The organism is Pseudomonas mandelii, from assembly GCF_006438925.1.
Lineage (GTDB): Bacteria > Pseudomonadota > Gammaproteobacteria > Pseudomonadales > Pseudomonadaceae > Aquipseudomonas > Aquipseudomonas mandelii_C.
In genome coordinates, this window is the sequence record NZ_RCZA01000012.1 from 170,458 (window position 1) to 224,199 (window position 53,742).

A 53,742-nucleotide genomic window follows, 5' to 3' on the forward strand; every position below is an offset into this window, starting at 1 on the left:
CCATGCTCACGTCATCACGGGCCTCGCCGCGAAAGTCGCGCAACGCCTGCTCGATCTCTTCGAACAGCTCATCAGGCTGACGATTGGCCGCAAACACCTGCTGCAATCGCTCCACACCAAACAACTGTTCGTTGGCATCGCAGGTATCGATTACCCCGTCGGACAACAGGAAGACACGATCCCCGACCGCCATCGGAAACACCTCGGTGCGGTCATCAAAGGATTGCGGGCTCAGCACGCCGAGCGGCAAATGCCGAGCCGTCAGCGGCGTGCGCTCACCGCTGGCGATGCTGTGCAGGTAACCGTCCGGCATTCCGCCGTTCCAGACCTCCACCGAGCGTCGCTGAAAACTCAGGCACAGCAGCGTTGCACAACAGAACATGTCCACCGGCAGGATGCGCTTGAGCTTGGCATTCATCTCGCGCAGGGTTTCGGACAGGCCGTAACCCTTGGCGGTCATGCCATAGAAAACTTCGGCCAAGGGCATGGCACCGACCGCGGCCGGCAAACCGTGACCGGTAAAATCGCCGAGCAGCACGTGCATGTCGCCGGCCGGGGTGAACGCGGCCAGCAGCAGATCGCCGTTGAACAACGCATAGGGCGATTGCAGGTAGCGAATATTCGGTGCACTCAGGCAGCCGGAGTGGGCCACCTTGTCGAACACGGCCTTGGCCACGCGCTGCTCGTTGAGCAGGTACTCGTGGTGCCTGGCGATCAGATCGCGCTGCTGCAACACCGTGGCCTGCAACCGCCGCAAGCGGTCCATCGCCTTGATCTTGGCGGCGAGGATCACCTGGTTGTAGGGCTTTGCCAGGAAGTCGTCGCCCCCGGCCTCCAGACAGCGGGCCAGCGCTTCGCTTTCGGTCAGCGAGGTGAGGAAGATGATCGGCACCAGGGTTTCCCCTGCCAATACCTTGATCTGCCGCGCAGCCTCAAAACCGTCCATCACCGGCATCATCGCGTCCATGAGCACCAGTTGCGGTCGCTGCTGGCGAAACGCTTCAACGGCTTCGGCACCGTTGGCGGCCGTCAGCACCTCATGCCCCTGACGACGAACGATGGTCGACAGCAGCATGCGATCGGCCGCACTGTCTTCGGCGATCAGGATCGTCAGCGGTTCGAACAAGGACTGCATGGCGGTCACGCCACGTCGAAGATTTGTTCGAAGTTGGAGATGGCGAGAATCTTGCGCACATCTGCGTTAGCGTTGGTCAACGTGATCTCGGCATTCTCGCCGCCAGCGTGATCACGCAATAGCAACAGCATGCCGAGCGCTGAGCTGTCGAGGTAGGTGGCGTCTTTCAGATCTACTTCGAAGGATTCGGGTTTTGGCTGAAGATTTTCGTAGGACTCGCGAAATTCCTGATGCTTGGCGAAATCGAATCGTCCCTTGACCGATATCGTCAGCTTTTGCCCATCTTGGGAGACTTCTGTAACAACTGGCATTTAACGGCTTCCTTGTCATGGGTGAACGTACGTGTACAAGGTTTAGCACTTGGCGAGGGCAGGAGCAAGGTGGGAAAACGGTTGAACCCTGCCTGATCAATACGGATCCTGACGCGGCAACCGCTGGGACAACTCATCCAGCAGCTTTTGCTCACGCCGGTCTTCCAGCCGCCGCGCCTCATCCATGTAGCGCAACACCAGTTTGCGCAAGCCTTCGACTCGTGCAAACGCCTGCTGCCAGGATTCCCGCGCCTTGTTCAGGTTGTTTTGATGCCATACCAGGCTTTGTCGCTGCTGGTCGATGGCGGTCCCCAGTTGCGCAAGGAAGCCTTGATAACCCAGCAGCCATTGGCCCGACACGCCACTGCTGCCGCGCACGATCCATTGCTCTTGATAGTCGAGACGAAAGGCTTCGAGGTCGGCGAGTTTGCTTTCTGCCAGACGGACTTGCCCCTGGAAGTGCCCCAGACGCAGGACCGCGGTTTTCTCGGCCTTTTCGGCCATTTCGACCACGGGGGCCAGGCGCGAGGCTCGGCTCTGGGCCATGGCCGGTTAGCCGCCGGCCGCGGGAGCGAAAATCGTGCCGAGATAGGCTTCGCTTTCGCCCAGGCCGATGCTGTCGTTCAGACCCTGGCGCAGGTATTTCACCAGCTGCGGTTGCAGGGAGATCGCCAGGTCGGTTTCCCGATCACCACCCGCGACATAGGCGCCGACGCTGATCAAGTCGCGACTCTGCTGATACCGCGACCACAGTTGCTTGAAATACTGGGCGCGCATCATGTGTTCGGGCGTAACCACCGACGGCATGACCCGGCTGATGGACGCTTCGATATCGATGGCCGGGTAATGACCTTCCTCGGCCAGGCGCCGGGACAGAACGATGTGCCCGTCGAGCACGCCTCGTGCGGCGTCGGCAATCGGGTCCTGCTGGTCATCGCCTTCGGACAGTACGGTGTAGAACGCGGTGATCGAACCGCCGCCCTTCTCCGCGTTACCGGCCCGCTCCACCAGTTTCGGTAGTTTGGCGAACACCGAAGGCGGATAACCCTTGGTCGCCGGCGGCTCGCCGATGGCCAGGGCAATTTCCCGCTGGGCCTGGGCGAAACGGGTCAGGGAGTCCATGAGCAACAGGACGTTCTTGCCCTTGTCGCGGAAATACTCGGCGATTCGCGTGCAGTACATCGCAGCGCGCAGTCGCATCAGCGGCGCATCGTCCGCCGGGGACGCCACCACGACCGAACGCTTGAGCCCTTCTTCACCGAGGATGTGCTCGATGAACTCTTTAACTTCCCGACCCCGCTCACCGATCAGCCCGACGACGATGATGTCGGCCTCGGTGAAGCGGGTCATCATGCCCAGCAGGACACTCTTGCCCACGCCAGTACCGGCGAACAGGCCCAGACGCTGACCGCGACCGACCGTCAACAAACCGTTGATGCTGCGAATACCCACGTCCAGCGGCTCGCTGATCGGTTCGCGCTTGAGCGGGTTGATGGTCGGGCCGTCCATCGGCACCCAGTCTTCGGCCTTCATCCCGCCCTTGCCGTCCAGCGCGCGGCCGGCGCCATCAAGTACCCGCCCGAGCATGCTCATACCCATTGGCAGACGGCCGGTATCAGCCAGAGGAACCACACGGGCACCGGGAGCGATGCCGGCAACGCTGCCGACCGGCATCAGAAACACCTTGCTGCCGGAGAAGCCCATGACTTCAGCTTCGACCTGCACCGGGTGATAACTGTCGTCGTTGATGACCATGCAGCGGCTGCCCATGGCGGCGCGCAAGCCCTCGGCTTCGAGGGTCAGGCCGACCATGCGCAGCAAGCGGCCTTCAAGGATCGGCGCGCCTTCCAGCGCCGTGGCCTCGGCGTAGCTGCCGAGGCGCTTGGCGAAGCTGGTGCGATCAAGGCGCATCGGGAACGTCCGGTTCAGGTTCGACCGGCACGACCGCTGGCTTGTCGCTGATCGGCAGCTCCAGGCTCAGATCCGGTTCGGCCGGGTGCAAGGCCTGTTCGTGCAACTGATCGAAGAGCTTGTCCATGACCCGCGCAACGCGGGTTTCGACCGTGGCGTCGATACGGCTGTGTTCAGTCTCGACCCGGCAACCGCCGGGCAACAATGCCTCGTCCTCGACGATGCGCCAGGTTTCTTCATGGCGTTCGCGCAGGGCTTTGACCTGTTCGAAATCTTGCGGATTGATGTACAGCCGCACATTGCCCACGCCCAGCGGCAAGAGCTTGAGGGCTTCACGCATGACGTGTTCGATCTGCGTCGAGTCGATGGCGAGCTCGCGCTGAATCACCTGTTTGGTGATGTGCTGCACCAGGTCGACCAGGGACTTTTCGATCAAGGTGTCCTGCTCGGCGATCGGCTCGAACAAATGCCCCATCAGCTGCTCCAGAGCGCCAATCTTGGCGGCCAGGGCCAACTCGGCTTCCTGACGGACTTTGAGCGTGGTGCTGTGGAAGCCTTCTTTCTCGCCGGTTGCGAAGCCTTCGTTGTAGGCCTCCTGGCGAATGCTTTCGAGTTCTTCGAGGGTCAGTGGCTGGACTTCATCCAGTGGCACTTCTTCCATTTCCGGCGGCTCGGGCTCAGGTTCCGGCTCGGGTTCCGGCACGAACGGATCGAAACTGGGCAGCGACCAGAGGTCGAAACCACCGACGTCCTTGCCACGGATCAGGTCTGTGTTGGACTCATCATGTTTGGACGACATAGTGACCTTAGATCATCTCTTCGCCGCCCTTCCCGCCGAGAACGATTTCTCCGGCTTCGGCCATACGGCGGGCAATGGTGAGGATTTCTTTCTGCGCCGTTTCCACGTCGCTGACGCGCACCGGGCCTTTGGCCTCGAGGTCGTCGCGCAACAGTTCGGCCGCCCGTTTGGACATGTTCTTGAAGATCTTCTCTTTGACGCCTTCGTCCGAACCCTTGAGGGCCAGCACCAGCACGTCGGAAGACACTTCGCGCAGCAGCGCCTGAATACCGCGATCGTCGACATCGGACAGGTTGTTGAACACGAACATGAGGTCTTCGATCTGACCGGACAGGTCTTCGTCGACTTCACGGATCGAGTCCATCAGCTGACCTTCGATCGAGCTGTCGAGGAAGTTCATGATATCTGCCGCACGCTTGATGCCACCCAGGGTGGTGCGCGAGGCATTCGAGTTGCCGGAGAACTGCTTCTCGAGAATCTGGTTGAGTTCTTTCAGGGCCGCAGGCTGCACAGTGTTCAGCGAGGAAACCCGCAGAATGATGTCCAGACGCACCTTGTGATCGAAGTTGCCCAGCACTTCGCCGGCCTGGTCCGGATCGAGATACGCCACCACGATCGCCTGGATCTGCGGGTGCTCGTAACGGATCACGTCGGCGACGGCGCGCGGTTCCATCCACTTCAGGCTGTCGAGGCCACTGGTGTTGCCGCCCAGCAGGATCCGGTCGATCAGGCCGTTGGCCTTGTCTTCGCCCAGGGCCTGCGTGAGCATTTTGCGCACGTAGTCGTCAGAGCCGACGCCGAGGCTGGTCTGGTCGCCGACGATGTCGACGAACTCGCTCATCACCTGCTCGACCTGCTCGCGGTGCACGTTACCCATTTGGGCCATGGCCACACCCACACGCTGGACCTCTTTGGGCCCCATGTGGCGCAGCACTTGGGCAGCGTCGGTAGAACCCAGGGACAGCAGCAGAATCGCGGCTTTGTCGACCTTGGACAATTTGGCGGCAACGGCTCGGTTATCACTCATCTGCGTTAATCCACTCTTTCACGACCTGGGCCACGCGACCCGGATCTTCTGCCACCAGACTCTTGATTGCGTTCAGCTGTGCGTCATAGCCTTCGCTTGGGCTCGGCAACAGGATGCTGGTCGGGCCGCCGAGACTGACGCGGTCGTTGGCCAGTTCGCCGTCCAGGCCGCCCATGCCACCCAACTCGACGTCGCTGCCGATGCCTGCAAACTGCTTGTCTTTGCCGCCGCCGGTGATGTTGTTGAGCACCGGACGCAGCACACCGAACACCAGCACCAGGATGAACAAGACACCCAGCACTTGCTTGACGATGTCCCAGAACCAAGGCTGGGAGTAGAACGGAATTTCGGCAATCACTTCACCGCGCTCGGCGGAGAACGGCATGTTGATCACGCTGACGCTGTCGCCACGGCTGGCGTCGAAGCCTACGGCATCCTGTACCAGGCGAGTGAAGCGCGCCAATTCATCGGCGGTCCACGGCGCACGGGTGGTTTCACCGTTGGCCGCGTTGATCTTGACCTGGTCATCCACCACCACCGACACCGAGAGGCGATTCAAGCGGCCCTGCTGCTGTTTGGTGTGGCTGATGGAACGGTCGAGTTCGAAGTTCTTGGTGGACTGTTGACGCTTGTCCGCCGGGTACGGTGCAAGCATAGGCTGGCCGGTGGCCGGGTCCATGATTTGCTGACCGTTGGCATCCAGGAGTGGCTGGCCTGGCTGCACCATGCCGGCCGACGCGGTAGCGCCACCGGTGGTTTGCGGTGCGGAGGCAGGCGACGGCGGCTGGTTGCTCAGGGCACCCGGCACACCTTGCGGGCCATTGCTGGCGGTACGTTGTTCGTTGACCGACTGCTCGCTGCGCAACGCCGGTTGGTCCGGGTTGAATTGCTCGGAGGTCGACTCGACGGCACTGAAATCCACATCGGCCGAGACTTCGGCTTTATAGCGATCGTTGCCCAGCACCGGTTGCAGAATGTTGTGCACGCGCTGAGTCAGCATGCTTTCCATGCGACGGCTGTAATCGAATTGCTTGCCGGCCATGGTCAGTTCGGAGTTTTCCGCCTGATCCGACAGCAGGTTGCCCTTCTGGTCGACGACAGTGATCTGGGATTTGCTGAGTTCGGGAACGCTGGTGGCCACCAGGTTGATGATCGCCAGCACTTGGCCAGGCTCCAGCGAGCGACCGGAGTACAGCTCCACCAGAATCGAAGCGCTCGGCTTGCGCTCGTCGCGCACGAACACCGAACTTTTCGGAATCGCCAGGTGCACGCGGGCACCCTTGACGTTGTTCAGGCTGGAAATGGTGCGGGCCAGTTCGCCTTCGAGACCGCGACGATAACGGGTCGCTTCCATGAACTGGCTGGTGCCCAGGCCCTGGTCCTTGTCGAGAATTTCAAAACCGATGTTGCCATCGCTGGGAGTGACACCAGCGCCTGCGAGTTTGATTCGCGCACGGGACAGGTCATCGGCCTTGACCAGCAAGGCACCGGAGTTCGGTTCAACGGTATAGGGAATGTCGGCTGCGGCGAGGGTATCCATGACCTGTTTGGCGTCCATACCGGCAAGGCTGCCGTATAGAGGCCGGTAGTCCGGCTGCTGGGACCACAACACCACGGCAAAGCCAATCGCCACGCTCGCAGCCAGGCCGACCAACAGGCCTACCTGACGCAACATGGTCATCTCGGAGAGGTTTTCCAGGAAGGACAACCCGAACAGCGGCGGCTTGCCGTCTATTGGAGTGGCCTTGGCCGGAACATTATCGGCGACTGCTTCTGCCATGACTCAATTCGTCCTTAAACCGGCATCTGCATGATGTCTTGGTATGCCTGAACCAGCTTGTTGCGTACTTGGGTCAACGCTTGAAAAGACACGCTGGCCTTCTGCGAGGAAATCATCACGTCCGTCAGGTCGACGCCACTCTTGCCGATCTCGAAGGCACTGGCCAACTGACTGGACGCCTGCTGCGTCTCGTTCACTTTATTGACGGCCTGACCGAGCATGTCGGAAAAGCTGCTGCCACCCAGTTCAGGAACGGCGGCAGTCGATTTCGACGCAGACATGGCATCCATTTGCATGGAACGCATGTCCAGCATCAATCGATTGAATTCAATACCTTGGCTCATGGCTTCTCTCTTTGACGAGCTACGTCTTTGGCGACCCGCAATTTTTTGACACTCACTCGGCGGGTAGTGAGGTGTTAGCAACAAGGGTGCCAGCTCCATGGCCGCTTTAAACAAAAGCCGTCCCGGGCTTTTGCATTGCTAATGAATCAGGTGGCGAACAAATAAGCTTCCACGTCCATTCCGGCATCACGCATCTGCGCCAACTTGTAACGCAGGGTGCGCGGGCTGATGCCCAAACGCTCGGCGGCCTCTTTGCGACGACCGCGCTCGGAGCGCAAGGTGTCGATGATCATCTGGAACTCACGGCGACGCAGATCATCACCCAGCGCCCCGGCCGACTCGGATTCGACCTCCACGGTTCGCACGGACGTTGGCGCCAAGGCTGGCAACGGCGCACAGGCGACCGGCCCGGCCAGACAGAAATCCTCAGGCTGTATCAATCCGCCCTGTTGCAGGATCAGCGCCCGCTGAATCGCGTTATCCAGCTCACGCACATTACCCGGCCATGGGTAACCAATCAGGCACGCCTGAGCCTCGGGCGACAGCCTTGCCGCGGCATGCTTCATTTTATTGACGTACTTGGCCAGAAGACGTTCGGCCAATGGCAGGATGTCGGCGGTACGTTCGCGCAACGGACGCCAGGCCAGCGGAAACACCGACAGGCGATAGTAAAGGTCTTCACGAAAACGCCCCGCGGCCACTTCACCGGCCAGGTCACGGTTGGTGGTGGCGACCACTCGAATGTCCAGCGTGATCGGCTTGCGAGCGCCGACTCGCTCGACTTCGCGCTCCTGCAATACCCGCAGTAACTTGGCCTGAAGGCCCAAGGGCATTTCGGAGATTTCATCGAGCAGGATCGTGCCGCCATCAGCTTGCTCGAACTTGCCAGCCTGCGCTGCGATCGCGCCAGTGAACGAACCCTTTTCGTGACCGAACAAGGTGGCTTCGAGCATGTTGTCCGGGATCGCTGCACAGTTGATTGCAATGAACGGCTGACTGGCGCGGTGTGAGTGCTGATGGATGTAACGCGCCAGCACTTCCTTGCCGGTCCCGGACTCACCGGAGATCAACACCGTGGAATCACTGCGCGCCACCCGTGCGGCCAGTTCCAGCAATTGCGCACTGGCCGGCTCGAACGCTACAGGCCCCTCGCCCTCGGTCGCGCCGAGACTGCCCAGCGCATGACGCGCCACCAGATCGAGCAAGGCTTTGGGCTCGAATGGCTTGACCAGATAATCCGCTGCCCCCTGACGCATCGCATCGACCGCCCGTTCGACGGCACCGTGAGCGGTCATCAGCAACACCGGCAGTTGCGGCTGACGAGTGCGCAGCAATCCGAGCAGTTGATGGCCGTCCATGCCCGGCATGTTGACGTCACTCAGCACCAGGTTGAACGCCTCGGTACCGACCGCTGCCAGCGCTTCTTCCGCCGAACCGACGGCTTTGAAATCGTGCCCGGCGAGCAGCAGCGTATCCGCCAGTGCTTCGCGTAGCGCGCGGTCATCCTCGACCAGTAAAACCTTGATTGCCATGTCCTTCACTCCGCTCCCTGAGCGTGGGGCTTTTCACCGGAAAAAAGCGGCAGGATGACCTGCGCGCAAGTGCCGCGTCCCAGCCGCGAGCGCAGCTGCAATTCTCCCTGATGGGCACGTGCCACTGCCTTGACCACGGTCAGGCCAAGGCCGGTCCCGGTGGTTTTAGTGGTAAAAAACGGCTCGCCGAGTCGTGCCAGCACTTTCGTGTCGATGCCACTGCCGCTGTCACTGACAGATACACGCAAATTGTCGTCACGGGTATAGAGGTGGACCTTCAAGCGAACATCACCGGCACTGGCCTGGATGGCGTTCTCGATCAGATTCAGGATCGCCCCGACCAGCGTGTCACGATTGCACAGCAACTCGCCCAAATGACTGTCGCATTGCCAGCGAATCGGCAGGTCCTGCACATGGGTCAGCGCTGCCGCCTGCAGCGACTGCATCAGCACTTTGGGCGTGACGCGATCGGTCAGCGGCAACTCGCCGCGCGCAAACACCAGCATGTCGCGAACCTGATGCTCCAACTCATGCAGACGCTCTTTCAGGCGCCCGGCAAAACGCTGCTGGGTCTCGACCGGCAACGCTTGCTCAGTCAAATGACTGGCGTAGAGCAAGGCGGCGGACAAGGGAGTACGAATCTGATGAGCCAGCGAAGCGACCATTCGGCCGAGGGACGACAGACGTTCGTGGCGGGCCAGTTGATCTTGTAGATGACGGGTTTCAGTCAGGTCGTTGAGCAACACCAACTGACCGGGCTCGGCATCCAGCGAGCGAGTGGAGATCGACAAACGCCGACCATCCTTGAGCGAGATTTCGTGACCGTCGTCTTCACGGGGTGCAAAGCAGCGGGCAATGACATGACGCCACAGCTCGCCTTCGAGGGGCAGACCGAGCAGTTCGCAGGCAGCGGGGTTGGCTTCGCGCACGATGCCTTGGGCGTCGATGACGATGACGCCGCCGGGCAACAGATCGAGGAGGTTTTGCAGCCGGTTGGCCAGGCGTTCTTTTTCCGCCAGCTCCTGCATGCGCTGAGCGCTGACCACCGCCAGTTCACCCTTGAGCTCGGTGACCCGGGCTTCGAGCATGCTGTAGGAATCGGTCAATTGGCTCGACATCTGGTTGAACAGTGCAAACGCCTGCTCAAGGCCAAGCCGGCTCGCCTGCTCTACGGACGACGGTTGTCCCGAAGCGTCAGGGACAGGAGACATCTGGGCGGCTTGGGGCATCGTGCTCTCTCGCTTGGCTGACCGTCAGTTAAACGGAACGTTGCGAGGGATGTAGCAATACCCGTGCCTAAAAAAAACCGCCTACAAATGAAGGACTTGAAAAACAGGCGTCAATCATCTGCCTGTTCATCACCGTCACGACGGCTCATACCGTACTTGCGCATCTTTTCCACCAGTGTGGTGCGACGAATACGCAGCCGCTCTGCCGCGCGCGCCACGATGCCATTGGCATCATCCAGCGCCTGCTGAATCAGCCCTTGTTCCAGACCACCGAGGTAGTCCTTCAGGTCCAAGCCTTCCGGCGGCAGCATGGCGCCGGCAGAGAAGTCCGGAGTATGACCGTTGATGGCCACACGCTCTTCAAGATCGTTGCGAAAGCTGTCGACCAGTTGCTCGTCTTCGTCGTCGACGTAACGGAATTTCTTCGGCAGCTCGACCACGCCGATCACCCCATACGGATGCATGATCGCCATGCGTTCCACCAGGTTGGCGAGTTCGCGGACGTTGCCCGGCCAGCCGTGGCGGCACAGCGACATGATCGCCGCGGAATTGAAACGGATCGACCCACGCTTCTCGTGTTCCATGCGCGAGATCAACTCGTTCATCAGCAGCGGAATGTCTTCGACACGCTCGCGCAGCGGCGCCATCTCGATCGGGAATACGTTCAGGCGGTAGTACAAGTCTTCGCGGAAGGTACCGATCTCGATCATGCTTTCGAGATTCTTGTGGGTCGCCGCGATGATCCGCACATCGACGCTCTGGGTCTTGTTGCTGCCCACGCGCTCGAAGGTGCGCTCCTGCAATACGCGCAGCAACTTGACCTGCATCGGCAGCGGCATGTCGCCGATTTCATCGAGGAACAGCGTGCCGCCATTGGCCAGTTCGAAACGCCCGGCGCGGCTGGTGATTGCCCCGGTGAAGGCGCCCTTCTCGTGGCCAAACAGTTCGCTTTCCAACAACTCGGCCGGGATCGCCCCGCAGTTGACCGGTACGAACGGCGCGTCACGACGCTTGGAGTGATAGTGCAGGTTGCGCGCGACCACTTCCTTGCCGGTCCCGGACTCACCGAGGATCAGCACACTGGCGTCGGTGTCGGCGACTTGCTGCATCATCTGACGGACGTGTTGAATCGCCCGGCTGGTGCCGACAAGACTGCGGAAAAGATTGGGTTCGCGATGACGGCCGCGCTCGCGGGCCTGGTCGTACATCTCGCGATAGACCTGGGCACGGTGCAGGGAGTCGAGCAGTTTGCTGTAGCTGGGTGGCATCTCGAGGGTCGAAAGCACTCGGCGACGCTGGTCTTCTGGCAAGTCAAGGGAAGAATTATCGCCCATTAACAAAACCGGAAGGAACTCATCCCAGGTTGAGAGTGTCTTTAACAAGCCCACAAGTGCACCAGGAGCATTAACCGTCCCGATCAGGACACAGATTACTTCACGACTTGATGACAATGAGCCGACAGCCTGCTGCCAGTCATGGCTACCGCAGGGTAAATTTTCTTCGCCAAGAAAATTTAAAATCACCGCCAGGTCGCGGCGACGGACGCTATCGTCATCAATCAGCAGAATTTTGGTTTCACGCCACATGCAATAGCAACTTCCCTAGTCAACTCAATGCCCAAATGCTGGGGCAAGCTAGACGCTTTCAGACACGTTATGCCTGTAGACGCCTGAAATCTGGAATCAGCCACTAGTTAAGTCAAAAAACCGTGCACAGTCAAATTTATGGCGCACTATGTTTGGATTAACCGGGGATTAATTAACCGAACAGATGGTAAACCTTTGCCGCGCTCTGTGCTTGGTGGATCTGCGACATCTCATCAACTATCGCTTGCCGCTCTCCTGTCGCCGCCTCAAGAAGCTGTTTGTACACCCCCAGCAACTCCTCAAGATTATCGCGCAACGCGGCCTCGTCCACCGAAGCTTCACTCAAGACGTCTTCCATGCAGGAACGGCAAGCCAGGTCCAATTCACCAATGGCTTCCCAGTTACGCTCGGCCAAAGCACCGACCAGGCCTTCACGGGTTTGTTCGATTCGCTGCAATACAAGACTCATGGTGATCTCCTTAAAACTGCGGACCCGGCACGGCGATAGCATCCCACCCGTCTTTGACAGTGCGAAGCAAATCAGCGACTTCGTCGAGAATCTTTGGATCTGTCTTGATGTTGGCTTCGGCCAGACGCTTCATCATGTAGGTGTAGAGGTTATCCAGCTCACCCACCGATTCAGCCTGGTTTTCCAGATCCAGACCTTCACGCAAACCGCCGACGATGCCGATGGCCTTACCAATCAGAACGCCCTTGTTCGGGATGTCCTTACGCTCCATCGCGCCTTTGGCCTGCGCAATACGATCCAGCCCACCTTCCATAAGCATCTGTACCAGACGATGAGGACTGGCCTCGGAAGTCTGCGCCTGAGCGCCAATCTTCTGGTATTGGCGAAGGGCTAACATTGGATTCATGTTGTACCTCATCAAAAAATCTGTGGTTCGTATAACCAGTGTATCGACGACGCGTCAAAAAACTTTAGTCGCAAAACACAAAAGCCCGGAGCGTTTAACAACGCTGCCGGGCTTTTGGCGCGACTAGACTATCAGCTGTTCTTCTGCTGCGCGGTCATTGCTTCGAACATCGAAGTGATGTTGCTGGCGGTGGCTTTCAGCTTGCCGACGAGGGTATCCATATCGTTGTATTTTTTGGTCAGTACGGCGGTCAGGGTCTCGATACGACGATCCAGAGCAGCCTGGTCGTTGGTCAGCTTGGTCTTGGTCTTGTTCAGACTGGTTGTACGCTGATCCAGAATACCGCCGGTATCTGCAAAAGGCGCAATAGCCTTATTCATGCGCTCCAGCAGACCGTTGTCACCCGTGAATAACTCCTGGACTTCACCGCCCAGTTTTTTGTCATTCATCGCAGCAGTGAACTTGGTGCTGTCAAAATCGAGCGCACCGGTCTTCTGATTGGTGGTAATGCCCAACTGCGCCAGCACCGTGAGCTTGTCTCCCGAGCCGGTTTCAGACAACGGACCACGAATCGCCGACAGGATCGAACGCGGCAGCGCATCACCGGTCAATGCTGCCGGAACGGTCGGCTTACCATCATCATCGAGCGAAGGCTTGGTCAATGCAGTGACGCTGTTGGCGATAGCGTTGTAGGCATCGACGAACTTTTGGATCGACGCCTTCAGGCCATCGGTGTTCGCCGCCACGGTAACAGTCGAGGTCCCTACAGCAATCAGGTTGAACGTCAGGCCGGAAACGGCTTTGTCGACCGCGTTGGTCTTGCTGGTCAATGCCATGCCGTCGACGGTGAACTTGGCATCAAGTGCCACTGCACCGATCGCGCCAGCTGACGTGGCGGTCATTGGAGAGCCGGTGGTGCCGACGACGTTAGTTCCATCGATTTCAAGCCCGGCAATACCACTGACGGAAATATCAGAGCCCGCGCCCGTGTTGCTGGAGCCCAGCACGAGGCGCGAACCAAAGGAGTCGGTGACAATGTTGGCACTGACACCGGCAGCCTTGAGCGAGCTGTCGGCGTTGATCGAGTCGCGAACCGATTGCAATGTCGCCCCGGCGGCCACATTGACGTTGAAGTTCTTGCCACTCTGGCTGATGGTGAGCGTGCCCGTGGGGATAGCGCTGCTCGTACCACCGGCAAACGCAGCACTGGCCACTTTGGACGACGTGGCCAGATTGCCGACGTTGATGACATAGTTGCCGCCCACGGCCGAGTTACTGGCGGTGGCCGTGACAAATTTCACATCAGAGGAAGTCGCAGCAAACCCGGGAAACTGCGGGTTGGTTTTACTGCCCAAATCAGTCATGGATTTGGTAAACGCAGCCATCAAGGACTTCAAGGTCCCGATACCGGAGATGCTTGCGGTGTTGGTTGCAGTCCCACGGTCAATCTGACCTTGCTTGGCCGCTTTATCAGCGTTCACCAAGGCTTTGACGATAGCACCGGTATCAAGGCCGGAGCCTAAACCCGTGCCCGGTAGAATTGGACTTGCCATGTGAAACTCCCTTCAGTGTGTCGCCGGCCTTTTGACCACTACAACGCCCAAAAGAACATAGCAACAAAATTCATGCCAGCTGTCAGGCTTTTGCGCTGAACAACAGGCTGCTTGCATCATTCAAGCTATTGGCCAGTTTAAGGACTTCTTCGTTGGGGATCTGGCGGATCACCTCACCGGAGTCACTGGCGATCACTTTTACCACAACTTTGCCTGAAGGCTCGTCAATCGAGAACTCCAGGTTACGCTTGACCGACTGAACAAACTTTTCAATTTCCTGAACGGCCATCTTCAGTTGTTCCTGCTCGGTTTGGCTGCCTTTACTTTCTTCCTTGACGGCAACCACTGGCGCAGTTTCCGCTAGAGGCTTGTGCGCCGGCTTATCGGCAACAGTCTTTGTCGCCTGCTGGTGCGCAGGATAAGACAAGTTCAGCTTCACGCTCATATCCATGTCCATCACCTCTTAAACCAAAAAAGCGAGAGAGCGCGACGTGCGCACTCCCCCGCCAAAACAAACCCAGCTATTACTGAAGCAATTTCAGTACAGCGGATGGCAGTTGGTTGGCCTGAGCCAGAACTGCGGTGGAAGCTTGTTGCAGAGTTTGCTGCTTGGTCAGCTGCGCGGTTTCCGAAGCGAAGTCGGTATCTTGTACGCGACCCAGTGCAGCACTGGCGTTTTCGTTGATGTTCTGCAGGTTGGAGATGGTGCTGGTCAGACGGTTCTGGGCAGCACCGAGGTCCGCACGGCTGGTGTTGATGGTTTTCAGGGCTGCGTCGATTGCGACGATTGCAGCAGCGGTGCTGGCTTCTGCAGTGGCGCTGTCGTTACCGGTGATGGCGACGGCAGCAGAGTCAACGCTCAGGGTGGCAGCATCGAAGCCGCTGGCCAGAGTGATGGTGATCTGGTTGGTGGCGCCGGTGTTGGAACCGACCTGGAAGGTCATGGTGCCAGCAGTGCCGTCGATCAGGTTCTTGCCGTTCAGGTTGGTCGACTTGGCAATACGGGTCAGTTCGTCCGACATGGTTGCGAACTCTTTGTTCAGAGCAGCGCGGTCGTCGGTGCCGTTGGAGTCGTTTCGCGATTGAACAGCCAGTTCACGCATACGCTGCAGAATGTTGGTCGATTCTTGCATCGCGCCTTCAGCAGTCTGAGCGATCGAGATACCGTCGTTGGCGTTTTTGATCGCCATGGTCTGACCACGGATCTGCGAAGTCATACGGGTAGCGATTTGCAGACCGGCGGCGTCGTCTTTGGCGCTGTTGATTTTCAGGCCGGAAGACAGGCGAGTCATCGAAGTAGACAGAGCATCGGAAGCCTTGTTCAGGTTTTTCTGAACGTTCAACGATGTGACGTTAGTGTTTACTGTTAAAGCCATGACGAATTCCTCGTTGGTTGGGTACTGCGGCTTCCGGCCCTGGCAACCGCCGGGTATGGCCTAGAGAACCTTCGTAATAGTTATCGTCGGGATTGCAACTTGCTTTAGGGGATTTTCAAAAATATTTGCCATCACGTTGCCACCCCCCGTAAACAAAGGACTTGGCCGCGATCAAGCAGCGAAAAAATGACGCCAGGGAAATGCCGATGACAAGTTGGCGAGGACTCGCCGGCACCGGCGGAAGCGAAATTGCTTAAATGGACAGACTGTCAGTCAACAACTGGACCAGTTCGTATTCCAGATAGTCCGCCAGGGCAAGCCAGTTCAGAGACTCCTGACACTCGAGCATCGGCCCCAGCAAACGCACCCACTGCTGCTGAGCAGCCGGCAACGCCAGATCGAAGGACGGCTGCAGCGCACCGATCAGTTCGATCATCGCCAGCCCGGCCTCCACATCACGCCCCAGGCGGAACAATGCCGCACAGTGCTGCGCGTCGATCACAAAGGACTCAAGCGCACTCATAACGCCAACTCCGGGTGAAAAGCGGTACCGGCGATCATCGCCCCTGCCCGACTGCTGTTATAGAAACGCACCTGTGGATGACCGGCGATAAAACGCTCCAGCTCACACAGATAACTGCGGAAGTTGAGCTGCGTCTTGATCCGCTGGCCATGCCCGTCGAGCACCCAGTGTTTGGCCGCTCCCAATTGCGGGCCGAGGTCGCCATCGTTCCAGCCGGCATGGGTCTTGTCGCCGGGGAAGGCGAAGTCGGCGCCGAACAGGGTGACCTGCACTGCGCCCATTTTCACCGCGAGGTCCACCGCTGGATGAATCACGCTCCCCCCCCCATACAGCTCACCCTTGGGCCATTGCTGACGCAACTGTTGATAGATCGGGCTGGCGGAGTAACCGGTATAACGCGGCCCCTGCCAGGCACTCAATACCAGAGGATCGACCATCGGCATGTACACCAGCGTAATCGCGGATGTGCCTTCAGGCGGCAGATGCCGGGTCGAAATACGCTGGTCGATGCTGACCACCACATCGGGGCGAATGCCATGATTGAGTAGCGGCCGATAAGCCGTATCGACACAAATGAACAACGGTCGCACCGCTTGCTCGCGAATCGCCCGCAAGCGATCGAAGTGCAGCTCAAGACTCGGGCCCGTGGCAATGACGAACACTTCCTGCCCGGCACAGGAACCGAACAACTCAGCCACATCGCCATCGGCCTGCACCAGCGCCAGACTCGCCTGCAAGCGCTCGACAATGCTTGGAGCCTGAGCGGAGAACTCTCGATTATTAAACGTCAGGTGGGTTTCACTGATCAGGCGATCGCGGATCTTGGCATTGAAGTCATCGGCCAGCACCAACTCGGACGGCAAGGCGAAAAACGGTAGTTGGATTTCCGCCAGATCGCCGGCGTACATCAGCTGGACCCGCGGATCGCCGAGCCACTGCTGCTGATCCAGCAGTTGCAGCACCAGCGCAAACACCGCTCCGTTGAGGATGTGCACATACAAGCGTTCAAGCCCGGCGCGCGTCAGCAGCTCCACTTGCAGATCGCCAAGCCCGGTGCCGTAGACATGCACCACCGGACTGTCGGCTGGCAGGCTGTCGGCCTGAAGCCTGGCCTCACGGACGCGGTCATGGCGGCTGGTCAGTTGAATGCCATCGATGCTCAGCGTCGAGCCCATGCCTTCCACCAGCTCAGCCTGCAACAAGCGTGTGTTCTCAACCAGCAAGCGCGCAGACAGCATCGGCCAGCGTCGCTGTATGACGTCGACGTTGCGTTCAAAGAACTCGCTCATGGAGCCTCGCTTTTCATTCGGGCAAAAAAATAGCGCTCAAGATTACACCTTGAACGCTTTTTTTGTGCCTGGCTTTTAGTGGTTCAAGGACGATAGATGATCGCCGAACCCCACGACAGACCAACGCCAAAACCGCTCAACGCGACACGCTTCCAGGCGGAGTCCATGACATGTTTTTCCAACAGCAACGGAATGCTTGAAGACACCGTGTTGCCGGTCTCGACCATGTCCTTGATGAACTTCTCGGGTTCACCTTCAAAGCGTCGTGCCACCGCGTCGACAATCGCAGCACTGCCCTGGTGAATGCAGAAAGCATCGATATCGTCGGCCGTCAGGCCTGAGTCGCCCAGCAGCTCATGCAAATGCGCCGGGACTTTGAGCAACGCGAAGTTGAACACCTGACGGCCGTTCATGTAGAACACGCCATCGGTGACCTTCAGGTGCGGTGCGCCGGAACCGTCAGTGCCGAACTTGGCCTTGCCCAACTGCCATGGCGCGTCTTCGCCCATCCAGGTGGCGGTAGCCGCATCACCGAAGAGCATGGTGGTGTTGCGGTCTTCCGGATCGACGATTTTCGAGTACGGATCGGCAGTCACCAACAGGCCATTCTTGAGGCCGGCGGCTTCCATGAACCCCTTGATCGCATAGATGCCGTAGACATAGCCGGAGCAGCCCAGGGAAATATCAAACGCGGCGACCGTGGTCGGCAGTCCGAGTTTGTCCTGAACGATGGCCGCCGTGTGCGGCAGGCCTTCTTCGTCGCCGTTCTGAGTGACGACGATCAGCACGTCGATGGATTCACGGTTCAAATCGGGATTGTTGGCGAACAGCGCATTGACTGCTTCGACACACAGGTCCGAAGTTTCCTGCCCGGCGTCTTTGCGCGGCAGGAAGGCCGAACCGATTTTGCCCAGGATGAATTCTTCATCCTTTTCGAACTTTGCACCTTGTGCGTAATTGTCCACGCCGGCTACAGGAACGTAGCTCGCAATGCTCTTTATGCCAATCATTACGGCTTCCCAATAATAAACAGCCCAATACCACCGCTCGCAAGGAATCGAGGGGCGCCGACAAACAGAGAAAAATGTCGCCCCGAGGGAGCGACAGACGGGAAGAATAAAAGGCTATCACTGGGTCAAAAAGACACCAGGCGCCACCTCCCCGATTAATACAATACAGTGAAGATGCGCGTTATGACTCGCAGGTCACTCTATTTTGCCGAATCAGCCCCACAACAGGTTATTCGACCAACGACCAATCCAGCGGCGTACCACGCTTGATGGCCTGGCGGGCGCGGCGGCCCAGCAGGCTTTCCGCGTGTTTAGGCGCCAGCCCAAGGCCGGGACGAATCGCCCGCAGATTGGCGGCGGTGAAGGGCTCACCGGCAGCCATGTCCTGAGTCACATAAAGCGAACGACGGTACACCAGGGACTTGCGCTCGGCTTCGGTCACGCCGTAATGCACATGGCCCATGGCCTGCCAGGCGCGCTCGGTTTCGATCACCAGGCTTGCCAGCTCCGCAGGTTCGAGGGAGAAACTGGCATCCACACCACCCGCTGCACGGTCGAGGGTGAAATGTTTTTCCACCACCGTCGCCCCCAGCGCCACCGCGGCGACAGACACGCCAACACCCATGGAGTGATCGGACAGGCCAACTTCGCAGCCAAACAATTCACGCAAGTGAGGAATCGTCCGCACGTTGCTGTTGGCGGGCGTTGCAGGGTAAGTGCTGGTGCACTTGAGTAACACCAGGTCCTTGCAACCGGCCTCACGGGCGGCACGCACGGTTTCGTCGAGTTCAGCGATGCTGGCCATGCCGGTCGAAATGATCAACGGCTTGCCAGTGGCGGCGACCCGCCGAATCAGTGGCAGGTCGGTATTTTCGAAACTGGCAATCTTGTAGGCCGGTACGTCGAGGCTTTCAAGGAAGTCCACCGCGGTGTCATCGAACGGTGTGGAGAACGCGAGCATGCCCAGCTCTTTGGCCCGGGCGAAAATCGGCGCGTGCCATTCCCACGGTGTGTGGGCCTTCTCGTACAACGCGTACAGCGAAGAACCGGCCCAGAGACTGTTCGGGTCCGTGATGAAAAACTCACCTTCGGACAGGTCCAGGGTCATGGTCTCGGCAGTGTAGGTCTGCAGCTTCAAGGCATGGGCACCGGCCTTGGCTGCGGCTTCGACGATCTGCAGCGCCACATCAAGGGACTGGTTATGGTTGCCACTCATCTCGGCGATGATGAACGGCGGCGCATCAGCACCGATCAAGCGATTGCCGATCTTGAAACTAGTCATTGCTGTGATCCTTCAATACGCGCGTGAACGCGCAAGCACTTTGAGTGAAACCTGCTTCTCGGAAAACCTTCAGCGACGGCTGATTGGTCGGCAACACCTGCGCGGTGATGGCCTGCAGTTGCGGCCAGTGGGCGGTCACGAAGGCTTCGCCCCGCGCCAGCAGGGCCCTGCCCCACCCCAGACCGAGGCGGCCTTTAAGCAGGTAAATCGAGACTACGGCTGCCAGTCCGTCCAGGTCATAACGCAGTACCCCGACCGGGCCATCATCCGCCTCGGCGATCAACAGTAATCGCCCGGGGTTGTTCAAGCTCGCGGCCAGCCAGTCTTGATGCCGCTGCCAATCGATGACCTGCGTATCCAGCGACCAGCGCCGCACCCACTCGGCATTGCGCCCCTCGAACAGCAACTGCGCATCGTCCAGGGACGCCCTGCGAACCTGCAATACCGCACCGGCGAGCGCTGCCGCAACCCGCTGCGCCCCCCTCCCATCGACCAACTGACGCGAGTGGTCGGCCAGACTTTGGCGCAACCCCTGATTGCCCGCGAGAAAAGCGATGGTCTGACGCAACTGCTCGACGCTGACGTGCTCGCGGGTGCCCAGATACACATGGGAACCTGAGGTCGCCATGATTTCGCCGTTGGCCTGCTGATTATTCGAGACCGCAATGCAGATTGTCGGCAACCCCAAGGCTGCCCGCTCCCAACTGGTACCGCCACCGGCACCGACAAACAGGTCGGCCTCGGTCATCAATCGGTAAAAGTCGCTGACAAAGCTGTGCAAGCGCCAGTTCGGACGACTCACCGCCAAGGCCTGCATCTGTGTCCAGGCCGGGTTATCGGCACCGGCGACGAAATCGGCTTCGAGTTCATGCAAATCCGCCATTGCCAACATCGCGTGATGGGTTTGCATCGCCGCGTCGAAGCCACCGAAATTCACCAGCACTCGCCTGACCTGGGGCTTGACCGGAATCGCCGGACAGCAGAATTCATCGCGCAGCAGGGCAAAACGTGGGCCGAGCAAGGTCTGGCAACCGGGCGCCAGCAGCGAAGCATAAGCTTGGGGCGTACCCGATAAATTCTGGTTGAGCAGCAAATCGACGCTGTAGGTTCGAGTGGCGAGGTCGTCCACAGCAGCAATCCTTGTCGCCCAACGGCGGGCTGCGGTCTGCCAATGATGGTCGAGGCCGTAGTGGTCGACAATGACCCAATCGAAAGCCGGATGATTACTCAGCGCCTGCCCAAGCGCGGCGATGTCCGCTTGCCAAGGCAGCAAGGATTCGATTGCCTGCTGCGGGTCTTCATCAGGGTAACGAGCCGCCAGGGCGAAGACCTCAAAGCCCTCGGCTTGCAGTGCATCCAGTCGATGGCCCGGCAACAGGCGGCAAGCGAAGGCCACCTGCGCGCCTTGCTTGCGCAAGACTCTGGCCAGGGTCAAACAGCGAGCAATGTGACCGCTGCCAATGGTCGGCGACGCATCGGCGCGGATCAGCACTCTCATTGCAGCTCTCCGCCAGCTTTCAATGCGTCATAGAGGTATTCGGCACGCTTCCAGTCTTCAAGGGTGTCGATGTCCTGCACCAGATGCCGCGGCAGAATCACCGGAAGGCTCGCCGGAGAAAACAGCACATCGCCGCGCAACCAGGCCTCTCTGCGCCCCCAATAGAACTGGCCGGCATCCTGATAGGCTTCAGGCAAATCCTGGGAGCGGGTGTTGCGGAATTCCGGATAGAGCGAGGTCAAGGCCCCCTGCTCGTCGAGGGTCAAGGCACGTTGCACCGGGAAGCCGAAACCGGCCACGGAAAAAGCGAAGGACTTGTCCGGATGCTGCATCAGTAATTCATGCCCCTGACGCAAATACTTCGCCTGCAACAGCGGCGCGGTGGCGTAGATGCAACAGACGTAGTCGAAGACCGGCAACTGGTTCAAGGCATGCACGATCACCGCAGCCGTTCCGGTGAAGTCATCGGCCAGTTCGACAGGTCGTACGAACGGCACCTGCGCGCCATGAGCCCGGGCGACGTCGGCAATTTCTTCGTCATCCGTACTGACGACGACTTGATCGAACAACCCGCAATCGAGTGCCGTACGGATCGAACGGACGATCATCGGTACACCGTCGAACGGTTTGAGGTTCTTGCGCGGGATTCGCTTGCTGCCACCGCGGGCCGGAATGATTGCAACGCAGCTCAAGTGTCACTACTCCTCAAGAACCAACCGACGCAGTTGCTCGACCACGAAGTCCTGTTGTTCATCGCTCAGCAAAGGAAACATCGGCAGGCTGATGGCCTCGGCGTAATAACGCTCGGCCTGCGGGAAGTCACCTTCGGCAAATCCCAGCTCGCGATAGTACGGCTGCAAATGCAGCGGAATATAGTGCAGGTTCACCCCGATCCCGGCCGCCCGCAACCCCTCGAACACCTGCCGATGGCTGAGGTTGATCCGATCAGGTTGCAACCGCACCACGTACAGGTGCCACGCCGACTCGGCGTCTGGTTGCGCGCAGGGCAAGGTCAACGGCAAGTACGCCAGCAATCGGTCATACCGCGCCGCCAATTCACGGCGACGCTCGATGAAGCCATCGAGCTTGTTCAGTTGTGACAAACCGAGCGCCGCTTGCAGATCGGTGATCCGGTAGTTGAAGCCCAATTCCACTTGCTGGTAGTACCAGGGACCGTGACTGGGTTCGGTCATCTGTTGCGGATCGCGGGTCATGCCGTGGCTGCGCAAGCGTTGCAAGCGCTCAGCCAGTTCCGGGCGGTTAGTCAGGACCATGCCCCCCTCGGCACTGGTGATGATCTTCACCGGGTGGAAACTGAACACCGTCATCGCCGCAAATTCGCCGCAGCCCACCGGACGCCCGGCATAGGACGCGCCGACCGCATGGGACGCATCCTCGATCACCGTAAAGCCATAGCGTTCGGCCAATTCGGCAATCATGCGCATGTCGCAGCTCTGACCGGAAAACGCCACGGCCACCAGAACCTTCGGCAGCGTGCCGTCGCGCTCGGCAGCTTCAAGCTTCGCCGCCAGGGTGTAGGCGTCGAGGTTCCAGGTCAGCGGATCGATGTCGACGAAGTCCACTTCGGCGCCGCAATAGCGACCACAATTGGCCGAAGCCAAAAAGGTGTTCGGCGTGGTCCACAACCGGTCGCCCGGGCCGAGCCCGGCAGCGAGACAGGCAATGTGCAACGCGGCGGTGGCATTGCACACCGCCACCGCGAAATCGGCCTGACAACGCTCGGCCATGGCCTGTTCGAAGCGTTCAATGGTCGGCCCTTGTGTCAGCCAGTCGGACTGCAACACGGCGACCACCGCATCGATGTCTGCCTGATCGAGGCTTTGCCGACCGTAGGGAATCATGCCGACAGCTCCGCGTGCAGATCTGCGATCTGGCCTACCGACAGGAAGCGCGGGTTGGTGTCGGAGCGGTACTCGAAATCCTCGCTCACAGGCTTGCCCTGTTCGCCCAGTTTATCGACGGCAAAATCCACATCGACGCTGGTGAAACGAATCGACGGCTGAATCGTGTAGTGATCATCAAACTCCAGGGTCATGCGCGCATCGTCCAGCGGCACCATCAACTCATGGAGTTTTTCTCCCGGACGAATGCCGACGTTTTTGTGCGGCAAATGTTCAGCCATGCCCCACGCCAGATCGACGATACGAATTGACGGGATCTTCGGCACGAACACTTCACCACCGTGCATGCGGGCGAAGCTGTCGAGCACAAACTGCACGCCGTGATCGAGGGTGATCCAGAAACGCGTCATGCGCTCATCGGTGATCGGCAGCTCCGTGGCGCCTTCGGCAATCAGCTTGCTGAAAAACGGCACCACCGACCCCCGCGAGCCGGCGACGTTGCCGTAACGGACCACCGAAAAACGGGTGTTCTGGTCACCGGCAATGTTGTTCGCGGCGACGAACAACTTGTCCGACAGCAACTTGGTCGCTCCGTACAGGTTGATCGGGCTGGCGGCCTTGTCGGTGGACAGCGCGACGACTTTTTTCACCCCGTTATCGATGGCCGCGGCGATGATATTTTCCGCGCCGTTGACGTTGGTGCGAATGCATTCGGTGGGGTTGTACTCCGCCGCCGGCACTTGTTTCAGTGCCGCGGCATGCACCACGTAATCGATGCCGCGCATGGCCTGACGCAAACGCTCGGCATCACGCACGTCGCCGAGAAAGTAACGCATGCACGGAGCGTTGAACGTCTGTTGCATCTCGTACTGTTTGAGCTCATCGCGGGAGAACACCACCACACGCTTGGGCTGATATTGCTCCAGCAAGCGGCGGATGAAATTGCGCCCGAACGAACCGGTGCCGCCAGAGATGAAAATCGATTTACCGTTGAACATGCCTTGAGTCCTTTTACCTGTCAGTCAGACTTATGCGAGCAACTGCGCCCAGTTCACACTGTTAGCGTCGCCGAGGGTAAAACCCTTGCCGGTCAGGGAAAGATTCTGGTTGTAGGCCGCATCCTGAGCGAAGCGCGCCTGCCACTTGTCACGCAGCGCCGCGCGGGCCTGAGGTGCCTCAGGCAACACACCCGGGTGCAGCAGCTGCGCCTGAGGCGTCCAGACAATGAGATAGCCTGCGTCGGCGACTTTCAGACACAGGTCGACATCGCCAAAGGCTTCATCGAAATGCTCTTCATCCAGGCCACCGACCGCTTCATACAACGCCTTGCGAATCATCAGGCACGCACCGGATACCGCCGAATAGTTCTGCTCCACCTGGTGGCCATTCATGTAGCCCTTGGCGTCTTTACGCTCACCGATAAACGGCGAGCCAAGATCGCCATTCAAACCAAGGATCAAACCGGCTTGAGTCGTGACGCCTCGGATGTCCATCAGCTTGGCGCCAACGATTCCGACTTCCGGACGCTGGGCCTGATTGACCAGGCTCTCGAGCCAGTTGGCATTGACCACCTCAGACTCGGCCGACAGCAGCACCAGGTAGTCACCCTTGGCCTCGGCGCACGCGAAGTTGTTCAGCGCCGATGCACTCAAGCGCTTAGTGCTGCGCAGTACGCGAATGCGATCACCCTTGCCTTCCAGGCTGCTCAACCAGGTCGCCAGCTCTTCGCACTGACTGTAGTTGTCGGCGATCAGCACTTCGTGACGCTGATAGCGGGTGCGTTGCAGCACACTGACCAGCGCACGTTGCAGTGCCTCAAGGTTGTCCTGACTCTGGAGAATGATCGACACCAGCGGCCGCTCGGCGTGCTGATAGTCGATCTGATAGGTCAGCGGCAGCGCCGAACTGACCTGAGCGCGATAACCCCGCGCCGCCAGAGATCGGGTCAACGCCTGTTGTTCCTGAGCGTTGGCTTCCTCCACCGGGGCATTGCAAATCAGCAACGGCTCGGCCAGGTGCGCCAGACCCGCCAGACCACCTTCTTCGATCAGACGCAGCAACAGATCGAATTCCAGCGCCTGGGTGTACTGGGTCGAGAAACCACGAGCCTGGGTCAGCACGTCACGGCGGATCAACCAGTGACGCGCCATCAACGATGGCACGCTTTGCAGCAGATCGAGGTTGACCCCCGGCCGGAATACATCGCTCAGGGCACCATCGGCCTTGCGCTGAAGTTCGTCCATGGCCACCGCGCGACAGCCCTCGGCACCTTGCAACTCGAGGCTGGCACGCAGCAGACCGCTGGCAGTGAACTGATCACCGGCCTCGGCCAGCAACAGCCAGTCGGCAGTGGACTGGGCGACAATCTGATTGATGCGTTCGACGTAATTGGTCGTGGTGACTTTGACGAAATGCACGGTGTCGCGCACGGTGGTGGTCGCCGGTAGATCGCCGGTGGTAAACACCACCACGTTGAACGCCTTGCAGTGACCACCGACCAGGCTGTCGAAGGTCGCCTGCAACTTGAACATGTCGGCATCCAGATCCAGCAACAGAATGCCGAACTGCGGACCACCGTTGTGTTTGGCCAAATGCGCAGCGATCGTCTTGAGTTGCGCGGTATCCGGGTTGCGCGCCTCGAGCCAGTTGAGCAACCGGCCGGACGGCATGTTCTCGAACAGCCGGCGGTCTTGCTGACCCGGCAGGGCGTCCAGTCGTTCGGCCCAGGCTTGCAGCTTGAGGCCCTCTTCCGGCTCTTCGCTGTCCTTCAATGACTCCGCCAGGCGCTTGACCACGGCACGGTTGAACACGTTCAGGCTCAGGGCTTCCCACAAGCGGCTACGCACTGTGCGATCGGTGTCATTGGGGTGAATGCGCATCAACTCATGCTGCTTGAGCAGGATGCCTTCCAGTTCCTGAAGTTGCAGGCGGCCGGCGGGCATGGCGTGCAGCAGGAATTCGAACTCCGTCAGCAGGTCGAACACCGGTTTGTTGTAGAACGGCATTTCAACAAACTGCTCGGAGCCGAAGCTACGAATCGGCTCTTCCCCCGCCTCGCGCCAGGCCGAACGAATGATCGACGTGCCTTTGAGCGAGCGACCTTCAAGCAAGCAATCGGCCATCGCCGCAAAGCTGTCGAGGGCAATCTGTTTGGCCTGGGCCAGGCCCTTGGCGCTGAGCGGCGTCGGGATAGAGGCCAGGAACTCGGCAAAGTGCTCGCGCTCGGCCTCGTTTTTCGCATCCTTGAATGTCAGCACCGTCAACACGTTGGTGTTGTGGTCCGAGGCGCCGTAGTTTATTTCCCGCACGGCAAACGGAATTGGCAGAATCCGCGCCTTGGCGCAGGCCAGCAGGTAGAAGGTGTGGCCGATTTCCTGCCACTCGAAACCGGTACCCGGTGGCAGCAGGCTGTACCACTGTTGCAGCAGGTCGGTACGGGTCACCGCATAGAACGGCGGCAGGAAGTTGTCCATGAACCGGACGACCCGATCCTCAGCCAACTCCGAGTTGTAATCCTCGTGCACCTTGCGGTCGCGGCGATAGTAGTTCACCTCGGTAGCCCGGGACAGGTACATGATCCCGTAGCCATGGCACAGACCGTAGTCAGGGTTGGCTTCGAGAAACTCCACTGACTCGGTCAGTGCGCGGTGCAGCAGAAAATCATCATCAGCGGCGAACACCATGTACGGCGTGGTGACCTGATTAACGCCGTAGGTGAGCTTTTCCTGCAGCCCCTTGTAGGTGTATTGCGGCAAATGGCGATAGTCGACCGACGGGAAATCCCGGGAAATGTCTTCATCGCCCTCAACGGACGAATCCAGGATCAGGACCGTGCAGGGATAGCTGCTGTAGTACTGCAAAGTGCGTCGCAGGAACGCTTTCCGGTTGTGGGAAATCACCACCACCGTAAACCGCTCGTTCAGCGGCGCAACGTTGTTTTGAGCACTGTTTTGAACCTGCATCTTTCTATCCCCACAACCGGCCAATCGCCAAGAACCTGAAACCACTTTTGATTAACGAACGCGACGCAGATAACCGTCCGGCGCCACGGTGATCAGCAGCTTGTTTTGCAGTTGCTGGTCAATTTCGAAGTCTTTGTTCTCTTCCAGATACTTCCATACCGCAGTCTTCGGGTTGTCGCCCGGGCCCCATGGACGATCCGGGAAGAAGTCGGCCGGCATGTCTTCAACCACGGTGTCCATCACCACGCAGTAGCTGTCCACCGAGACCAACGGCGCGTACAGGCGCAGCTCTTCAAGCACATGGTCGTGGGTGTGGTTGGAGTCGAGCACCAGAATGACTTTCTTGCCTTCGGCAGCGGCACGCACTTGTGCGGCGATCGCAGGATCGATGCTCGAACCCTCGATCATCGAAATGCGCTTGCTCATCGGGTGGCTCTCGATGGCCTCGCGGTTGTGCGGACGAATGTCGAGGTCGATGCCCAGCACTTCGCCGTGGCCTTGCAGCTCCAGCAGCGATGCGTAGTAGATGATCGAACCGCCATGGGCGATACCGCATTCGATCACCAGGTCCGGTTTGACCTGCCAGATGATCTCTTGCATGGCCATCATGTCTTGCGGCAACTGGATGATCGGACGGCCCATCCACGAGAAGTGGTAGCTGTATTTGTGCCTTGCCGATTCATTGAAGAAATCCCGGGCCAGGCCGGTGAGTTTCTGGTCATCGCCCTGACGCGCGATTTCTGCCTGGCATTCGGCTTCGAAGGCTTTATGGATGCTGTTATCGGTCATTTGAAAATTCTCAATGGTCACTGGAACGAAGCGCTGTCGACGGCGTGATAGACGTAGCGTCCACCGGTCATCCGCTTGATCTCTTCGAGGTAGTTGGAGTTCATCACAAACAGATGGGCGCCTTCGGGCAGAGCATCCATAGCCTCTTGTGGAGAGGACACCCGCACGCCACTCAGCGGCAGATAACGGCCCTGCTTGGCCGGATTGATATCCACCACGCGGTCCACTGCCACACCGGCCCGTTGCAGGAACAGTGAATAGATCACGCCTTTGGACGATGCCCCCCAGATCGCCGAACCTTGTTCGGGGGCGGCCTGAATGATCTGAACGGCGCGGTCAAGACTGGAGGTGAAACCTCCGGGCAGCGTCAGGCGCGGCACGGGTTGTTCCGGGATCAGGCGCAGCGTGGCGAGATCGGCGACGATGTACAGGTATTGGCCACCGAACAGGTGACCGGCCTCATGCACGGTGCCGAACATCCGGCGCAGGTCATCGAGGCGGAAGTAATTGACGTGCTCGTAAAAAAGGTCGAACCAGGCGCGGTGTTCGAGAATCCAGTCGAAGCACGGCACTTCGATGTAGATCTGCCCGCCCTGATTGGCCCCGGCGATCTCGGCAAGAAAACTCACCGGATCCTGAATGTGTTCGAGCACATGACGCAGCACGATGGCGTCCGCCGCCAGACCCAGCCCGCGCGTGAAAGGGGCTTTGATCACGTCGGCGTTGTCGCCTTCGTAGGCTGGGTCGATGCCGGTGATGGCATAGCCCTGATCTTTCAGGAGTTCGAGAAAGTAGCCTTTGCCGCAGCCGACTTCGATCAGTTCCTGGCCCTTGAAGTGCCGGGCAATGATGCCTTCGACATCGCTCAGGTGCTTCTGGAACTGGCCCGAATGCGCCTGCTCGTTTTGGTAGTCGGCGTCGTAGCTGAGCTTGTCGGCATCGAAGGCCTGGTTGAAGATCAACCCGCTCTGCTCATCCTGTACCAACACCATGTCGGCAGAGGCCGAAGCCCTGGCCGATTTCGGGTCGGCGAAGGTGCGATTCTGCAATACCGGCAGGTCGGCGACCCGATACAACTCATGCCTCATGCTCTGCTCCCAGTAGCTGTTGCAAGCGGTCCGCCACGCCCCAGAACGCCATCGGTTCATGGGTCGGGTATGGGTAGTGACCGAGGTTCAAACTGATCGATGCGCCACGCTCACGCAGCCGCTGCTCGACCAGCGCTCTGACCGATATCGGCTGGCCGCTGGAACAATTGATCACGCCATTGAAGTCCCGCTGTTGCAGGATCGCCGCGAGATAACCGGCGGCAGTATCAACGGCCAGGTAATCGCGCAGTTGCTCACCGGCCGACATGTTGAAACGTTCGTCGCCGGCATCGATCGCCCGATCCAGCGCTGCCAGCAAACTATTGGGGTTCTGTCCGCTGCCGTGCAGGTAAAACAGCCGCGCCCATTGCAGGGTGAACGGCTTCTCGCGCTGCAGGTTTTCGAGGAACAAGCGCAGGGTGTTTTTCGACAAACCGTAGGGATTGCTCGGCTGCAGCACACTTTGTTCATCGAGCGGCCCACTCTGCATGCCGTATTCGAAACAGGTCCCGGTGACCAGCACCTGCGACACGCCCGCCTCGACCGCGCACTTGATGAAACGGTAGTCGGCCATCAGGTTGTGCTCGAAATGGAACAGTGCCTGATAGTTCGGCAACCCCGGCCAGGCCAGATGCGCCAGGGCATCGACACCCGCGGTCAGCTTGGCGATGTCCAGGTCAGCGGCGTGAATATCCGCGGCAATGAACTCCACCGCATTGATCCACGGCATGCTCGCGGCGGTCTCGGCGTTGCGCGCAACGGCCCGGACCTGACAGCCTCGGGCGAGCAAGGCAGCGACCAGATGCCGGCCGACGAAGCCGGTGGCCCCGGTGACCAGAACCTTCACAGTACGGTCAACTCAGGCACGGCGATGACGAATCGGCCACCCCACTCGCGCACTTGAACCAGCTGCTGACTGACTTCATGCAACAAATTCCACGGCAGGACCAGCACGTAATCCGGTTTTTCGATGTCGATCTGCGCCGGCGAAACGATCGGGATGCGACTGCCCGGCAGGTACTTGCCCTGCTTGTGCGGGTTGGCATCGGCGACCCAGGCCAGCAAGTCCGGTTTGACCCCGGCGTAGTTGAGCAAGGTATTTCCCTTGGCCGCGGCGCCGTACCCGACCACACGCTTGCCGTCGGCTTTCGCCTGCAACAGGAAGCGCAGCAGTTCGTGCTTGATGCGTTCGGCGGCGGGCGCGAGGGTTGCGTAGTACTCGGGGTCTTTTACACCGGCATCGAGCTCGGCTTGCAGTTGCTGTTGAACCGCTGGCTGGACTTCGCGGCGCACACCGTCGACGCGCTGAACGAACACGCGCAGCGAACCCCCGTGGGTCGACAGCTGACTGACATCGAACACTTCCAGGCCATTGCGTTCACACAGCGCCTGCACAGCGGTCAGGGACAGGTAGGAATAGTGCTCGTGATACAGCGTGTCGAATTGCTGCCCTGCCATCAGGGTCAGTAATTGCGGAAACTCGAATGTCGCCACGCCCGTCGGCTTGAGCAAGGTCGCGAAACCACCGAGGAAATCATTGATATCCGGCACGTGGGCCAGCACGTTGTTGGCGGCCATCAGGTCGGCGGCCCAGCCTTCGCTTGTCAGCTGCAACGCGGTATCGCGACCGAAGAACAGCTCGCGAATCTCCAGGCCTTTTCCCCGTGCAGCTTGCGCGGTGCTGCGGGTCGGCTCGACGCCCAGGCAAGGGATGCCGCGCCCGGCCACGTACTGCAACAGGTAACCGTCGTTGGCGGCGATTTCCACCACACGGCTGTCAGCCGTCAGGTCGAAACGCTCGACCATCTCGCCCACATAACGCTCGGCATGGGCCAGCCAGGTGCTGGAAAACGAACTGAAATAAGCGTATTCGGCATCGAACAGGCTGTCGGCGCTGGTGTAATCCTCGGTCTGCACCAGCCAGCATTGCTGACACACCGCTACCTTCAGCGGCACCCATTGCTCGGCGTGTTCCAGCTGATCGGCGCGCACGTAGGCGTTGGACGGCGGCGAAGTGCCAAGGTCAATCAGCGGCAAAGCCAGAGGAGTAGCGCAACCACGGCAATTCATACACGCACTCCAGCAAAGTGTTCATCGAGCACGGGATGGCTGGAATCCCTGGCCGACAGATTATTGACAGGCAACGGCCAGGCAATCGCCAGCCGTGGATCGTTCACCGACAAACCGCCCTCATGCGCAGGCGTGTAATCAGCGCTGTGCAGGTAAAGCAATTCGGCGTCTTCGGTGAGGGTTTGGAAACCATGGGCAAAACCGGCCGGGATCAACAGGCTGCGACCGTCGCCGGCCCGCAGGTGTTCGGCGTGCCAGTGCAGAAAGGTCTCCGAGTCCGGGCGTAAATCCACCGCCACGTCCCAGACCTCACCGCGCAGACACGTGATCAATTTGGCTTCCGGTGCGCTGGCGTTCTGATAATGCAGCCCCCGCACACTGCCCCGCTCACGGGTGCAGGAATGGTTGATCTGGTGGATATGAAACGGCTGGCCGAAGGCGCTCAGGCTGCCTTCGCAGAACAGTCGCGCAAAGTGCCCACGCTCATCTTCGAAGCGTTTGTGCTGCACGCTGAACAGTCCGGCCAGCGGCAATGACTTCAACAGAAACTCGCTCACAGCGCGCCTCGGTACAGGTTCAACTGGCCCAACGTGATGGCGCGCATGTCGTCGCCGTTTTGCCAGGCCAGGTGCCAATCGAGGGTATGGGTCAAGCACTGCTGCAACGACCAGCGCGGTTGCCAGGCCAACAGTTGACGGGCGCGGCTGCTGTCGAGGCGCAACAGACCGGCCTCATGCAAATCGCTCGGTTCGATGCGCAACCCGCGTGCTTGCGGCCAGCGGTTGGCGAGCAGTTCGACCACTTCGCCGACGCTGCACATGTCCGCTTCGCTCGGCCCAAAGTTCCAGGCGCCAGCAAACGCGGGACCTTTTTCATAGAGACCGGCGGCCAGTTGCAGGTAACCGGCCAACGGTTCCAGGGCGTGCTGCCACGGGCGCACGGCTTGCGGGTAACGCAGGGTCACCGGTTCATCCGCCGACCAGGCCTTGAGGACATCAGGGATCAAGCGTTCTGGAGCGAAGTCACCACCGCCCAGCACATTGCCGGCCCGGGCCGTGGCCAGCGCCAGGCCATGTTCAGCGTAGCGCTCGGCCGGGAAGAACGACGCAGCATAGGACTGGGCCAGCAACTCGCAGCAGGCCTTGCTGCTGCTGTAAGGGTCGTGGCCGCCGAGGGCTTCGTCTTCGCGGTAGGGCCACAGCCATTCCTTGTTGGCGTAGACCTTGTCGGTGGTCACCAGCACGCAGGCGCGCACGCCACCGACCTGACGGATCGCTTCGAGCAGGTTGAGGGTGCCCATGACGTTGCTGGAGTAAGTGCCGAGCGGATCGCGATAGCCTTCGCGCACCAGCGGCTGGGCCGCCAGGTGCAGGACGATTTCCGGCTGCGCTTCGGTGATCAGTTCCAGCAAGGCGCCGAGGTCACGCAGGTCGCCGCGCTGATCGTTGATGCCCTCGTGCACCCGGGCCAGTTCGAACAGGCTCGGTTCGGTCGACGGGTCGAGGGCAAAACCGCTGACCTCGGCACCGAGGCTTTGCAGCCACAGGGTCAGCCAACTGCCCTTGAACCCGGTGTGACCGGTCAGCAGAACGCGTTTGCCGCGCCAGAATTCCGGGCTCAGTCCCATTGCTTCCATGGGGCCTCCCCGCTCTGCCACAGCGCTTCGAGGTAGTTCTTGTCGCGCAGAGTGTCCATCGGGTGCCAGAAGCCTTCATGCTCGAAGGCTTTCAATTGTTCGTCCTGGGCCAGACGGGCCAACGGCTCGGCTTCCCAAGTGGTGTCATCACCGCCGATGTACGAGAGCACTTTCGGCGAAAGCACAAAGAAACCGCCATTGATCCAGCCACCGTCACCACGGGGCTTCTCGGTGAAACCAAGCACCTGATCACCGTGACGCTCCAGGGCACCGTAACGTCCCGGCGGTTGTACGGCGGTGACGGTCGCCAGACGACCGTGGGCAGTGTGGTAGTCCACCAGTTGACGGATATTGATATCGGAGACGCCGTCGCCGTAGGTAAAGCAGAAGGCCTCTTCATCCTTGAGGTAACGGCCGGCACGCAGCAAGCGGCCGCCGGTCATGGTTTCCTCGCCAGTGTCGATGAGGGTGACGCTCCATGGCTCGCTGTAGTTCTGATGCACGTCCATGCGGTTGTTGCGCATGTCGAAGGTGACGTCGGAAGTGTGCAGGAAGTAGTTGGCGAAGAAGTCCTTGATCGCGTAGCCCTTGTAGCCAAGGCAGATCACGAAGTCATGAATCCCGTGGGCGGAATACTGCTTCATGATGTGCCAAAGAATTGGCTTGCCGCCGATCTCGATCATCGGCTTGGGCTTGAGGTGCGACTCTTCGCTGATCCGCGTACCGAGACCACCTGCCAGAATTACTGCCTTCATCGCTGTCCTCTTGCTCTTCGCGCGGCCCGTACCCCGCAGGGGTGGGCGAACCGTCAGATGCACATCATTTGCCCGCAACCAGTGGCCGTTCACGCTCTTGGGGTGAAGGTTTTATGGCGATATACAGGTGACTTGCAGGAAGTGAGCCAATTGCACAGGACAAAAAAAACGTCCGGACGCGGGCTGCGTTCGGACGTTTTCTTGAAGGTTGATGGCCAGCGACGGAATCAGTCCGGCATCCAGCCCCACAGCCAATGTTGAAGATTGTCGCCACGCAGCATGAAATCACGATGTACCGCTTCACGCAGTTCATCGCCCATGCGGTAGCTCGCATCCGGATCGGCCAAGTGCATGCGAATGGCTTGCAGCCATTCGTCCGTGCTGTTGCCGTAGACCTTGGTGCACGGCAAGTGGCCGCGATAGGCCTCGGTGTCGGTGCAGATTACCGGGTAACCGCAAGCACCGTACTCCAGCAACCGCAGATTGCTTTTGCAGTCGTTGAAGATGTGGAATTCGAGCGGTGCCAGTGCCAGGTCGAGGTTCAGGCTCGCCAGTTTGAACGGGTAGCTCTGCAAGCCAATGGTGGAGTGGAACTCGTGCACATACGGACGCAACGCATCCGGGCACATGCCAAAGAACACCCACTCGACTTCGTCCGCCAACTCGCGCACCACGTCGGCGATGATCTCCAGGTCACCGGAATGGCTGGTGCCGCCCCCCCAGCCTACACGCGGTTTGCTGGCGGTGCGGCGGCGACTGGTCAGCGTCGCCCAAGGGTCCGGCGGCAGCATGTTCGGCACCACGCGAATTTCGCTGTGCATGCTCGACAAGGCATCGGCCAATGGCTGAGTCGTCACCACCACGCGATCACACAGGGCGATGCCGTCGCGCAGCATTTGTTCGGTGTTGAGCGGCTTGTTGCGCGCGTGGGTATTTTTCTTCGGTGCGCTGACGATGTAGTCGTCGAGTTCGAAAACCCGCAGGGCGCTGGAATACTTTTTCATCCGCAGAATGTCGCTGGCGGCGCCTTCACTGTAACGCCCCTGCAGAACAATAGTATCCGGCGATAAACGCTCGATCTCCACGGTTGACGGCGATTCGTAAGCCACCCGCGCGATCAATCGCCCGGCTGCTTCGAGTTCCGCTAGCGGCGCGGTCACCCGGTAGTGGCCGACCGCACTGCTGTTGACCGGCAGACCGAGGATCAACGGCAATGCGCGGCTGCAGAACGGATTCCAGTTATTGCGCAGCGAAGGCTCCAGACTGAAACTGGAAACCCCAAGGCTCAGCGCCGGGCTGTAGGCCGGATCCTTGGCGATCTTCGGCAGCCATTTGCGATAGAAGGTTTCCTGTTCGAGTTCGTGCACAGCTAACGTGGAAGGTTGCATCGGCGACTCGTCTTCCGGGGCCAGCACCACACTGGAATATGGCGTCCAGACCACCAGGTAACCGTCCTTGTTCGCTCGCAGGCACAAGTCGACATCGCTGAGGCCCTGAGTAAACGTCACTTCATCGAGTTCGCCCAGACTATCGAAAACCTCCTTGCGCACCATCAGGCAATCGTCGCGAACCGCACTCCAGTTCTGGGTCACATGCAAACGCTGCATGTAACCGCGACAGTTGGAGACCTCACCGGCAAATGGCGAACCGACCGGGCCTGCCAATCCGAGAATCAACCCGGCGCTGACGATCGAGCCCTGAGGAGTGAGAAGTCGGGCACCAACCACACCCACTTCGGGACGCTGGGCATGGTTGAGCAATTCGTCCAGCCAGTCGTTGTCGCAGATCACCGCCTGAGGACTGAGCAGCAGCAAGTACTCGCCACGCGCCAGGCTAGCAGCGAAGTTGCGGATCGCCGCGTCGTTGGCGTCACCCGCGTAACGCAGCACCCGCAACATGGCAGCGCCCAGTTGCGCCATCGCAGCCAGCCAGTCGAGCATCGCCAAATCGTCAGTGCCGCTGTCGACGATCAGGATTTCGTACTGGGTGTAAGCGGTGCGCTCGATCAAACCTTCGACGCAACGCTGCAATGCGAACAGCGAATCACCTGTCTGGATGATGATCGACACCAGCGGACGCGCGCCATGCCGATAGTCGATGCGGTTGATCAGCGGCAGCTCTTCGTGCCGGATAGCGTGTGCCACACCGATACGATCCAGGTGTGCGCCGACCATCCCGGCGTTGCGCTCGATCACTTCGGGTAACGACAACCATTCGGCGAAGGTCTGGCCGGACTCCACCTGGATTTCGGCAATGTGTTCGATGGTCTGTGGCCCGGCCTCTTCCACCAGACGCCACAACAGATCATGGGGTGCCAACTCACCGTGAGCCGAATCAAAACCGCCCAACGCCATGAAGCGCTGACGCTCAAAGGCCAGGGTTCGCCCGACGTAGGGATAAGCGCGCATCAGGTCGAGGTTGAAATCGGGTTTGAACACCGGGTCGATCGACTCTCCATCGAGCAGCGCACCCTCGTCGCTGTAAGCACAGAGGATGCCCGCAACACCTGCAATGCGCTCTGCCAGAACCAGCAGAGCGGACTCACGCAAGGTGTCGCCGGCCCGCAGCAGATAAAACCAGTGAGCGCCCTCCAGTTGCGGCACCACAGCGTTGAGCTGTTGCACCCAGTCTGCCTGGAAAGGCAACTGCACGACACGATCGTCAGCCGCGCAGAACGCATCGGACAGCACCACCACCGCCTGGGGGGCGTAGAGCTGAGCACTGATGCTCTGCAGCGTCGTCTTCAGCGCAGCACTGTCAGCGCTGCTGTCGATCACAATTGGCACGATCTGCGGGCGAAAGGCCCAGCTGTCGATACGCTGCGGCATATGCTGCTTCTCGACATCCGAGAACCGGCGGATCGCCAGCCACTCGCGATAGAAGTCGGCGTAACTTTCGCTTTCCCCGCCCACCCGGCCGTCAATCACAGTGTTGCGGTTGCCCAGGATTCGCAGGACGCACAACTCTTCCCAGGCAGGGGGCTGGTCGGTGATTCTGGCCAGTTCGATATAGCGTACCCAGCCCGACGCCGGTGCCGATTCACCGCTGCGCGCCGCCAGCATCTGCGCCAGCCAGCTCCACTCGACTACCGCTGCCGCGACCATCTCCGGGGTCTTGCTCAGGCGTTCCGGATACAGTCGTTCGGTACTCAGCACCGTGCTGAGCGACACCAGATTGCCGCGACGCATCAGACACACAAACAGAGCGAAGTCGAGCATGGCGACGAAGCCGGCACCTTCCTGGATCAGCGTTGGCAACAACTCCAACACATCGGCGCGGCGCATCAGGGTCGAACTGAAGTTACCTAGGAAATTCTTGGGCGTGCCTTCGAAGATCGCCAACATATCGTCGCCCTTAAGCAACGCATCGTTAGGCGCAAAGCGGCAGTTGCCAACCCGTGGCGGCAGAAGAAAATTGCCCGCGTCACTGAACATGCGCAGGGCAAACACCACATTGACGTCGGCATGGTCGATCAACACCTGGGCCTGCAAGGCAACACTCGGTGCAAACAGACGGTCATCGTCGCACAGCACTTTGATGAACTCGCCCCGGGCTTCTTTCACGCAACGCAGCAAGTTTTTCTGCAGCCCCAGACGCTGGGGATTGCGCAGATAACGAATCGGGTGCGCCAGCTCGGCAAAGCTGTCAACGATGTCGCAGATCTCGTCGCTGGAGGAGTCATCGCAGATGACGATCTCGATCTGCTCGTAGGTCTGGGCGAGCGCACTTTCCAGCGCCTGGCTGAAAAAGCGCGGGTTGAAGGCAGGGATGACGATACTGACGAGGGGGCGTTGATTCACGACGGGAAACTCTCGAGCGGCGGGCCTCCACCCTTTCAGGCAGAGGCCACGGAACCGCTTAGGAAAAGACGGCTGGCAGCTCGACAGGCACAGACTCAGACCTTGTTGAACAAGCCCAACTGAGCAATCTTGCTGAAGGCCAGTTGCGAGGCCTGCAACATGGTTTGTTGCAAGGTCAGACGGGTCATCACTTCAGCCGGATCGGAATCTCGGATCGACGATTGAGTCTGGGCATTGGCCAGGGTCAGGCTCTGGTTGGTATCGCTCTGGGTGGCCAGGGCTTGGCCACGACCGCCCACCGAACTCAACGCGCTGGACAATTGGTCAGTGCCGCTGGCCAGGTTGCCGAGGCCTGCCGCCAGGGATGCTTGCAGCTGCTGGACTGCCACCGGGTTACCGTTGGTGGGTGTATTCAACGCCGTTTTCAACTGGCTCACGGTATCCAGAATGTTCTGGGTTTCGTGCGTGTTGACCGCCACGCTGAACTGATCGTCAGCACCCGGCGTACCGCTCAGGGTGAAACTCACACCCGATGCGGTGGCGACGCTGCCAACCATGGTGCCGCTGGACACTGGCTTGCTGTCGGCCGTCAAAGGCGCCGCGTACAGATCAAAAGCGGTAGCGCTGGTGAACTTCACGATGGCCGAACCATTCGGGAAACTGGCGTGATAATCGGCCGCGTTGGTGATGCTGCTGCCGGTCACCTGCGCCGCCGACGGGTTGCCAGGACTGCGGGTCGCGGTGAACGTATCAGGCTTGGCCGCGAGCGTGAAGGTGTGACCTGGCAGTACGGTACCCGGCACATCACCGGTTTGCAGATTGAGGTTCAGCGTCAGCTCTACACCACGGAAATTCACGGCCTGCCCGGTTTTGCTGGCCGGATCGAATGCACCGCCCTGGCTGGCTTCAGAGGTCACATCGTTGCCGGCGGAGTCGGTGATCTTCAACTGGGTGCCACTGACAAAATCCACGGTATACGGCTCGCCGCTGCGGAATTTGCTGTTGTAGGACACGTCCGACGACACCTGACCGTTGCTCAGCACCACACGATTATCGTTGACGGCTGGCGCCGTCATGGTGACCTGGCTGCGGCTCGTATTGATCGCTTGTTGGAACGCATCCCAACCGGTGCTGTTGGTCGCCATCGACATGGTGTCGCCGATTGCCAGATCCAGTGTGACCTGATCGCCGTTGTAGCTGTAAGTGCCGTCGCTGTTGCGCGAGAACGGCGCGGTATCGCCCTTCGAGCCGGAGAAGATGTACTTGCCGTTCTCGTCCTTGCTGTTCATCAGACTCAGCAGCTGCTCTTCGATCTGACCCAACTCCGAAGCCGTGGCCTGGCGATCGGCGTCGGTGTACCCGGCATTGCCGGCACTGACAGCCAATTCCTTGGCACGGGTCAGCACGTTGTTGATGCTGGTCATCACCGCCTCGGTCGTACCCAGGGTCGCCTTGAGGGTGTTGGTGTTGGCCGCGTACTGATCCAGCATCGAAGCCTGCTGACCCAATTGCAGCAAGCGCGAAGCGCCGACCGGATCATCAGCGGCCGTATTCACGCGAACCAGGCTGCTGGCCTCTTCGCTGCTCTTGACCACATTCGCGAAGTTCTTCTGATAGTTCGCAGCCGAGGACTCGTAAAACTGGGCGGTAGAAATGCGCATGGGCTACGACTCCTTAAATGCTGTTGATCAATGTGCTGAAGATTTCCTGCGCAGCCTTGATGATCTGCGAAGAGGCGGTGTAGTACTGCTGATACTTGACCAGGTTGCCGGTTTCCTCATCGAGGTCGACACCCGAAAGCGAGTCGCGCGCACCTTTGGCGTTTGCCAGGATGGCTTCGGTCGCGGCGCTGTCGAGCTTGCCCTGGGCGGCCTTGGAGCCAACGCCTTCGACCAGTTTGCCGTAAGCGTCGCTCAGGGAAATGCCTTTGCTGGCGGAGCCGGTGTCCACGGTCTGTGCAGTCTGCAAACCGGCCAGCGTTGTACCGTTACGGTTATCCAGGCTGCCCGGTTGGCTGAGCGAGACGTTGATCGCGGTGCCTTTGCCCGGTGAGCCGGCGACGGTCATGTCGAAGCTGACGGTGTATTGCGTGGCGGGTGCAGGCGGGATCGGCGCCCCGCTGGCGTCCTTGAGCGGAACAGTCAGGCTCAGGGTGTTGTTCTCGCCTGGCTTGATGGTGCCACTGCTGATAACCCCGCCCTTGGCATCCAGAAACTGGTAAGTCTGGCTGGTGCCGTCGGCGGAAACATCGCCAAACACGACCTTGGTCGGCGTGGAGTTTTTCAGGCCGTTCTGCATCGCGGTGGTGGTGGCCGCGTCGTAGATGTCGAACTTCGTGGTCAGGGTCGGCTGGCCGCTGGCTGGAATCGTCAGCGTGCCACTGCCGCCTGCTGCAATGGCCGCACCCAACGGTGCCGCGATGGCCAGACGTTTGGAGTCGGTCATCTCGGTCTTGATATTGGCGGCAGCGTTACGGGTCGGGGTGATCTTGAAGGTATCGCCTGCAGCCGCGGTGCCACCGGTCAGATTCAAGGAAAAACCGTCGATCACCGGCGCTGGCGTGGTCAGCGTGCTGAAGCTGCCCATAGACGAATTGTCTGGCAGGCGCTGCACGGTGTAGTCGGTGGCGCTGGTGAACGTCACTTTGTAATCGTTGATGGTCAACTTGCCAGTGTCTTCGATGCTGACATCGAAGTTGCCCGAGCCTGCACTGTTATTGCCCGAAGCGATGCTGCGCTGAGCCATCTGCGCGGCACTGTTGATGCTGTTGAACAGGTTCGAACCGAAGTCACCGTTCTTGTCGATGCCCTGGGCCTGAATGCTGTTCATCTGATCGGCGACGACCAGAGCGACGCGACCCAGTTCGTTCATGGCCGGGTCGAGCACGGTGCTGCGATAGCGCAGCAAACCGCCGATTTCGCCACCGGTCATGATCGACGTGATATCGATGGTGCTCGAACCACGATTGAGTTGCAGCGCCAAGCGGTTCGGGTCGTCTTTGCCCGGCACGACTTCGAGTTTGTTGACGGTATTGCCCATGACCAGCGGCTGGCCGCTGCCCAGATAGATATCGACGTTACCTTCGCGTTCGACGATCTGCGCGCCGGTAAAGGTCGAGAGCTGGCGTACGGTCTCGTTACGGGCGTCGAGCAGCTCGTTCGGCATGCCGCCAGAGCTGGAAATCTCGGTAATCTTCTGGTTCAACTGCGCCACGGTGGCAGCCAGTTTGTTGACCTGATCGGCCATGTTCGTCAGGTTGCCATTGATGTTCGCGTTCTGCTCGTTCAACTGGCTGGACACTGAATTGAAACGATTGCTCAAGGCCTGGGCATCGCTGAGCAGCAGCTGGCGTGAAGCGTCGTCACCCGGCTTGGCGTTGACGTTCTGCACCGAGGCGAAGAACTTGGTCAGTGCGCCGTTCAGGCCAGTGCCACTGTCCGACAGCAGTTTGTCCAGCGGCGTGACCTGCCCCAGGTACGCGGCCGAATCGCTGTTGAGCGACGTGGTGGTCTGCAGTTGGGCGTCAAGGTAGCTGTTGTACACCCGACGTACATCAGCCAGGGTCGTGCCGGTACCGATGTAGACATTGCCGAACTGCTGCGAGGCTTTGGTACCCTGCACGGTCTGCTGACGCGAGTAACCCGCGGTATCGACGTTGGCGATGTTGTTACCCGTCGTCATCAACGACGATTGGCTGGCTGACAGCCCCGACATCCCGATGTTGAGCAAACTCATGGTTCAGACCTTATAGCTTATGCCTATAGAGGCGTGGTGGTAGCGCCCGCCGCAGCGTAGTTCTGGTAACTCGTCATCTGCTTGGCTATCTGCGAAATCTTGCTTGCGTAGTCCGGGTCGGTTGCGTAACCGGCCTTTTGCAACTCGCGCACAAACTGTTCTGGGTTATCGGCCGACTTCACAACATCTTGATAGCGATTGTTGGTTTGCAGCAGCGTCACAAGGTCATGGAAGCTGTCCTTGTAAGAGTCATAGGAACGGAACTGCGCCGTCTCCTTGACCATCTCGCCATTCCTGAATTCACTGGTGATTGCCCGCGCCGATTCGCCTCTCCAACTGCTGCCAGCCTTGATGCCGAACAGGTTGTGACTGCTGCTGCCATCCTGGGCGCGCATGACCGATTTGCCCCATCCGGTTTCCAGGGCGGCCTGCGCCACCAGGTAACGCGGATCGACACCAATGCGTTCGGCGGCCTCTTTGGCCATCGGCAGCATGGTGTTGACGAATTCGTCAGCGGAACTGAACGCTTTCTTCGCCGGTGCCAGCGGTATTTGAGCCATGGCACGGCCATAAACCTGCAGGCGACCGGTAGAGGTCGAATCTGTTTGCGCAGCCAGCCAATCACCGTTGTACAGGGGACCGGCACCGGTTTTGGCGCTCTGCGGCATTTGGATGCTGTTCTGCGCCGTCGTGGCGGTCGCGGCAGTGGTCGATGCCGACGGCACCAGCCCTGCGAGCAAGCGGTCGGCCAGTTTCGGCGGCAGCGCCAGACGTCGCTGATTGATCAGCGCCATATCATTGCGATGAGTGCCCTCGCCCGCACTTGCCGACTTCACCGAGCGCGAAGCCCACAACGGACGCTCGCCATTGAGGCGCGACAGCGGCCCGTTGGTGGCGACCGTACCGGCGGCAATCGGGGTTTCCACGGCGGCTTTCGCGGCAGCTTGCTTGGCGGCTGACGCGGCAGCGGCCTCGCCCGGGGCCATCGGTTTGTTCTTCGACATCTGACGCATCAGCACGTCAGCCAGACCAATACCGCCACCCTCACGGGACATGGAAACGGCCAACTGCTGGTCGTACATTTCCTGATATTGCTTGGCTGCCGGCGTGTTGAGCGGATTGTCCTGGCCCAGCGTTTCAGTGGCCGAGCGCATGGACTTGAGCATTTCACCGAGGAACAGCGACTCGAATTCCTGCGCCACTTTGCGCATGTTGCCGTCGCTGTCCTTGTCGCCGACCTTGAGCTGGTTCAGGCGATTGAGGTCCGAATAGGAACCCGAATCGTTGCTGCTGACCCCCAATCCGCCCTTGCGCATATCCATAGTCGCCGTCCTCAGATCACGATCAGGTCGGCTTGCAACGCGCCGGCCTGTTTCAGTGCTTCGAGGATGGCCATCAAGTCACCCGGCGCCGCGCCGACCTGGTTCACCGCACGCACGATTTCGTCGAGGGTGGTGCCCGGGCCGAACTTGAACATTGGCTTGGCTTCCTGCTGGGCGTTGACCCGCGAGCGCGGCACGACCGCCGTCTGCCCATTGGACAGAGGGCCGGGCTGGCTGACGATCGGGTCTTCGGTGATGGTCACGGTCAGGCTGCCGTGGGTCACGGCGGCCGGGGAAACCTTGACGTTCTGGCCGATCACGATGGTGCCGGTCCGCGAGTTGATGATGACTTTCGCCACCGCCTGACCCGGGTCGACTTCAAGGTTCTCGATGATCGACAAATAGTCGACGCGCTGACTCGGATCGAGTGGCGCACTGACGCGAATCGAACCGCCGTCGATGGCCTGGGCAACGCCAGGGCCTAGCATGTCGTTAATCTTGTCGACGATGCGCTTGGCCGTGGTGAAGTCCGAACGGTTGAGGTTCAGCGTAAGGCTGTTGCCCTGGTTGAAACCGCTCGGCACCGAACGCTCAACCGACGCACCGCCCGGGATACGACCGGCCGACGGAACGTTGACGGTGATTTTCGAACCGTCACGACCTTCGGCGTCGAAACCGCCGACCACCAGGTTGCCCTGGGCGATCGCATAGACATTGCCGTCGATACCCTTGAGCGGCGTCAGCAGCAAGGTGCCGCCGCGCAGGCTCTTGGAGTTACCGATGGACGAGACGGTGATGTCGACCTGCTGACCTGGCTTGGCGAACGCCGGCAGATCAGCACTGATCGACACCGCCGCGACGTTCTTCAACTGCACGTTGCCCGAACCCGCCGGCACCTTGATGCCGAACTGCGAGAGCATGTTGTTGAAGGTCTGCAGGGTGAACGGGGTTTGCGTCGTCTGGTCACCGGTGCCGTTAAGTCCGACCACCAGGCCGTAGCCGATCAATTGGTTGGAACGCACACCGGAAATACTGGCTATATCCTTCAGCCGCTCGGCTTGAGCGTTGAACGCTGCGGACAGCATCAGGGCGGCCACCATCAGGTGTTTAAGATTCAACATAGCCACCTAGAAAGGGAACAGCGGGCTGAGGAAGAAACGGTCGAACCAGCCTGGCTGACTCGCATCGGCAAACGAACCGGTGCCCGAATAGGTGATGCGTGCATCGGCGATACGGGTCGACGAAACGGTGTTGTCCGTCGCGATGTCATCGGCGCGAACGAGCCCTGCAATCCGTACCAGTTCGTCACCGGTATTGAGGGTCATCCACTTCTCGCCGCGCACGGCGATGATGCCGTTGGGCAACACGTCGGCAACGGTCACGGTGATCGAGCCGGTCAGGCTGTTGCCCTGTCCTGCCTTGCTGTCACCCTTGGTCGCGCGGTCGCCGCTGTAGCTGGCATCCAGACTCAGGTCGCCGCTGCCGAGCGGGTTATTCACGTTGGGTGTACTGCCGAACAATGAGGACAGGCCAATGCTGGTCTTGCTGGTCTTGCCGACCTGGGAATTGGCGTTTTTGCTGGCCTGGGTCTTCTCGTTCAAGGTGATGGTGATGATGTCACCGACCCGGAACGCCTTGCGGTCGCTGTACAGGTTCTGTTCGAAACCGGCCTGGTAGATCGAGCCATTATTGGCGGCAGCCGGCAGCGGCGTGCGCGGTAACACCGGAGCGTAGTAGGGGTCATTGGGCTTGGGCGTCGGACCGACGCAACCCGAAAGCGCGGCGATCCCACTCAGTGCCAGAACAGATACATAGCGATTCATGACCCTACCTCACGGTGTTGCAGGCGACCTGATGGCCGCCTCATAGACTTGATTACAGATTCTGCGTTACGAACGAGAGCATCTGGTCGGCGGTGGAGATCACCTTGGAGTTCATCTCGTAAGCGCGCTGAGTGGTGATCATGTTGACCATCTCTTCAACGGTGCTGACGTTCGAGGTTTCCAGAGTGTTCTGCAACGTGGTGCCGAAACCGGCCAGGCCCGGGGTACCGACTTGCGGCGCGCCGCTGGCAGCGGTTTCCTGGAACAGGTTGTTGCCCACAGCCTGCAGACCGGCCGGGTTGATGAAGTCGGCGGTTTGCAGGTTGCCGATCACCTGGGATGCCGGGTTGCCGGCAACGGTGATGGACACGGTGCCGTCGCGACCGACAGTGAAGGTCTGGGCATCGTTCGGGATGACAATGGCCGGTTCCAGGGCGAAGCCGCTGGCGTTCACGATCTGACCGTTGGAGTCCAGGTGGAACGTACCGTCACGGGTGTAGGAAGTCGTGCCGTCCGGCTGCAGAATCTGGAAGAAACCGCGACCGTCGATGGCCATGTCCAACGGCTGCTCAGTGGTTTGCAGGCTGCCGGCGGTGAAGTTTTTCTGGGTGCCGACAATGCGCACACCGGTACCCACTTGCAGACCCGACGGCAGTTCGCTGTCCTGGGTCGACTGGGCGCCTGGCTGGCGCTTGATCTGGTAGAGCAAGTCCTGGAACTCGGCGCGGTCACGTTTGAAACCCGTGGTCGACACGTTGGCCAGGTTGTTGGAAATGGTCGTCAGGTTGGTGTCCTGGGCGGACAGACCTGTTTTGGCAACCCATAGAGCCGGAAGCATTCGATTCTCCTCGTGCGCCTGTTTTACGGCGCGACGTTCTGATAATTAGCTGATCTGCAAGACCCGAGCCATGGCCTGGTCATCGTCTTTGGCGGTGTTCATCATCTTGATGTGCAGCTCGAACTGCTTGGCCAGGGCCAGCACCGAAGTCATCTCTTCCACGGCGTTGACGTTGCTCGACTCAAGGAAACCCGAGACCAGTTTGACGTCGGCATCGGCTTGCGCCGGCTTGCCGTCCTTGGTGTGGATCGAACCGTCCAGGCCTTTGGTCATGTTCTTGAAGTCTGGGTTGACCAGTTTGATGCGGTCGACTTCCGCCATCACGCGGGGACCTTCGCCCATCGCACGAATGCTGATGGTGCCGTCCTCGCCCACTTCGATTTGCTGCTCGGGCGGCACGGCAATCGGCCCGCCATTGCCCATCACCGGCATACCGTTGCCGGCCCGCAGCACGCCCAGGGCGTCGACATTCAGGCTACCGGTGCGCACGTAGCTTTCGCCGCCGTCAGGGTTCTGCACGGCGATCCAGCCATTGCCTTGCACCGCGACATCGAGGTCGCGACCGGTTTGAACCAAGGCGCCCGGAGAGAAGTCGGTGGCCGGACGTTCGGACAGGGCAAACGCACGCGCCGGAAAGCTGTCGCCGAACACCGGTATCGAACGAGCCTGCTCCAGGTCTTTCTGGAAGCCGTTGGTGGAGATGTTCGCCAGGTTGTTGGCATGAGCCTTCTGCGCCAGTGCATTCTGGCTGGCGCCGGTCATTGCCACATAAAGGTACTTGTCCACGCTCTTTCCTCTGCATGCCGGACGTTTGCCGCCCACTGCTGTACTGCTGAGCCACAAGCAATTTGCAGACCAACTTTTTTCTGGCGGCTCAGGGCCCGGCAAACAAAGGACTTGAGGGGTTCAGGAGGGTTTGGAGGATTGTGTCGAAGACGAAAAACCGGCGGTGTTATGCCGCTTCGCGGCAAGTGCCGACTCTTAGGCTCAACGCGTTGTTGTAGCAGCTGTCGAGCTTGCGAGGCTGCGTTCGGCTGCGCAGCAGTCGTGAATTCAGGCGCTTCGGTTCTTCAGGTAAACCGCATACATAGGGTTTACGACGGCTTCGCCGCCGAACGCAGCCTCGCGGTGCTCGGCAGCTGCTACAGGGCTATGCGCTGCCGGGTTCTTTGCCGACTTCGTACTCGCGCAACTTATTGGCAATGGTCGTATGCGAAACCCCCAGCCGCTTACCCAGTTGGCGACTGCTCGGATGCTCGGAGTACAAGCGTTCAAGCACCGCTTTCTCGAAACGCCCGACAATCTCGTCCAACCCGCCCTCGAGCGAGAAATCGCCAAGTGGCTGACGCACGCCGTAGTCCGGCAGGCGAATATGTTCGGCCTTGACGGTCCCGCCTTCGCACAAGGAAACCGCCTGGAACAACACATTTTCCAATTGCCGAACGTTGCCCGGCCAGTGGTAATGACTGAGCCGTTCCATCGCCGCTGGCGCCAGTTTCGGCAGCGGGCAACCGATCTGCCGACTGGCCTGATCGAGGAAGTGTTCTACCAGCGGCGTCAAACCATCGAGGCATTCGCGCAGTGGCGGGATGTGCAGTGAAAGCACGTTCAAGCGGTGATACAAATCCTGGCGAAATTCACCGCGCGCGCACAACTCGGACAGGTCGACCTGCGTCGCGCAGATCACCCGCACATCCAGATAAACCTCTTCATCGCTGCCTACACGACGGAAGCAACCGTCCTGCAGGAAACGCAGCAATTTCACCTGTAAACGCGGGCTCATTTCCCCGACACCATCGAGAAACAGCGTACCGCCCGCCGTCAACTCCAGCAGACCGAGCTTGCCTTCGGCCCGCGCGCCTTCGAAAGCGCCGGGGCCGTAGCCGAACAGCTCCGTCTCAGCCATGGATTCCGGCAGGCCGGCGCAGTTGAGCGCCATCAACGGTGACTGCCCTCGCGGACTCGCCAGGTGGCAGGCGCGCGCCAACAACTCTTTTCCCGTACCGGTTTCACCTTCTATTAATAGCGGCGCATCCAGCGGCGCCATGCGTCGGGCTTCGCGAACCACCGCGGCCATCACCTTCGAGCTTTGGAAAATGCTGTCGAAACCTCGCAGTTCCTGCTTGCGCACGTTATAGATGCGTTCACCGACCCGGTCGGCGCGGTGCAGCGTGAGAACCGCGCCGGCCATGGCTTCGCTGTCGTCGTGCTCTGATTGCAGCGGCGCGATGTCGGCGAGAAACACGTCGCCCTTCACCTTCACCCGCAACCCGTTGATCCGCGACTTGTTGGCGCGCACCAGTTCTGGCAAGTCGAAATCCTCCGCGTAACGCGACAGCGGAATCCCCGGCACCTCGTCTACCCGCACGCCGAGCAACTGCGCCGCCGCGCGGTTGGCCGCAACGATCGAGCCACCCATATCGATCGACAGCACCGGAAACTCCAAGGCGCCGAGCAACGCATTGAGCTCCATGTGCCGACGTTCGCTGGGCATCAGCCCTACACGCTTGACGCCAAACACCCCAGCAATCGATTCGAATTTCGGACGCAACGCCTGGAACTGAATGTTGATCAGGTTCGGGCAATTCAGGTAGATCGCGTTGCCATGCTCACCGCCGACCTCGCCGCGAGCGACGTTGATCCCGTACTCCACCAGCAGGTTGAGAATGTCGCGCAGGATGCCGATGCGGTTCTGGCAATGGACTTTGATACGCATATAAAGGCCCGAAACAGGAGAGATCGAGGGCCTGAGCAAAGATTTTTCTGCACAGGCGCCAACTTAGTCGTCAAGATTATGTGACACCCGCACGCCATTTCAAACCCGAAAATCTCAATCCCTGCGCCATAGCGACCGATCCGTAACGAAAACTTTACGAAAATCGATGAATTTTCCTACGCACGACGCGACCCGCGTGCTGCAACACTGCATTTCTTGAGGTATTTCTAGGTCCATAGCAGGACATAACAAGAACGAAATCCCCTAGCAGGAGAGCAGCATGAAGCAGACGCAATACGTGGCTCGCGAGCCCGATGCGCAAGGTTTTATCGACTACCCCGCCGAAGAACATGCGGTGTGGAACACGCTGATTACTCGCCAACTGAAAGTGATCGAGGGTCGTGCGTGCCAGGAATATCTGGACGGTATCGAAAAACTCGGTCTGCCCCACGACCGCATTCCGCAACTCGGTGAAATCAACAAAGTCCTCGGTGAAACCACCGGCTGGCAGGTCGCCCGGGTACCCGCACTAATCCCGTTCCAGACCTTTTTCGAATTGCTCGCCAACAAGCAGTTTCCGGTGGCGACGTTTATTCGTACCCGCGAAGAGCTGGATTACCTGCAAGAGCCGGACATTTTCCACGAGATTTTTGGCCACTGCCCGCTGCTGACCAACCCTTGGTTCGCCGAATTCACCCACACCTACGGCAAACTTGGCCTACAGGCTTCCAAGGAAGAACGCGTGTACCTGGCGCGCTTGTACTGGATGACCATCGAGTTTGGCCTGGTCGATACACCAGAAGGCCAGCGCATTTACGGCGGCGGCATTCTCTCCTCGCCGAAAGAAACCGTTTACTGCCTGTCGGACGAACCTGAGCATCAGGCCTTCGATCCACTGGAATGCATGCGCACGCCCTACCGCATCGACATTCTGCAACCGCTGTACTTTGTCCTGCCAAACCTCAAGCGCCTGTTCGATCTCGCCCACGAAGACATCATGGGCATGGTCAAGCAAGGCATGCAGCTGGGCTTGCACACACCAAAATTCCCGCCAAAGGCTGCGTGATCCGCAGCTTTTAGAATCAAGTGAGCCTGTCAGGAACCGACGCTTTGGTTTAGCGTGGTGACAATGACGGCCGATTTCCAATAATTCGATTTCAGGAACCCATCATGTCCACATTGAACCAAGCCCACTGCGAAGCCTGCCGCGCCGATGCCCCTCAGGTCAGCGACGAAGAACTGCCGGTACTGATCAAGCAGATTCCTGACTGGAACATTGAAGTGCGCGACAGCGTGATGCAGCTGGAAAAAGTTTTCCTGTTCAAGAACTTCAAGCACGCCCTGGCGTTCACCAACGCCGTCGGTGAAATCTCCGAGGCTGAAGGTCACCACCCGGGCCTGCTGACCGAGTGGGGCAAAGTCACCGTGACCTGGTGGAGCCACTCCATCAAAGGCCTGCACCGCAATGATTTCATCATGGCCGCGCGCACTGACGAAGTGGCCAAGGACGCCGAGGGCCGCAAATAATGCATTTCGACGCCATCGGTCGAGTACCCGGCGACCCGATTCTCGGCCTGATGGAGGCCTATGCGCAGGACCCCAACCCGCGCAAATTCGACCTCGGCGTGGGCGTCTATAAAGATGCCCAGGGCCTGACACCGATTCCCCAGTCCGTGAAGCTGGCCGAGCAGCGCATGGTGGATCGGCAGACCACCAAGACCTACATCGGTGGTCACGGTGAACCGGCGTTCGGCAAGGCCATCGTTGAATTGGTGCTAGGTGCCGATTCGTCGTTGATCTCCGAACAACGGACCGGCGCGACGCAAACGCCGGGCGGCACCGGCGCGCTGCGCTTGAGCGCCGATTTTATCGCCCAGTGCCTGCCGGGCCGTGGCGTGTGGCTGAGCAACCCGACCTGGCCGATCCACGAAACCATCTTCGCGGCAGCCGGGGTCAAGGTCAGTCACTACCCGTATGTTGGCAGCGATAACCGCCTCGACGTCGAAGCGATGCTCGCAGTACTCAACGAAGCGCCGAAGGGCGATGTGGTGCTGCTGCACGCCTGCTGCCACAACCCGACCGGTTTCGATCTGTCCCATGACGACTGGCGCCGGGTGCTGGACGTGGTGCGCAGTCGCGATCTGGTGCCACTGATCGACTTCGCCTACCAAGGCTTCGGCGATGGCCTGGAACAGGACGCCTGGTCGACCCGGTTGTTCGCTGCCGCGTTGCCGGAAGTGCTGATCACTAGTTCCTGCTCGAAGAACTTCGGCCTGTACCGCGACCGCACCGGCGCGCTGATTGTCTGCGCGAAAACCGCTGACAAGCTGGTGGATATCCGCAGCCAACTGGCCCACATCGCCCGCAACCTGTGGTCGACACCACCGGATCATGGCGCTGCTGTGGTAGCGACCATCCTCGGTGATCCGGAGCTGAAAAGCCTCTGGACCGACGAAGTGGAAGCCATGCGTTTGCGTATCGCCCAACTGCGCAGCGGTTTGGTTGAAGCGCTTGAACCTCATGGTTTGCGCGAGCGCTTTGCGCACATCGGCGTACAGCGCGGGATGTTTTCCTACACCGGTTTGACGCCGGACCAGGTCAAACAACTGCGCGATCATCACAGCGTTTACATGGTCAACTCAGGCCGGGCCAACGTGGCCGGGATTGATGCAACGCGTCTGGACCTGCTGGCCGAGGCAATCGCCGAAGTCTGCAAGTAACCATCAAACCCTGCACAGCCCCTCCCTGTGGGAGCGAGCCTGCTCGCGAAGGCGGAGTGTCAGTCGACATCAACATTGACTGATCCAGCGCATTCGCGAGCAGGCTCGCTCCCACATTTGTTTTGTGTCGCCCCTCTTGCAGACCTGTCTTGACAACCCCATCCGTCGCAACAATTGGATATAAAAGTCTATTTGTCATTTCTTCTGCTGTATCCTCCCCAAGCTTTTTAAAAGCGCGGATCTACCAGATCTATCAACAGACTTTGCGAGGAGCGCGATATGCACGAGATCCCTAATCTCCCCTTCCCAAGCCTGCACGAAACTGAGCAGACGCCCACGCACCAAGCCGGTGCCCAACAGCCCGAGCCGAAAGAAGCCACTGAACGCCGCAAGGCCGACAGCGAAGACTGATTCACCTGCAATGCCAGACCGTGTGGAAAGCGCTAACATGCGCTTTCCACACCGCCTGAATCCCGAGCCCCACCATGACCGACGACTTCAGCCCTACTTTTGACGAAGCTCAGCAAGCCAGCGTCTTGATCGGCACCACCGAGAAGATGATCGAGATCTGGAATCGCCTTTCCCCCGAGAAACGCGCCGCGCTGCTCGCCCGCTTCGGTACCGAAGAAAACGCCCTGGCCGCCCTGGTCACCACGCACCTGGTCGCTCCCGCCAAACCCTGATCCCCCCCATCTGGCAAATAGTTTTACTTTTTCCACGACCCGCAGCCGCTCGCGCCGCTATCATAAGCAGCCTATCTATCCTGCTTCCCCGTGGATCTTTACCCATGTCTGAAAACCAGCGCCCCCTGGCGGTCACGCTGCAAGTCGTTTCCATCGTCCTGTTCACCTTCATCGGCTATCTGAATATCGGCATTCCCCTGGCCGTGTTGCCGGGCTACGTCCACAGCGATCTGGGCTTCGGCGCCGTAATCGCCGGGCTGGTGATCAGCGTGCAATACCTGGCCACCCTGCTCAGCCGTCCGTATGCAGGGAAAATCATCGACAACAAGGGCAGTAAACTCGCCGTGATGTACGGCCTCGCCGGCTGCGGTTTGAGCGGCGTGTTCATGTTGATTTCCGCCTGGACCCAAAGCCTGCCGACCTTGAGCCTGATCAGCCTGCTGATCGGCCGTCTGGTGCTCGGCAGCGCGGAAAGCCTGGTGGGCTCCGGTTCGATCGGCTGGGGCATCGGCCGGGTCGGCGCAGCGAATACAGCCAAGGTCATATCCTGGAACGGCATCGCCAGTTATGGCGCACTGGCGGTCGGCGCACCGCTGGGCGTGCTGCTGGTCAGTCAATTGGGTTTGTGGAGCATGGGCGTGAGCATCGTGTTGCTGGCCGTCCTCGGTCTGGTGCTGGCCTGGCCGAAAACCGCCGCGCCGATTGTGGTCGGTGAACGTTTGCCGTTCATGCATGTGCTGGGGCGCGTGCTTCCACATGGTTGCGGCCTGGCGCTGGGTTCCATCGGTTTCGGCACTATCGCGACTTTCATCACGTTGTATTACGCCACACAGCATTGGAACAACGCGGTGCTGTGCTTGAGTTTGTTCGGTGCCAGTTTCATCGGTGCGCGGCTGCTGTTCGGCAATCTGATCAACCGCCTCGGCGGCTTTCGCGTGGCGATTGCCTGCCTGTCGGTGGAAACCCTCGGCTTGCTGCTGCTTTGGCTGGCACCGGACGCTCATTGGGCACTGGCCGGTGCGGCGCTGAGCGGGTTCGGTTTCTCACTGGTGTTTCCCGCGCTGGGGGTGGAAGCGGTCAACCTGGTACCGGCCTCCAGCCGTGGCGCGGCCGTCGGGGCTTACTCGCTGTTCATTGATTTGTCGCTGGGGATTACCGGGCCGCTGGCCGGTGCGATTGCGGCAGGCTTTGGCTTTGCCTCGATTTTCCTGTTCGCGGCCCTTGCCGCCCTGAGCGGTTTGGCACTGAGTGTTTACTTGTACCGGCAGGCGCCAAAGCACCTCAATGAAAAGTACCGTAACGAACGAGAAGCCCGCTAAAAATCGACCTTGCCGCGCCCTGCCTTGATGCTGCCACGCTTGGTCTTGGATTCGAGCCGACGCTTCTTCGAACCTAGGGTCGGTTTGGTCGGACGACGTTTCTTTTCGACCTTGGTGGCACTGAGGATCAACTCGGTCAGCCGTTCCAGCGCATCTGCGCGATTGGCTTCTTGCGTGCGGTATTGCTGGGCCTTGATGATCAACACCCCTTCGCTGGTGATGCGACTGTCACGCAGCGCCAGCAGCCGTTCCTTGTAGAACTCGGGCAAGGACGAGGCCGGAATGTCGAAACGCAGGTGCACGGCACTGGAGACCTTGTTGACGTTCTGCCCACCGGCGCCCTGGGCACGAATGGCGGTCAATTCGATCTCGGCATCCGGTAGGTGCACGTTGTTGGAAATCACCAGCATGGAAAAGCGTCCGGGTTCAGGGCGTGTAGGATACCGCGAATGCCTTGCCCAATTGCAGATGATCATTAAAGAAGCCGGTTTCAGTTAGGGCCGCCAGTTATTGCATGCAAAGACAGTTGTTTTTATTTTAATTCCTGTATTAATCTAAGACCCCACTGAACGAGATGATCGTTAATGAGCCTAGAAAATATAAGATATTACTTATGTGTAACCTGTTTAGTTCTAGGCTCCTCGGGTCTACCCGCAGGCATCATTGGATGGGGGATAACCGAACTAATACCCCTAGACAGGAAAAACATGGACATGCTGTACTTAACAATCTACGTAATTATCGTTATTTTTGGCTTGCGAATTTACATCCCAAGAATGCGCGGAAAAACATAAAAAAAATCAAGGTTTCGCGACTCCATCATAAAAACCAGAACTCTCTTGAGCTATTGCATTCACAGTAAAAAAATCAACGAACGCCTCCAAAGTCAAAGCTAATCTTCCGGATTGCTGATAAGCCCTTTCATAATTAATGGGATCGCGCCGAAACAATTCGAACATACCAGACTTCGGCACCGACCGTAAAACCCCGTATCCAGACAAAAACAAGTCCAATGAATAATAAATCATATTTCCTCGATAATCATCCCTCAGCATTACTTGATAACCACGCCTAACAGGGCCAAGCGTACTAGGCACATCTGTGCCCATAATAGATATTACTTAACCCCTCATATATATTATTGGTGCCATGTGCTACCAGCAGCACCCCCGGCACGACTCCAAACATCCCCGGGGTTCCAGCAACCGTGACACCCGCTCTGACCTGCATAACACCCGCCGCAACCCCAATACCGTTTGAAGGTAAAACGTAACCGCTCCATGAACCCCACATTCAAAGCCAGCAGTTGATCCCCGAAGCTGTACTCCGATTTCTCTCTGGAGCCAGCACGTCATGATGCGACCCGACGCTAAAGTCGAAAAAGTGTACCTCTACCCCAAGGCCGTGGACTTCCGAAAATCCATCGACGGCCTGGCCGCCTTGGTCGAGCTGGATATCAAGGTCGCGGTGTTCGACCCTGTACTTTTCGTCTTTCTGAATCGCCACCGTAATCGAGTGAAAATCCTTTACTGGGAGCGCAACGGCTTCTGCCTTTGGCTCAAGC

General features: G+C 59.6%; 50 protein-coding genes (1 of these 50 only partly in view). 7 read left to right on the top strand and 43 right to left on the bottom strand.

Annotation, left to right across the window (positions count from 1 at the left end; all coding sequences use genetic code 11):
- The 41 genes from EAH74_RS25540 to EAH74_RS25740 form a co-directional block, all read right to left on the bottom strand.
- Positions 1 to 1,135 carry the 5' portion of an ATP-binding SpoIIE family protein phosphatase gene (locus tag EAH74_RS25540; protein ID WP_140681976.1) on the bottom strand. 572 nt of this gene lie to the left of the window's left edge, so the window shows 1,135 of its 1,707 coding nt (coding positions 1-1,135); the start codon lies at positions 1,133 to 1,135; its stop codon lies off the left edge, out of view.
- Between the two features lie 5 nt (positions 1,136 to 1,140).
- On the bottom strand, positions 1,141 to 1,446 hold the full coding sequence (locus tag EAH74_RS25545) for an STAS domain-containing protein (protein WP_008151067.1): 306 nt from the start codon (positions 1,444 to 1,446) through the stop codon (positions 1,141 to 1,143).
- A gap of 96 nt (positions 1,447 to 1,542) precedes the next feature.
- Positions 1,543 to 1,992 (bottom strand): flagellar export protein FliJ, encoded by a 450-nt coding sequence (gene fliJ, locus EAH74_RS25550; protein WP_033055981.1) that lies wholly within the window; start codon positions 1,990 to 1,992, stop codon positions 1,543 to 1,545.
- A gap of 6 nt (positions 1,993 to 1,998) precedes the next feature.
- Complete coding sequence (gene fliI / locus EAH74_RS25555) at positions 1,999 to 3,357, bottom strand: flagellar protein export ATPase FliI (RefSeq protein WP_140681978.1); 1,359 nt, start codon at positions 3,355 to 3,357, stop codon at positions 1,999 to 2,001.
- Positions 3,347 to 4,156 (bottom strand): flagellar assembly protein FliH, encoded by an 810-nt coding sequence (fliH, locus tag EAH74_RS25560; protein ID WP_140681980.1) that lies wholly within the window; start codon positions 4,154 to 4,156, stop codon positions 3,347 to 3,349. Before fliH ends, fliI begins: the two co-directional genes overlap by 11 nt.
- A 7-nt stretch (positions 4,157 to 4,163) precedes the next feature.
- Positions 4,164 to 5,183 (bottom strand): flagellar motor switch protein FliG, encoded by a 1,020-nt coding sequence (gene fliG / locus EAH74_RS25565; RefSeq protein WP_007948903.1) that lies wholly within the window; start codon positions 5,181 to 5,183, stop codon positions 4,164 to 4,166.
- Positions 5,176 to 6,963 (bottom strand): flagellar basal-body MS-ring/collar protein FliF, encoded by a 1,788-nt coding sequence (fliF, locus tag EAH74_RS25570; protein ID WP_140681982.1) that lies wholly within the window; start codon positions 6,961 to 6,963, stop codon positions 5,176 to 5,178. Before fliF ends, fliG begins: the two co-directional genes overlap by 8 nt.
- A gap of 14 nt (positions 6,964 to 6,977) precedes the next feature.
- Positions 6,978 to 7,307, bottom strand: a complete 330-nt coding sequence (gene fliE, locus EAH74_RS25575; protein ID WP_140681984.1) for a flagellar hook-basal body complex protein FliE — start codon at positions 7,305 to 7,307, stop codon at positions 6,978 to 6,980.
- Positions 7,308 to 7,453: 146 nt separating this feature from the next.
- Positions 7,454 to 8,839, bottom strand: coding sequence for a sigma-54-dependent response regulator transcription factor FleR (fleR, locus tag EAH74_RS25580; RefSeq protein ID WP_140681986.1), 1,386 nt, complete (start codon positions 8,837 to 8,839; stop codon positions 7,454 to 7,456).
- A 5-nt stretch (positions 8,840 to 8,844) separates the two neighbouring features.
- Positions 8,845 to 10,050, bottom strand: coding sequence for a sensor histidine kinase (locus EAH74_RS25585; RefSeq protein WP_170206633.1), 1,206 nt, complete (start codon positions 10,048 to 10,050; stop codon positions 8,845 to 8,847).
- Between the two features lie 128 nt (positions 10,051 to 10,178).
- A complete protein-coding gene (locus EAH74_RS25590; protein ID WP_140681990.1) occupies positions 10,179 to 11,654 on the bottom strand; it encodes a sigma-54 dependent transcriptional regulator in 1,476 nt (491 codons plus the stop codon).
- Positions 11,655 to 11,826: 172 nt separating this feature from the next.
- Positions 11,827 to 12,123 carry a hypothetical protein gene (locus EAH74_RS25595; RefSeq protein WP_008151048.1) on the bottom strand — a complete coding sequence of 99 codons (297 nt, stop codon included), beginning with the start codon at positions 12,121 to 12,123 and terminating at the stop codon, positions 11,827 to 11,829.
- Positions 12,124 to 12,133: 10 nt separating this feature from the next.
- Positions 12,134 to 12,529 (bottom strand): flagellar export chaperone FliS, encoded by a 396-nt coding sequence (gene fliS, locus EAH74_RS25600; RefSeq protein ID WP_140681992.1) that lies wholly within the window; start codon positions 12,527 to 12,529, stop codon positions 12,134 to 12,136.
- Positions 12,530 to 12,660: 131 nt separating this feature from the next.
- On the bottom strand, positions 12,661 to 14,082 hold the full coding sequence (gene fliD / locus EAH74_RS25605) for a flagellar filament capping protein FliD (RefSeq protein ID WP_140681994.1): 1,422 nt from the start codon (positions 14,080 to 14,082) through the stop codon (positions 12,661 to 12,663).
- A gap of 82 nt (positions 14,083 to 14,164) precedes the next feature.
- The gene (locus EAH74_RS25610) at positions 14,165 to 14,533 is read right to left on the bottom strand and encodes a flagellar protein FlaG (protein ID WP_140681996.1); all 369 of its coding nucleotides are present in this window, start codon (positions 14,531 to 14,533) and stop codon (positions 14,165 to 14,167) included.
- A 73-nt stretch (positions 14,534 to 14,606) separates the two neighbouring features.
- Positions 14,607 to 15,458: a flagellin domain-containing protein gene (locus EAH74_RS25615; RefSeq protein ID WP_123364540.1), complete on the bottom strand. Its 852-nt coding sequence runs from the start codon at positions 15,456 to 15,458 to the stop codon at positions 14,607 to 14,609.
- A 253-nt stretch (positions 15,459 to 15,711) separates the two neighbouring features.
- The gene (locus EAH74_RS25620; protein WP_123364539.1) at positions 15,712 to 15,981 is read right to left on the bottom strand and encodes a hypothetical protein; all 270 of its coding nucleotides are present in this window, start codon (positions 15,979 to 15,981) and stop codon (positions 15,712 to 15,714) included.
- Entirely contained in the window at positions 15,978 to 17,270 is a 1,293-nt protein-coding gene (locus tag EAH74_RS25625; RefSeq protein ID WP_140681998.1) for a motility associated factor glycosyltransferase family protein, read from the bottom strand. The genes EAH74_RS25620 and EAH74_RS25625 overlap by 4 nt, the downstream gene beginning before the upstream one ends.
- Positions 17,271 to 17,353: 83 nt before the next feature.
- The gene (locus EAH74_RS25630; protein WP_140682000.1) at positions 17,354 to 18,280 is read right to left on the bottom strand and encodes a ketoacyl-ACP synthase III; all 927 of its coding nucleotides are present in this window, start codon (positions 18,278 to 18,280) and stop codon (positions 17,354 to 17,356) included.
- Between the two features lie 229 nt (positions 18,281 to 18,509).
- Positions 18,510 to 19,562, bottom strand: a complete 1,053-nt coding sequence (gene pseI, locus EAH74_RS25635; RefSeq protein WP_140682002.1) for a pseudaminic acid synthase — start codon at positions 19,560 to 19,562, stop codon at positions 18,510 to 18,512.
- Complete coding sequence (pseG, locus tag EAH74_RS25640) at positions 19,555 to 21,060, bottom strand: UDP-2,4-diacetamido-2,4,6-trideoxy-beta-L-altropyranose hydrolase (protein ID WP_140682004.1); 1,506 nt, start codon at positions 21,058 to 21,060, stop codon at positions 19,555 to 19,557. Before pseG ends, pseI begins: the two co-directional genes overlap by 8 nt.
- Positions 21,057 to 21,752, bottom strand: coding sequence for a pseudaminic acid cytidylyltransferase (gene pseF / locus EAH74_RS25645; protein ID WP_140682006.1), 696 nt, complete (start codon positions 21,750 to 21,752; stop codon positions 21,057 to 21,059). Before pseF ends, pseG begins: the two co-directional genes overlap by 4 nt.
- A gap of 6 nt (positions 21,753 to 21,758) precedes the next feature.
- Complete coding sequence (pseC, locus tag EAH74_RS25650; RefSeq protein WP_140682008.1) at positions 21,759 to 22,922, bottom strand: UDP-4-amino-4,6-dideoxy-N-acetyl-beta-L-altrosamine transaminase; 1,164 nt, start codon at positions 22,920 to 22,922, stop codon at positions 21,759 to 21,761.
- Entirely contained in the window at positions 22,919 to 23,920 is a 1,002-nt protein-coding gene (gene pseB, locus EAH74_RS25655; protein ID WP_140682010.1) for a UDP-N-acetylglucosamine 4,6-dehydratase (inverting), read from the bottom strand. Before pseB ends, pseC begins: the two co-directional genes overlap by 4 nt.
- 30 nt (positions 23,921 to 23,950) lie before the next feature.
- Positions 23,951 to 26,884 carry a TIGR00180 family glycosyltransferase gene (locus EAH74_RS25660; RefSeq protein ID WP_140682012.1) on the bottom strand — a complete coding sequence of 978 codons (2,934 nt, stop codon included), beginning with the start codon at positions 26,882 to 26,884 and terminating at the stop codon, positions 23,951 to 23,953.
- Between the two features lie 51 nt (positions 26,885 to 26,935).
- Complete coding sequence (locus EAH74_RS25665; protein ID WP_140682014.1) at positions 26,936 to 27,673, bottom strand: cephalosporin hydroxylase family protein; 738 nt, start codon at positions 27,671 to 27,673, stop codon at positions 26,936 to 26,938.
- Positions 27,674 to 27,690: 17 nt separating this feature from the next.
- Entirely contained in the window at positions 27,691 to 28,761 is a 1,071-nt protein-coding gene (locus tag EAH74_RS25670; protein WP_140682016.1) for a class I SAM-dependent methyltransferase, read from the bottom strand.
- Positions 28,751 to 29,608 carry an NAD-dependent epimerase/dehydratase family protein gene (locus tag EAH74_RS25675; protein ID WP_140682018.1) on the bottom strand — a complete coding sequence of 286 codons (858 nt, stop codon included), beginning with the start codon at positions 29,606 to 29,608 and terminating at the stop codon, positions 28,751 to 28,753. Before EAH74_RS25675 ends, EAH74_RS25670 begins: the two co-directional genes overlap by 11 nt.
- On the bottom strand, positions 29,605 to 30,831 hold the full coding sequence (locus tag EAH74_RS25680) for a class I SAM-dependent methyltransferase (RefSeq protein ID WP_140682020.1): 1,227 nt from the start codon (positions 30,829 to 30,831) through the stop codon (positions 29,605 to 29,607). The genes EAH74_RS25675 and EAH74_RS25680 overlap by 4 nt, the downstream gene beginning before the upstream one ends.
- A complete protein-coding gene (locus tag EAH74_RS25685) occupies positions 30,828 to 31,388 on the bottom strand; it encodes a dTDP-4-dehydrorhamnose 3,5-epimerase family protein (RefSeq protein ID WP_140682022.1) in 561 nt (186 codons plus the stop codon). The genes EAH74_RS25680 and EAH74_RS25685 overlap by 4 nt, the downstream gene beginning before the upstream one ends.
- Positions 31,385 to 32,467 (bottom strand): CDP-glucose 4,6-dehydratase, encoded by a 1,083-nt coding sequence (gene rfbG / locus EAH74_RS25690; protein WP_123364525.1) that lies wholly within the window; start codon positions 32,465 to 32,467, stop codon positions 31,385 to 31,387. The genes EAH74_RS25685 and rfbG overlap by 4 nt, the downstream gene beginning before the upstream one ends.
- Entirely contained in the window at positions 32,449 to 33,222 is a 774-nt protein-coding gene (gene rfbF / locus EAH74_RS25695; protein ID WP_008151005.1) for a glucose-1-phosphate cytidylyltransferase, read from the bottom strand. The genes rfbG and rfbF overlap by 19 nt, the downstream gene beginning before the upstream one ends.
- A gap of 227 nt (positions 33,223 to 33,449) precedes the next feature.
- The gene (locus EAH74_RS25700) at positions 33,450 to 37,022 is read right to left on the bottom strand and encodes a glycosyltransferase (protein WP_140682025.1); all 3,573 of its coding nucleotides are present in this window, start codon (positions 37,020 to 37,022) and stop codon (positions 33,450 to 33,452) included.
- A 95-nt stretch (positions 37,023 to 37,117) separates the two neighbouring features.
- Positions 37,118 to 38,683: a flagellar hook-associated protein 3 gene (locus EAH74_RS25705; RefSeq protein WP_140682027.1), complete on the bottom strand. Its 1,566-nt coding sequence runs from the start codon at positions 38,681 to 38,683 to the stop codon at positions 37,118 to 37,120.
- A gap of 13 nt (positions 38,684 to 38,696) precedes the next feature.
- Positions 38,697 to 40,757, bottom strand: a complete 2,061-nt coding sequence (flgK, locus tag EAH74_RS25710) for a flagellar hook-associated protein FlgK (protein ID WP_140682029.1) — start codon at positions 40,755 to 40,757, stop codon at positions 38,697 to 38,699.
- A gap of 23 nt (positions 40,758 to 40,780) precedes the next feature.
- Positions 40,781 to 42,079 (bottom strand): flagellar assembly peptidoglycan hydrolase FlgJ, encoded by a 1,299-nt coding sequence (gene flgJ, locus EAH74_RS25715; RefSeq protein WP_140682031.1) that lies wholly within the window; start codon positions 42,077 to 42,079, stop codon positions 40,781 to 40,783.
- Between the two features lie 11 nt (positions 42,080 to 42,090).
- Positions 42,091 to 43,200, bottom strand: a complete 1,110-nt coding sequence (locus EAH74_RS25720) for a flagellar basal body P-ring protein FlgI (protein WP_140682033.1) — start codon at positions 43,198 to 43,200, stop codon at positions 42,091 to 42,093.
- A 6-nt stretch (positions 43,201 to 43,206) separates the two neighbouring features.
- Positions 43,207 to 43,902 carry a flagellar basal body L-ring protein FlgH gene (flgH, locus tag EAH74_RS25725; RefSeq protein ID WP_140682035.1) on the bottom strand — a complete coding sequence of 232 codons (696 nt, stop codon included), beginning with the start codon at positions 43,900 to 43,902 and terminating at the stop codon, positions 43,207 to 43,209.
- Between the two features lie 52 nt (positions 43,903 to 43,954).
- Complete coding sequence (gene flgG / locus EAH74_RS25730; protein WP_140682037.1) at positions 43,955 to 44,740, bottom strand: flagellar basal-body rod protein FlgG; 786 nt, start codon at positions 44,738 to 44,740, stop codon at positions 43,955 to 43,957.
- A 45-nt stretch (positions 44,741 to 44,785) separates the two neighbouring features.
- Positions 44,786 to 45,526, bottom strand: coding sequence for a flagellar basal body rod protein FlgF (locus EAH74_RS25735; RefSeq protein WP_140682039.1), 741 nt, complete (start codon positions 45,524 to 45,526; stop codon positions 44,786 to 44,788).
- A 364-nt stretch (positions 45,527 to 45,890) separates the two neighbouring features.
- Complete coding sequence (locus EAH74_RS25740) at positions 45,891 to 47,456, bottom strand: sigma-54-dependent transcriptional regulator (protein ID WP_140682041.1); 1,566 nt, start codon at positions 47,454 to 47,456, stop codon at positions 45,891 to 45,893.
- A gap of 280 nt (positions 47,457 to 47,736) precedes the next feature.
- Between EAH74_RS25740 and phhA the strand changes: the two genes are divergently transcribed.
- The 6 genes from phhA (at position 47,737) to EAH74_RS25765 (ending at position 52,178) form a co-directional block, all read left to right on the top strand.
- Positions 47,737 to 48,522, top strand: coding sequence for a phenylalanine 4-monooxygenase (gene phhA / locus EAH74_RS25745; protein ID WP_123364516.1), 786 nt, complete (start codon positions 47,737 to 47,739; stop codon positions 48,520 to 48,522).
- 104 nt (positions 48,523 to 48,626) lie between these two features.
- On the top strand, positions 48,627 to 48,983 hold the full coding sequence (locus EAH74_RS25750; protein WP_008030478.1) for a 4a-hydroxytetrahydrobiopterin dehydratase: 357 nt from the start codon (positions 48,627 to 48,629) through the stop codon (positions 48,981 to 48,983).
- Positions 48,983 to 50,176, top strand: coding sequence for an amino acid aminotransferase (locus EAH74_RS25755; RefSeq protein WP_140682043.1), 1,194 nt, complete (start codon positions 48,983 to 48,985; stop codon positions 50,174 to 50,176). The genes EAH74_RS25750 and EAH74_RS25755 overlap by 1 nt, the downstream gene beginning before the upstream one ends.
- 279 nt (positions 50,177 to 50,455) lie before the next feature.
- Entirely contained in the window at positions 50,456 to 50,587 is a 132-nt protein-coding gene (locus EAH74_RS33640) for a hypothetical protein (protein ID WP_259696211.1), read from the top strand.
- A gap of 74 nt (positions 50,588 to 50,661) precedes the next feature.
- Positions 50,662 to 50,859 carry a hypothetical protein gene (locus tag EAH74_RS25760; RefSeq protein WP_140682045.1) on the top strand — a complete coding sequence of 66 codons (198 nt, stop codon included), beginning with the start codon at positions 50,662 to 50,664 and terminating at the stop codon, positions 50,857 to 50,859.
- 104 nt (positions 50,860 to 50,963) lie between these two features.
- On the top strand, positions 50,964 to 52,178 hold the full coding sequence (locus EAH74_RS25765) for an MFS transporter (protein WP_140682047.1): 1,215 nt from the start codon (positions 50,964 to 50,966) through the stop codon (positions 52,176 to 52,178).
- Here the strand turns inward: EAH74_RS25765 and arfB are convergent.
- Entirely contained in the window at positions 52,175 to 52,588 is a 414-nt protein-coding gene (arfB, locus tag EAH74_RS25770; protein WP_008010994.1) for an alternative ribosome rescue aminoacyl-tRNA hydrolase ArfB, read from the bottom strand. The two genes, EAH74_RS25765 and arfB, sit on opposite strands and share 4 nt — an antisense overlap.
- Before the next feature lie 679 nt (positions 52,589 to 53,267).
- The gene (locus tag EAH74_RS33430) at positions 53,268 to 53,471 is read right to left on the bottom strand and encodes a DUF4225 domain-containing protein (RefSeq protein ID WP_345789608.1); all 204 of its coding nucleotides are present in this window, start codon (positions 53,469 to 53,471) and stop codon (positions 53,268 to 53,270) included.
- Between the two features lie 60 nt (positions 53,472 to 53,531).
- On the opposite strand from EAH74_RS33430, the gene tnpB reads away from it, so the two are divergent.
- Positions 53,532 to 53,742: IS66 family insertion sequence element accessory protein TnpB (gene tnpB, locus EAH74_RS25780; protein ID WP_240050558.1), on the top strand; the 211-nt coding region annotated here is incomplete at its 3' end.

Bases quoted from the DNA above. Each gene is read 5' to 3' on its own strand.
- EAH74_RS25610 (WP_140681996.1), bottom strand. From the start codon at position 14,533: ATGGATATGAGCGTGAAGCTGAACTTGTCTTATCCTGCGCACCAGCAG.
- rfbG (WP_123364525.1), bottom strand. From the start codon at position 32,467: ATGGAAGCAATGGGACTGAGCCCGGAATTCTGGCGCGGCAAACGCGTT.
- pseG (WP_140682004.1), bottom strand. From the start codon at position 21,060: ATGAGAGTGCTGATCCGCGCCGATGCGTCGCCGACCATTGGCAGCGGT.
- fliS (WP_140681992.1), bottom strand. From the start codon at position 12,529: ATGAATCCAATGTTAGCCCTTCGCCAATACCAGAAGATTGGCGCTCAG.
- EAH74_RS25630 (WP_140682000.1), bottom strand. From the start codon at position 18,280: ATGATTGGCATAAAGAGCATTGCGAGCTACGTTCCTGTAGCCGGCGTG.
- fliE (WP_140681984.1), bottom strand. From the start codon at position 7,307: ATGAGCCAAGGTATTGAATTCAATCGATTGATGCTGGACATGCGTTCC.
- pseI (WP_140682002.1), bottom strand. From the start codon at position 19,562: ATGACTAGTTTCAAGATCGGCAATCGCTTGATCGGTGCTGATGCGCCG.
- fliJ (WP_033055981.1), bottom strand. From the start codon at position 1,992: ATGGCCCAGAGCCGAGCCTCGCGCCTGGCCCCCGTGGTCGAAATGGCC.
- fliD (WP_140681994.1), bottom strand. From the start codon at position 14,082: ATGGCAAGTCCAATTCTACCGGGCACGGGTTTAGGCTCCGGCCTTGAT.
- EAH74_RS25670 (WP_140682016.1), bottom strand. From the start codon at position 28,761: ATGAGGCATGAGTTGTATCGGGTCGCCGACCTGCCGGTATTGCAGAAT.
- pseB (WP_140682010.1), bottom strand. From the start codon at position 23,920: ATGTTCAACGGTAAATCGATTTTCATCTCTGGCGGCACCGGTTCGTTC.
- EAH74_RS25760 (WP_140682045.1), top strand. From the start codon at position 50,662: ATGACCGACGACTTCAGCCCTACTTTTGACGAAGCTCAGCAAGCCAGC.
- fliI (WP_140681978.1), bottom strand. From the start codon at position 3,357: ATGCGCCTTGATCGCACCAGCTTCGCCAAGCGCCTCGGCAGCTACGCC.
- fliH (WP_140681980.1), bottom strand. From the start codon at position 4,156: ATGTCGTCCAAACATGATGAGTCCAACACAGACCTGATCCGTGGCAAG.
- flgK (WP_140682029.1), bottom strand. From the start codon at position 40,757: ATGAGTTTGCTCAACATCGGGATGTCGGGGCTGTCAGCCAGCCAATCG.
- EAH74_RS25545 (WP_008151067.1), bottom strand. From the start codon at position 1,446: ATGCCAGTTGTTACAGAAGTCTCCCAAGATGGGCAAAAGCTGACGATA.
- EAH74_RS25680 (WP_140682020.1), bottom strand. From the start codon at position 30,831: ATGAATTGCCGTGGTTGCGCTACTCCTCTGGCTTTGCCGCTGATTGAC.
- EAH74_RS33430 (WP_345789608.1), bottom strand. From the start codon at position 53,471: ATGTGGGGTTCATGGAGCGGTTACGTTTTACCTTCAAACGGTATTGGG.
- EAH74_RS25625 (WP_140681998.1), bottom strand. From the start codon at position 17,270: ATGAGCGAGTTCTTTGAACGCAACGTCGACGTCATACAGCGACGCTGG.
- fleR (WP_140681986.1), bottom strand. From the start codon at position 8,839: ATGGCAATCAAGGTTTTACTGGTCGAGGATGACCGCGCGCTACGCGAA.
- EAH74_RS25595 (WP_008151048.1), bottom strand. From the start codon at position 12,123: ATGAGTCTTGTATTGCAGCGAATCGAACAAACCCGTGAAGGCCTGGTC.
- flgH (WP_140682035.1), bottom strand. From the start codon at position 43,902: ATGAATCGCTATGTATCTGTTCTGGCACTGAGTGGGATCGCCGCGCTT.
- EAH74_RS25755 (WP_140682043.1), top strand. From the start codon at position 48,983: ATGCATTTCGACGCCATCGGTCGAGTACCCGGCGACCCGATTCTCGGC.
- flgG (WP_140682037.1), bottom strand. From the start codon at position 44,740: ATGCTTCCGGCTCTATGGGTTGCCAAAACAGGTCTGTCCGCCCAGGAC.
- EAH74_RS25585 (WP_170206633.1), bottom strand. From the start codon at position 10,050: ATGTCTCCTGTCCCTGACGCTTCGGGACAACCGTCGTCCGTAGAGCAG.
- fliF (WP_140681982.1), bottom strand. From the start codon at position 6,963: ATGGCAGAAGCAGTCGCCGATAATGTTCCGGCCAAGGCCACTCCAATA.
- EAH74_RS33640 (WP_259696211.1), top strand. From the start codon at position 50,456: ATGCACGAGATCCCTAATCTCCCCTTCCCAAGCCTGCACGAAACTGAG.
- EAH74_RS25705 (WP_140682027.1), bottom strand. From the start codon at position 38,683: ATGCGCATTTCTACCGCCCAGTTTTACGAGTCCTCGGCTGCGAACTAT.
- phhA (WP_123364516.1), top strand. From the start codon at position 47,737: ATGAAGCAGACGCAATACGTGGCTCGCGAGCCCGATGCGCAAGGTTTT.
- fliG (WP_007948903.1), bottom strand. From the start codon at position 5,183: ATGAGTGATAACCGAGCCGTTGCCGCCAAATTGTCCAAGGTCGACAAA.
- EAH74_RS25615 (WP_123364540.1), bottom strand. From the start codon at position 15,458: ATGGCTTTAACAGTAAACACTAACGTCACATCGTTGAACGTTCAGAAA.
- EAH74_RS25665 (WP_140682014.1), bottom strand. From the start codon at position 27,673: ATGACCGATAACAGCATCCATAAAGCCTTCGAAGCCGAATGCCAGGCA.
- EAH74_RS25590 (WP_140681990.1), bottom strand. From the start codon at position 11,654: ATGTGGCGTGAAACCAAAATTCTGCTGATTGATGACGATAGCGTCCGT.
- arfB (WP_008010994.1), bottom strand. From the start codon at position 52,588: ATGCTGGTGATTTCCAACAACGTGCACCTACCGGATGCCGAGATCGAA.
- rfbF (WP_008151005.1), bottom strand. From the start codon at position 33,222: ATGAAGGCAGTAATTCTGGCAGGTGGTCTCGGTACGCGGATCAGCGAA.
- EAH74_RS25620 (WP_123364539.1), bottom strand. From the start codon at position 15,981: ATGAGTGCGCTTGAGTCCTTTGTGATCGACGCGCAGCACTGTGCGGCA.
- EAH74_RS25765 (WP_140682047.1), top strand. From the start codon at position 50,964: ATGTCTGAAAACCAGCGCCCCCTGGCGGTCACGCTGCAAGTCGTTTCC.
- EAH74_RS25740 (WP_140682041.1), bottom strand. From the start codon at position 47,456: ATGCGTATCAAAGTCCATTGCCAGAACCGCATCGGCATCCTGCGCGAC.
- pseC (WP_140682008.1), bottom strand. From the start codon at position 22,922: ATGATTCCCTACGGTCGGCAAAGCCTCGATCAGGCAGACATCGATGCG.
- EAH74_RS25750 (WP_008030478.1), top strand. From the start codon at position 48,627: ATGTCCACATTGAACCAAGCCCACTGCGAAGCCTGCCGCGCCGATGCC.
- EAH74_RS25720 (WP_140682033.1), bottom strand. From the start codon at position 43,200: ATGTTGAATCTTAAACACCTGATGGTGGCCGCCCTGATGCTGTCCGCA.
- flgJ (WP_140682031.1), bottom strand. From the start codon at position 42,079: ATGGATATGCGCAAGGGCGGATTGGGGGTCAGCAGCAACGATTCGGGT.
- EAH74_RS25660 (WP_140682012.1), bottom strand. From the start codon at position 26,884: ATGCAGGTTCAAAACAGTGCTCAAAACAACGTTGCGCCGCTGAACGAG.